Annotated in this window: 52 protein-coding genes and 4 tRNA genes (2 of these 56 cut by a window edge); 33 read left to right on the forward strand and 23 right to left on the reverse strand. The window is 44.3% G+C overall.

Annotated elements, in window-relative coordinates:
- The 4 genes from BET10_RS21640 to BET10_RS18935 all read left to right on the forward strand — a co-directional run.
- Positions 1 to 54: transfer RNA gene (locus BET10_RS21640), tRNA-OTHER, on the forward strand; it begins 92 nt to the left of the window's first position.
- A 1-nt stretch (position 55) separates the two neighbouring features.
- Positions 56 to 140, forward strand: a tRNA-Leu gene (locus tag BET10_RS18925).
- 43 nt (positions 141 to 183) lie between these two features.
- Positions 184 to 258, forward strand: a tRNA-Gln gene (locus BET10_RS18930).
- A 98-nt stretch (positions 259 to 356) separates the two neighbouring features.
- Positions 357 to 441: transfer RNA gene (locus tag BET10_RS18935), tRNA-Leu, on the forward strand.
- A gap of 148 nt (positions 442 to 589) precedes the next feature.
- On the opposite strand, the gene BET10_RS18940 is transcribed toward BET10_RS18935, so the two are convergent.
- Positions 590 to 1,747: an FAD-dependent oxidoreductase gene (locus BET10_RS18940; RefSeq protein ID WP_070987325.1), complete on the reverse strand. Its 1,158-nt coding sequence runs from the start codon at positions 1,745 to 1,747 to the stop codon at positions 590 to 592.
- Positions 1,748 to 1,987: 240 nt separating this feature from the next.
- On the opposite strand from BET10_RS18940, the gene miaB reads away from it, so the two are divergent.
- The 7 genes from miaB to BET10_RS18975 all read left to right on the forward strand — a co-directional run bounded on the left by miaB (position 1,988) and on the right by BET10_RS18975 (position 8,543).
- Positions 1,988 to 3,421, forward strand: a complete 1,434-nt coding sequence (gene miaB / locus BET10_RS18945) for a tRNA (N6-isopentenyl adenosine(37)-C2)-methylthiotransferase MiaB (protein WP_070987328.1) — start codon at positions 1,988 to 1,990, stop codon at positions 3,419 to 3,421.
- A gap of 52 nt (positions 3,422 to 3,473) precedes the next feature.
- Positions 3,474 to 4,520 carry a PhoH family protein gene (locus BET10_RS18950; RefSeq protein WP_070987330.1) on the forward strand — a complete coding sequence of 349 codons (1,047 nt, stop codon included), beginning with the start codon at positions 3,474 to 3,476 and terminating at the stop codon, positions 4,518 to 4,520.
- On the forward strand, positions 4,520 to 4,978 hold the full coding sequence (gene ybeY, locus BET10_RS18955) for an rRNA maturation RNase YbeY (RefSeq protein ID WP_070987332.1): 459 nt from the start codon (positions 4,520 to 4,522) through the stop codon (positions 4,976 to 4,978). The genes BET10_RS18950 and ybeY overlap by 1 nt, the downstream gene beginning before the upstream one ends.
- Positions 4,979 to 5,039: 61 nt before the next feature.
- Entirely contained in the window at positions 5,040 to 5,918 is an 879-nt protein-coding gene (corC, locus tag BET10_RS18960; protein ID WP_070987334.1) for a CNNM family magnesium/cobalt transport protein CorC, read from the forward strand.
- Positions 5,896 to 7,473 carry an apolipoprotein N-acyltransferase gene (lnt, locus tag BET10_RS18965; RefSeq protein ID WP_070987336.1) on the forward strand — a complete coding sequence of 526 codons (1,578 nt, stop codon included), beginning with the start codon at positions 5,896 to 5,898 and terminating at the stop codon, positions 7,471 to 7,473. The genes corC and lnt overlap by 23 nt, the downstream gene beginning before the upstream one ends.
- 297 nt (positions 7,474 to 7,770) lie before the next feature.
- Positions 7,771 to 8,016, forward strand: coding sequence for a helix-turn-helix domain-containing protein (locus BET10_RS18970; RefSeq protein WP_070987338.1), 246 nt, complete (start codon positions 7,771 to 7,773; stop codon positions 8,014 to 8,016).
- The gene (locus BET10_RS18975; RefSeq protein WP_083330613.1) at positions 8,013 to 8,543 is read left to right on the forward strand and encodes a GNAT family N-acetyltransferase; all 531 of its coding nucleotides are present in this window, start codon (positions 8,013 to 8,015) and stop codon (positions 8,541 to 8,543) included. Before BET10_RS18970 ends, BET10_RS18975 begins: the two co-directional genes overlap by 4 nt.
- Positions 8,544 to 8,551: 8 nt before the next feature.
- Here the strand turns inward: BET10_RS18975 and BET10_RS18980 are convergent, their stop codons facing one another.
- On the reverse strand, positions 8,552 to 9,298 hold the full coding sequence (locus tag BET10_RS18980) for an SDR family oxidoreductase (protein ID WP_070987339.1): 747 nt from the start codon (positions 9,296 to 9,298) through the stop codon (positions 8,552 to 8,554).
- Between the two features lie 386 nt (positions 9,299 to 9,684).
- On the opposite strand from BET10_RS18980, the gene BET10_RS18985 reads away from it, so the two are divergent.
- Positions 9,685 to 10,875, forward strand: a complete 1,191-nt coding sequence (locus BET10_RS18985; protein ID WP_070987341.1) for a type III PLP-dependent enzyme — start codon at positions 9,685 to 9,687, stop codon at positions 10,873 to 10,875.
- A 77-nt stretch (positions 10,876 to 10,952) separates the two neighbouring features.
- Here the strand turns inward: BET10_RS18985 and BET10_RS18990 are convergent, their stop codons facing one another.
- From BET10_RS18990 to BET10_RS19005, 4 genes are all read right to left on the reverse strand, one after another.
- A complete protein-coding gene (locus BET10_RS18990; RefSeq protein ID WP_070987343.1) occupies positions 10,953 to 11,435 on the reverse strand; it encodes an FKBP-type peptidyl-prolyl cis-trans isomerase in 483 nt (160 codons plus the stop codon).
- Positions 11,435 to 13,858: a Lon protease family protein gene (locus BET10_RS18995; RefSeq protein WP_070987345.1), complete on the reverse strand. Its 2,424-nt coding sequence runs from the start codon at positions 13,856 to 13,858 to the stop codon at positions 11,435 to 11,437. Before BET10_RS18995 ends, BET10_RS18990 begins: the two co-directional genes overlap by 1 nt.
- Positions 13,859 to 13,903: 45 nt before the next feature.
- Positions 13,904 to 14,362: a zinc ribbon-containing protein gene (locus tag BET10_RS19000; RefSeq protein WP_070987347.1), complete on the reverse strand. Its 459-nt coding sequence runs from the start codon at positions 14,360 to 14,362 to the stop codon at positions 13,904 to 13,906.
- A 102-nt stretch (positions 14,363 to 14,464) separates the two neighbouring features.
- Complete coding sequence (locus BET10_RS19005) at positions 14,465 to 16,603, reverse strand: TonB-dependent receptor (protein ID WP_070987348.1); 2,139 nt, start codon at positions 16,601 to 16,603, stop codon at positions 14,465 to 14,467.
- Positions 16,604 to 16,949: 346 nt separating this feature from the next.
- On the opposite strand from BET10_RS19005, the gene leuS reads away from it, so the two are divergent.
- The 14 genes from leuS to BET10_RS19075 all read left to right on the forward strand — a co-directional run bounded on the left by leuS (position 16,950) and on the right by BET10_RS19075 (position 31,018).
- A complete protein-coding gene (leuS, locus tag BET10_RS19010; protein ID WP_070987350.1) occupies positions 16,950 to 19,538 on the forward strand; it encodes a leucine--tRNA ligase in 2,589 nt (862 codons plus the stop codon).
- 1 nt (position 19,539) lies between these two features.
- Positions 19,540 to 20,040 (forward strand): LPS-assembly lipoprotein LptE, encoded by a 501-nt coding sequence (locus BET10_RS19015; RefSeq protein ID WP_070987352.1) that lies wholly within the window; start codon positions 19,540 to 19,542, stop codon positions 20,038 to 20,040.
- Positions 20,040 to 21,077, forward strand: a complete 1,038-nt coding sequence (holA, locus tag BET10_RS19020; protein WP_070987355.1) for a DNA polymerase III subunit delta — start codon at positions 20,040 to 20,042, stop codon at positions 21,075 to 21,077. Before BET10_RS19015 ends, holA begins: the two co-directional genes overlap by 1 nt.
- A gap of 9 nt (positions 21,078 to 21,086) precedes the next feature.
- On the forward strand, positions 21,087 to 21,716 hold the full coding sequence (gene nadD, locus BET10_RS19025; RefSeq protein WP_070987356.1) for a nicotinate-nucleotide adenylyltransferase: 630 nt from the start codon (positions 21,087 to 21,089) through the stop codon (positions 21,714 to 21,716).
- Positions 21,717 to 21,771: 55 nt separating this feature from the next.
- The gene (gene rsfS / locus BET10_RS19030) at positions 21,772 to 22,089 is read left to right on the forward strand and encodes a ribosome silencing factor (RefSeq protein WP_070987358.1); all 318 of its coding nucleotides are present in this window, start codon (positions 21,772 to 21,774) and stop codon (positions 22,087 to 22,089) included.
- Between the two features lie 3 nt (positions 22,090 to 22,092).
- Positions 22,093 to 22,563, forward strand: coding sequence for a 23S rRNA (pseudouridine(1915)-N(3))-methyltransferase RlmH (rlmH, locus tag BET10_RS19035; RefSeq protein WP_070987360.1), 471 nt, complete (start codon positions 22,093 to 22,095; stop codon positions 22,561 to 22,563).
- Positions 22,564 to 22,573: 10 nt separating this feature from the next.
- Complete coding sequence (gene mrdA, locus BET10_RS19040; RefSeq protein ID WP_070987362.1) at positions 22,574 to 24,448, forward strand: penicillin-binding protein 2; 1,875 nt, start codon at positions 22,574 to 22,576, stop codon at positions 24,446 to 24,448.
- Positions 24,445 to 25,554, forward strand: a complete 1,110-nt coding sequence (gene rodA, locus BET10_RS19045) for a rod shape-determining protein RodA (RefSeq protein WP_070987364.1) — start codon at positions 24,445 to 24,447, stop codon at positions 25,552 to 25,554. The genes mrdA and rodA overlap by 4 nt, the downstream gene beginning before the upstream one ends.
- Complete coding sequence (locus BET10_RS19050) at positions 25,551 to 26,315, forward strand: septal ring lytic transglycosylase RlpA family protein (protein WP_070987366.1); 765 nt, start codon at positions 25,551 to 25,553, stop codon at positions 26,313 to 26,315. The genes rodA and BET10_RS19050 overlap by 4 nt, the downstream gene beginning before the upstream one ends.
- 45 nt (positions 26,316 to 26,360) lie before the next feature.
- Positions 26,361 to 27,524 carry a serine hydrolase gene (locus BET10_RS19055; RefSeq protein WP_070987368.1) on the forward strand — a complete coding sequence of 388 codons (1,164 nt, stop codon included), beginning with the start codon at positions 26,361 to 26,363 and terminating at the stop codon, positions 27,522 to 27,524.
- A gap of 152 nt (positions 27,525 to 27,676) precedes the next feature.
- On the forward strand, positions 27,677 to 27,955 hold the full coding sequence (gene ybeD, locus BET10_RS19060; protein ID WP_070987446.1) for a DUF493 family protein YbeD: 279 nt from the start codon (positions 27,677 to 27,679) through the stop codon (positions 27,953 to 27,955).
- Positions 27,956 to 27,973: 18 nt separating this feature from the next.
- On the forward strand, positions 27,974 to 28,627 hold the full coding sequence (gene lipB, locus BET10_RS19065; RefSeq protein ID WP_070987370.1) for a lipoyl(octanoyl) transferase LipB: 654 nt from the start codon (positions 27,974 to 27,976) through the stop codon (positions 28,625 to 28,627).
- Positions 28,624 to 29,589: a lipoyl synthase gene (gene lipA, locus BET10_RS19070; protein WP_070987372.1), complete on the forward strand. Its 966-nt coding sequence runs from the start codon at positions 28,624 to 28,626 to the stop codon at positions 29,587 to 29,589. The genes lipB and lipA overlap by 4 nt, the downstream gene beginning before the upstream one ends.
- 223 nt (positions 29,590 to 29,812) lie before the next feature.
- A complete protein-coding gene (locus tag BET10_RS19075; RefSeq protein WP_083330614.1) occupies positions 29,813 to 31,018 on the forward strand; it encodes an aromatic amino acid transport family protein in 1,206 nt (401 codons plus the stop codon).
- A gap of 24 nt (positions 31,019 to 31,042) precedes the next feature.
- Here the strand turns inward: BET10_RS19075 and BET10_RS19080 are convergent, their stop codons facing one another.
- Both BET10_RS19080 and pomA read right to left on the reverse strand, forming a co-directional pair.
- On the reverse strand, positions 31,043 to 31,984 hold the full coding sequence (locus tag BET10_RS19080) for a flagellar motor protein MotB (RefSeq protein WP_070987374.1): 942 nt from the start codon (positions 31,982 to 31,984) through the stop codon (positions 31,043 to 31,045).
- Positions 31,985 to 31,989: 5 nt separating this feature from the next.
- Positions 31,990 to 32,757: a flagellar motor protein PomA gene (gene pomA / locus BET10_RS19085; RefSeq protein WP_070987376.1), complete on the reverse strand. Its 768-nt coding sequence runs from the start codon at positions 32,755 to 32,757 to the stop codon at positions 31,990 to 31,992.
- Between the two features lie 325 nt (positions 32,758 to 33,082).
- Between pomA and BET10_RS19090 the strand changes: the two genes are divergently transcribed.
- The 4 genes from BET10_RS19090 (at position 33,083) to BET10_RS19105 (ending at position 36,541) form a co-directional block, all read left to right on the forward strand.
- Positions 33,083 to 33,325, forward strand: a complete 243-nt coding sequence (locus BET10_RS19090; RefSeq protein WP_070987378.1) for an exodeoxyribonuclease VII small subunit — start codon at positions 33,083 to 33,085, stop codon at positions 33,323 to 33,325.
- Positions 33,326 to 33,328: 3 nt separating this feature from the next.
- Positions 33,329 to 34,216: a (2E,6E)-farnesyl diphosphate synthase gene (gene ispA / locus BET10_RS19095; RefSeq protein ID WP_070987380.1), complete on the forward strand. Its 888-nt coding sequence runs from the start codon at positions 33,329 to 33,331 to the stop codon at positions 34,214 to 34,216.
- A gap of 122 nt (positions 34,217 to 34,338) precedes the next feature.
- Positions 34,339 to 36,198, forward strand: coding sequence for a 1-deoxy-D-xylulose-5-phosphate synthase (dxs, locus tag BET10_RS19100; RefSeq protein WP_070987382.1), 1,860 nt, complete (start codon positions 34,339 to 34,341; stop codon positions 36,196 to 36,198).
- Between the two features lie 43 nt (positions 36,199 to 36,241).
- Positions 36,242 to 36,541 carry an Mpo1-like protein gene (locus tag BET10_RS19105; RefSeq protein WP_070987384.1) on the forward strand — a complete coding sequence of 100 codons (300 nt, stop codon included), beginning with the start codon at positions 36,242 to 36,244 and terminating at the stop codon, positions 36,539 to 36,541.
- Here BET10_RS19105 and BET10_RS19110 read toward each other — a convergent pair.
- The 14 genes from BET10_RS19110 to BET10_RS19175 all read right to left on the reverse strand — a co-directional run bounded on the left by BET10_RS19110 (position 36,538) and on the right by BET10_RS19175 (position 52,506).
- Entirely contained in the window at positions 36,538 to 39,630 is a 3,093-nt protein-coding gene (locus BET10_RS19110) for a ligand-binding sensor domain-containing diguanylate cyclase (RefSeq protein WP_070987450.1), read from the reverse strand. The genes BET10_RS19105 and BET10_RS19110 overlap by 4 nt on opposite strands.
- A 34-nt stretch (positions 39,631 to 39,664) precedes the next feature.
- On the reverse strand, positions 39,665 to 40,150 hold the full coding sequence (locus BET10_RS19115) for a phosphatidylglycerophosphatase A family protein (protein WP_070987386.1): 486 nt from the start codon (positions 40,148 to 40,150) through the stop codon (positions 39,665 to 39,667).
- An 8-nt stretch (positions 40,151 to 40,158) separates the two neighbouring features.
- Positions 40,159 to 41,121: a thiamine-phosphate kinase gene (gene thiL / locus BET10_RS19120; protein ID WP_070987388.1), complete on the reverse strand. Its 963-nt coding sequence runs from the start codon at positions 41,119 to 41,121 to the stop codon at positions 40,159 to 40,161.
- Between the two features lie 42 nt (positions 41,122 to 41,163).
- Positions 41,164 to 41,574: a transcription antitermination factor NusB gene (gene nusB / locus BET10_RS19125; protein ID WP_070987390.1), complete on the reverse strand. Its 411-nt coding sequence runs from the start codon at positions 41,572 to 41,574 to the stop codon at positions 41,164 to 41,166.
- An 11-nt stretch (positions 41,575 to 41,585) separates the two neighbouring features.
- On the reverse strand, positions 41,586 to 42,050 hold the full coding sequence (gene ribH / locus BET10_RS19130; RefSeq protein WP_070987392.1) for a 6,7-dimethyl-8-ribityllumazine synthase: 465 nt from the start codon (positions 42,048 to 42,050) through the stop codon (positions 41,586 to 41,588).
- Between the two features lie 159 nt (positions 42,051 to 42,209).
- Positions 42,210 to 43,322, reverse strand: coding sequence for a bifunctional 3,4-dihydroxy-2-butanone-4-phosphate synthase/GTP cyclohydrolase II (gene ribBA, locus BET10_RS19135; RefSeq protein WP_070987395.1), 1,113 nt, complete (start codon positions 43,320 to 43,322; stop codon positions 42,210 to 42,212).
- Positions 43,323 to 43,350: 28 nt separating this feature from the next.
- Positions 43,351 to 44,007 carry a riboflavin synthase gene (locus tag BET10_RS19140; protein ID WP_070987397.1) on the reverse strand — a complete coding sequence of 219 codons (657 nt, stop codon included), beginning with the start codon at positions 44,005 to 44,007 and terminating at the stop codon, positions 43,351 to 43,353.
- A gap of 12 nt (positions 44,008 to 44,019) precedes the next feature.
- The gene (gene ribD / locus BET10_RS19145) at positions 44,020 to 45,126 is read right to left on the reverse strand and encodes a bifunctional diaminohydroxyphosphoribosylaminopyrimidine deaminase/5-amino-6-(5-phosphoribosylamino)uracil reductase RibD (protein WP_070987399.1); all 1,107 of its coding nucleotides are present in this window, start codon (positions 45,124 to 45,126) and stop codon (positions 44,020 to 44,022) included.
- 2 nt (positions 45,127 to 45,128) lie between these two features.
- The gene (gene nrdR, locus BET10_RS19150; protein ID WP_070987400.1) at positions 45,129 to 45,578 is read right to left on the reverse strand and encodes a transcriptional regulator NrdR; all 450 of its coding nucleotides are present in this window, start codon (positions 45,576 to 45,578) and stop codon (positions 45,129 to 45,131) included.
- A gap of 82 nt (positions 45,579 to 45,660) precedes the next feature.
- Entirely contained in the window at positions 45,661 to 46,917 is a 1,257-nt protein-coding gene (gene glyA / locus BET10_RS19155; RefSeq protein WP_070987402.1) for a serine hydroxymethyltransferase, read from the reverse strand.
- 241 nt (positions 46,918 to 47,158) lie between these two features.
- Entirely contained in the window at positions 47,159 to 48,442 is a 1,284-nt protein-coding gene (gene thrC / locus BET10_RS19160) for a threonine synthase (protein WP_070987404.1), read from the reverse strand.
- Position 48,443: 1 nt separating this feature from the next.
- The gene (gene thrB, locus BET10_RS19165) at positions 48,444 to 49,385 is read right to left on the reverse strand and encodes a homoserine kinase (protein ID WP_070987406.1); all 942 of its coding nucleotides are present in this window, start codon (positions 49,383 to 49,385) and stop codon (positions 48,444 to 48,446) included.
- 15 nt (positions 49,386 to 49,400) lie between these two features.
- Positions 49,401 to 51,812 carry a bifunctional aspartate kinase/homoserine dehydrogenase I gene (thrA, locus tag BET10_RS19170; protein WP_070987408.1) on the reverse strand — a complete coding sequence of 804 codons (2,412 nt, stop codon included), beginning with the start codon at positions 51,810 to 51,812 and terminating at the stop codon, positions 49,401 to 49,403.
- A 325-nt stretch (positions 51,813 to 52,137) separates the two neighbouring features.
- Entirely contained in the window at positions 52,138 to 52,506 is a 369-nt protein-coding gene (locus BET10_RS19175) for a response regulator (protein WP_070987410.1), read from the reverse strand.
- 201 nt (positions 52,507 to 52,707) lie between these two features.
- On the opposite strand from BET10_RS19175, the gene BET10_RS19180 reads away from it, so the two are divergent.
- Both BET10_RS19180 and rdgC read left to right on the forward strand, forming a co-directional pair.
- On the forward strand, positions 52,708 to 54,468 hold the full coding sequence (locus tag BET10_RS19180) for a sensor histidine kinase (protein ID WP_070987412.1): 1,761 nt from the start codon (positions 52,708 to 52,710) through the stop codon (positions 54,466 to 54,468).
- A 101-nt stretch (positions 54,469 to 54,569) separates the two neighbouring features.
- Positions 54,570 to 55,478 (forward strand): recombination-associated protein RdgC, encoded by a 909-nt coding sequence (gene rdgC / locus BET10_RS19185; protein ID WP_070987414.1) that lies wholly within the window; start codon positions 54,570 to 54,572, stop codon positions 55,476 to 55,478.
- A gap of 46 nt (positions 55,479 to 55,524) precedes the next feature.
- On the opposite strand, the gene BET10_RS19190 is transcribed toward rdgC, so the two are convergent.
- Positions 55,525 to 56,364, reverse strand: coding sequence for an HDOD domain-containing protein (locus BET10_RS19190; protein WP_070987416.1), 840 nt, complete (start codon positions 56,362 to 56,364; stop codon positions 55,525 to 55,527).
- Between the two features lie 222 nt (positions 56,365 to 56,586).
- Here BET10_RS19190 and BET10_RS19195 point away from each other — a divergent pair, with 222 nt between their 5' ends.
- Positions 56,587 to 57,671: the 5' portion of a dipeptidyl-peptidase 3 family protein gene (locus BET10_RS19195; protein ID WP_070987418.1), read on the forward strand. Its footprint extends 601 nt past the window's final position; 1,085 of the gene's 1,686 nt are visible here — the first part of the coding sequence; it begins with the start codon at positions 56,587 to 56,589; its stop codon lies off the right edge, out of view.

Below are 57,671 nucleotides of genomic sequence, written 5' to 3' on the forward strand. Positions count from 1 at the left end.
GGCAGCGGGTTTTGATCCCGCCATTCCCAGGTTCAAATCCTGGTACTCCAGCCATGCGGGGGTGGCGGAATTGGTAGACGCGCTGGATTTAGGTTCCAGTATCTTCGGGTGTGAGAGTTCAAGTCTCTCCCTCCGCACCATCTTCTCAAGATGTAAAATTGATAGATTTGAATAATCGACTGTTGGAGTATCGCCAAGCGGTAAGGCAGCGGGTTTTGATCCCGCCATTCCCAGGTTCAAATCCTGGTACTCCAGCCACTTTAATCTACCAATTAAAGCGGAAGTCGAAGCCTAAGATATTAGGCAAGCTAGTAGCTTAACTACTGAACTTTATGCTTCTAAGCATATCCTGTGATGCGGGGGTGGCGGAATTGGTAGACGCGCTGGATTTAGGTTCCAGTATCTTCGGGTGTGAGAGTTCAAGTCTCTCCCTCCGCACCATTCAGGTTATTTCTTATTTTTATCTTCTTAATTATTCCCTTTAGTTTCCTACTTATTATTTTTATTGTCCGTTAAATATTTTAGTACCAAACCGTTGACACAAAAACGGACCTGCGCCCGTTTTAAAAATCGACAAATTGTCAGTTGTTTACCAGCCCATAGCGTGCTCTAGCACCTTGCGCTTTAGAGGGCCGGCCTGATCCGCTATCTTCAAAATACCATTACGTAGCAGCTTTAGCGGTGTTATATCGTTAGAAAAGCCAAAATAACACGCATCCATCATGCTCATCATAGCTAAGTTATCAGCTCGACGTTTTCGCTCATATTGCTTAAGCGCTTTAGAGTCTCCTAAATCTTCCAGCTCTTCTAAACACTCAGCCAGCGCTGCTACATCTTTAAAACCGAGGTTTACGCCCTGCCCTGCTAATGGATTTATGGTATGAGCGGCATCTCCTACAAGTACCAATCGACCTTGGCTGTATTGGTTGGCATGTTGTCTTGCTAATGGAAAGATGGCTTTTTGTTCTACGCTAAAATCTCCAGGCAATTCAAAAAAGTGCTCAACAATCCGCTCCTTCAGCTGCTTATTAGACAAATCAGACATAGCTGCAAGCGTTTGTGCATCTTGATACCAGATTAAGTTTGCATAAGGCGCACGCATGGGTAAAAAAGCGATTGGCCCTGAGGGTTTGAATTGCTGCCAAGTTTTATACTGCTGTGGCGCATCTAATTTGATTAGCACCCCCATACAACTTTGCTGGTATTGCCAACCCGTCACGCCAATATTGGCAAGTGCTCTTAGTGGCGAGCGACCCCCATCGGCCGCAATCAGTAAATCAGCCTGATAGCTTTTGTCAGCATAATGCAATGTAATGGAGTCTAAATTTTGTTCAATTGCCGTGGGCAATGTATCGACGGTTTCCACCGCCACCCCATTCTCGGCAAATTGTGCCCAAAGACTGGCCTGAATGAGTTTATTTTCAATCAGGTGGCCTAAATGAGTTTGCGATACATCTGCGGCATCAAATAACAGGCTATTACCCAGCTGTTCATAGGCTTCAAGTTGATAGTAAGGCGCAACTCGCGTTGCTTTTAATAACCGCATTGCCCCTAACTTTTCTAGCAAGGATTCTGAAAAACGATTGATTGCAGAAACACGAATATCAATCTGTGGATCATCAAGCACGGCTTGAGCATCTATTGGCGAGTGTTCAAGCACAGTAACCTGCGCGCCTTGCTTAGCCAGTTGCACCGCAGCAGCTGCGCCAACCATGCCGCCACCGACAATCACCACCTTATTTTTCATAACTTTGCCTCACCTAATTTGAACCACCAGAATTGTATCTTAAGTCACACCCGTTTGCCCATTTGTAATCACGCCAATACGCTCAACCTTGATCCAGTCTTTTAAAGTTAAAAACTATACTTGGCTAGTGACCCTAGGTCATATAAAATACGCGTCCTTTAAGCTTTGCTATTGCATAGCGAACCACGAATTGCGCGACGTTGTGCATAAGATCCGAATTGAAAACGAGGCAATATTTCAATGAGTAAAAAGTTGCATATTAAAACCTGGGGTTGTCAGATGAATGAATACGACTCTCAGAAAATGGCTGATCTACTGGATGCCACTAATGGCTATCAACTAACAGAAGAAGCCGAGCAAGCTGACGTTATCTTACTCAATACCTGTTCAATTCGTGAAAAGGCACAAGAGAAAGTATTCCACCAACTTGGTCGTTGGAAGTTATTAAAAGATGATAACCCTGACTTGGTAATTGGTGTTGGTGGCTGTGTAGCATCGCAAGAAGGTGACACAATTCGCCAACGTGCGCCTTTCGTTGATATTGTGTTTGGCCCGCAAACACTGCATCGCTTGCCTGAAATGATCAAACAAGTACAAAGCAAACAAGGCGCTGTCGTTGATATTTCTTTCCCTGAAATTGAAAAATTTGACAGACTACCAGAGCCAAAAGCTGAAGGCCCAACCGCGTTTGTGTCTATCATGGAAGGTTGCTCTAAGTATTGTACCTTCTGTGTGGTTCCTTACACGCGTGGTGAAGAGGTTAGCCGTCCACTTGATGACGTATTGCTTGAGGTGGCTCAGCTTGCAGAGCAAGGCGTGCGTGAAGTAAACCTACTTGGTCAAAACGTAAATGCTTACCGAGGTGAAACCCATGATGGTGAAACCTGTTATTTCTCAGATTTATTGCGCTATGTTGCGGCAATTGATGGTATTGACCGTATTCGTTATACCACGTCTCACCCTGTAGAGTTTACACCAGACATTATCGAAGCTTACGCAGATGTACCTGAGCTAGTTGACCACTTACACTTGCCAGTACAAAGTGGCTCTGACCGCATTTTGAATCTAATGAAACGTGGCCACACTGCACTTGAGTACAAATCAACAATTCGTAAGTTGCGTAAAATTCGCCCGAACTTAAGCATGTCGTCAGACTTCATCATTGGTTTCCCAGGTGAAACGGCAACTGATTTTGAAGCCACAATGAACCTTATTAATGACATTGGCTTTGATATGAGCTTTAGCTTCATCTACTCAGCGCGCCCTGGTACGCCTGCGGCTGATTTGCCGGATGATGTCTCTGAGCAAGAAAAGAAAGAGCGTTTGTACATCCTACAAAACCGTATTAACCAAATGGCACAAGATATCAGCCGCAAAATGTTTGATACCGAGCAGCGTATTCTGGTTGAAGGTCCATCGAAGAAAAACCCAATGGAACTGCGTGGTCGTACCGAAAATAACCGAGTGGTTAACTTTGAAGGTCCACACTCTGTGATCGGTCAGTTTGTTGATGTACGTATAACAGAAGCATTACCAAACTCTTTACGTGGCGAGTTAATTCGTACAGAATCAGAAATGAACTTACGTAAGGACGTGGCACCGGCTGATATATTAAATCGTGCCCCGCTAGAGCCAGAAGCTGATGAGTTAGGTGTAACAACGTTTACGCCATAAATCAGATTGATTACGCCAGCCTTTGCTGGCGTACTTGTTATAGGAAGCCATTTTGAGTAGTCAGTTAAAAAATATTGAATTTTACCTAGAACCCGCCGACAACAATCGTCTTTCATCATTGTGTGGTCCATTCGATGAAAACATAAAACAAATAGAGCGCCGCTTAGGGGTAGAAGTCGCCCATCGTGATAATTGGTTTAAAGTGACAGGTAAGCCTGTACAAACCAAAGCCGCTATGGATATTTTAAAGTCTCTGTATGTTGACACTCAGCCTGTTCGAGGCCAAGTTAACGAGATTGAACCTGACCATGTTCACTTGGCAATTAGTGAAGCGAATGTATTAGAACAAGACGCGCCCGCAGTCTGGGACCAAGAGGTCTACATAAAAACACGTCGCGGCGTGGTGAAACCACGCAACCCTAATCAAAGCCAGTATGTGGCAAACATCCTAACACATGACATTTGCTTTGGTATTGGTCCTGCTGGTACGGGTAAAACCTATCTAGCCGTTGCTGCCGCCGTTGATGCTCTGGAACGTCAGGAGATCCGCCGTATTTTACTGACTCGCCCAGCTGTAGAAGCGGGTGAAAAGTTAGGCTTTTTACCTGGTGACTTAACACAAAAAATCGACCCCTATTTGCGTCCGCTTTACGATGCCTTATTTGAAATGCTTGGCTTTGAAAAAGTAGAGCGTTTGATTGAAAAAAATGTTATCGAAGTAGCCCCGTTGGCCTACATGCGCGGACGTACACTCAACGATGCATTTATTATCCTTGATGAAAGCCAGAACACCACCACCGAGCAAATGAAAATGTTCCTGACTCGTATCGGCTTTAACTCAAAAGCGGTGATAACGGGTGACATCACGCAGATTGACTTACCGCGTGGAGCGCGTTCTGGGTTGCGTCATGCCATAGAAGTGCTCAGCGATGTGGATGAAATCTCATTTAACTTCTTTAAATCACATGATGTGGTACGTCACCCTGTGGTGGCACGTATCGTAGAAGCGTATGAGAAAAAAGAAGAAGCAGAGCGAAAAGAGAAGGCACTCAAAGAGCAGGCCTTTAAACAGGCCAAACAACAAAAAGAGCAAGACTGATGAGCGTTGAGCTAGACCTACAAATTGCCTGCGAATTTGCAGATTTACCTTCACAGCAACAATTCGAACTATGGGCCGATAAAGCGTTGTCTCCTTATCTGGAGCATGCCGAGCTGACAATTCGTATCGCAGATGAAAAAGAAAGCCAAGAGCTGAATCATCAGTATCGTGGCAAAAATAAGCCCACCAATGTGCTGTCATTTCCATTCGAAGCCCCTGCGGGCATCGAGCTGCCGCTCGTTGGCGATCTCATCATCTGCCCGCAGGTTGTTAAAGCAGAATCCATTGAGCAGGAAAAGTCCTTTCACGAACACTTTGCCCACATGGTGATCCACGGTTGCTTGCATTTACTTGGTTTTGACCATATAAATGAAAAAGACGCCGAAGAAATGGAAAGTCTAGAAAAAGAGTTTTTAGCGCAGCTGGGGATCAGTGACCCCTACCGCGATGATTTGTAATTATTTAATGGTCAAATAGCATCATTATCCAATTTGTTATTTTATGGAGTAAAACACGACAATGAGCGACGATAACTCGCAGAGTAGCCAGGGTTCTTCTGGCAAAACCTGGTTGGGACGCATCACACAGATGCTGCAAGGGGAACCCCAAAACAAAGAAGAGTTGGTAGAAGTCATTGCTGATGCTCAGGAGCGAAGTCTGATAGACCCTGAGACAAAGGATATGATGGAAGGTGTGTTAGGCGTCTCTGAGCTTAAAGTGCGCGATATTATGATCCCACGCTCACAGATGATCACGCTGGACGTAGATCAATCACTAGAACAACAATTGCCAACCATGGTGGAATCATCTCACTCGCGCTTTCCGGTGATTTGTGAAGATAAAGACCATGTTGAAGGCATCCTACTGGCTAAAGATTTACTGCCATTGATTTTGAACAAGGACGAAAACCTACCCGCAATTAGGGAGTACTTACGACCTGCGATCGTCGTGCCTGAAAGCAAGCGTGTAGACACACTGCTTAATGAGTTTCGTCAAAAGCGTTACCATATGGCCATCGTTGTAGACGAGTATGGTGGTGTGTCGGGCTTAGTAACCATTGAAGACATTCTTGAGATCATCGTTGGTGAAATCGAAGATGAACACGACGATGATGAAGAACAGCAGGATATTCGCCAGCTGTCTAAGCATGTGTATATGGTGCAGGCCTTAACCCCGCTGGATGAGTTTAACGAGTTCTTTAAAACAGGTTACGACACCCAAGAAGCGGATACAATTGGTGGCATTATTCTCCATGCGTTTGGGCATATGCCTAGCCGAGGTGAAACCATCGACATTGAACCTCTGCAATTTAAGGTGACTAATTCTGATAACCGCCGCATTATTCAGTTACAAGTAACTGTGCCAAAAACTGAAGATGGCGACGACGAAGCTGAATAAGCTACTTTCCTTGTGCAAAGACAAAAGAGCGTGGCTAGCATTATTTGCAGGCCTCGCGCTTACTTTTGGCTATGCCCCCTTTAATGTTTGGCCACTGACTTTTTTTGCACTTGCTATCGCTTGCTATGTAACTGACACGCCAAGCCCAAAACAAGCAGCCAAATATGGCTTTATCTTTGGCTTTGCTTGGTTTTCCTTGGGGATCAGCTGGGTCCATGTCTCTATCGCCCAATACGGTGGTTTGCCTTTACCTATTTCCTTATTATTGATGGCTTTGTTGTGCGCGTATCTGGCGCTCTACCCAACTCTTGCCTTTATGCTCGCCAGTCGATTTGTTAATACCCCATGGCAACGTGTCGCTGTACTCATTGTTGGCTTTGCCGTTTTCGAGTGGTTGCGTGGCAAACTCTTAACTGGTTTTCCGTGGCTGAGCTTTGGCTACACGCTCACTGACAGTCCATTGAATACCCTAGCACCATTAATTGGAGAGTTTGGTCTAACACTGCTATGCGTATTAGTTGGCGGTTGTATCTACTACATTTGGCAACAGCGCAGCGCTAAGCCAATCATGGTGATGGCTGCTTGTTTACTGCTGTTATACGGTGCAGATGCGCTACAGGATAAGCCTAAGCACTCTGACAAAAGCATTTCAACCCTGTTGGTACAGGGTAATATTCAGCAAAGCCTTCGCTGGGAACCCGAACAGTTCTGGCCAACCATGTCTAAATATCGAGATATGACACGCCCACACTGGCATAATGTTGACTTAGTACTTTGGCCTGAAGCGGCTATTCCTGAAATCGAAGACTTCGCTAACGCGTTTTTAGTAGATTTGGACAAAGCCGCGGCTTTTAATAACACCGCCCTTATCACAGGTATTCCAGATTATCAGTTAAACAGTAAAACCGTTTACAACACTCTAATAGTGCTTGGTAAAAAACACAAAGAAGATGAACAAGGACATTATCAGTACTTACACACCAACCGCTATCAAAAGCATCAACTGCTACCCATTGGTGAGTTCGTACCCTTTGAAGACATTCTTAGGCCACTGGCTCCCCTTTTTGATTTAGCGATGTCATCATTTACCCGTGGTGAACGTATCCAGCACAATCTCATTGCCAATGATTTACATATTCTTCCTGCTATTTGTTACGAAATAGCGTTTAGCGAATTGGTCAGAGACAACTTTACGGAACGATCGGATATATTGTTTACGGTAAGTAATGACGCATGGTTTGGCGACTCCCATGGTCCACATCAGCACATGCAAATAGCTCGCATGCGTGCCCTTGAATTGCAAAGACCGCTAATTCGAGCCACCAATAACGGGGTAACAGGCGTATATGATCCAATTTTAGAGCAACAACACACCATCGCTCAGTTTACCTCTGATGTGCTAAAGACGGATGTGCAACTGATATCCGGTTATAGTTTTTATAGCCAATATGGTCAAAAGCCTATCTGGATTGTGATTGCGCTGCTGGTTCTGAGTGTAACGATCAGCAGAATAAAGTCATACTTGTTCAGTCGCTTTGAGCAGGATTTACTTTAGGACAAGTAATCACTCTATTTACCCAATGCCTCGCGTTAGTGCATATCAGCATGAAACAACCACACTTTTGGTGCAATTAGGCTGCCTATTGTCACACGAATAAGCGTAACCACATGATTTTAATAGAAATAAAAAGTTGGTACAGTTCTTCCTACCCTATCACCATCAATCACAACAAGCGAAGGTGGTTCTTATGGTCGATTTATATCAAACCCTGTATTTATTGTGGCATTTAGACATTAGCATCTGGCAAATTCACGATGTGAAACACCCAGTCAAGGGTGTAGGGAGAAAAGTATGAGAACGCTATCACTACAACACCCACTGATGCTAGAGGCTGTACACAAAGTATTGAGCGAGCAGTTGTCAATTTCCGAAGCGGCACATCAATACGTGCTGCCCAAGCGCTCAGTTTATCGGGCTGTTCGCCTTGCACAAGCCAAGCCCAAACAACAAAGTGAGCGCTTAGAGGCTACCAAGCAAGTGCTTGAACAACACTTACAAGAGATTGAGCAATCATTGAGGGGATTACAGCACGTATGAAAACCTCTCCCATACAGGTCAAGGAGCTGACCTGTATTACCCCACTACTCCCTCAGCTCGTTGAATTGCTAAGTGCGTGTATTAATGATGACGCCTCTCTTGGCTTTTATAAACCTGCTCAAGCGGATTTGTTAGCTCAATATTGGCATAGTATCGAAAACGAGTTAGCACTCAAGCAGCGCCGTTTATTCGCCACGTTTGATAATCAAACATTACTAGGCTGCGTACAGTTGCTACCTTGTCGCAAACAAAATGGTACGCACCGCGCTGAGGTTGAAAAACTGTTAGTGCATCCTTCAGCGCAACGACAAGGACGAGCGCGCATGCTAATGAGATATGTTGAACAACACGCCTCCACACAGGGCATTAGTTTACTGGTGCTTGATACACAAAGTGGTGATAAGTCAGAGCTTTTTTATCACGTGCTTGGTTACCAAAAAGCGGGAGAGATCCCCTATTTTGTCACCGACGCCACAGGTCAGCTAAATGCCACCAGCTACTATTACAAAGTTTTATCCAAGTCTTAACCCTGTGGCTACTTGCCACCCGCTAACTCAATGAAACTGCCAGTGACGTAGCTGGCCTCTTCACTGAGCAGCCACGCAATGGCATTGGCAACTTCCTCAGGTGTGCCACCACGTCCAAGCGGTAGCAATGACGCTAGGCGGTCAACTCTGTCGGGTTCGCCGCCATCTCGGTGAATGTCGGTATAGATACAACCCGGACGTACACAGTTAACACGAATACCGCTAGGTGCAAGCTCCAGAGAAAGCCCTGTGGTAAACGAATCTATCGCCCCCTTGGATGCCGCATAGTCAACATACTCATTGGCTGAGCCAAGCTTAGAAGCTGCCGATGACACATTCACTATGGCACAACGCTTAGTGTCATGATGCGCTTTAAAGTGCTTGATAGCCTCACGAGCGCAAATAAAGTAAGGCGTCACATTATGCATTAGTACTGAGTTTATTCTCTTTGCGGTCATCTGCTCAACCCGCATCTGTGACTTGAGTATGCCTACATTATTGACTAAGTGACTCAGCGCCCCCAGCTCAGTTGCAACCTCTTCAAACAGGCGTACAACCGCATTCTCATCGCTTACATCTGCCTTAAAGGTCGCTGCCTGACCACCCATGTTGAGAATGTGTGCTTTAACCTGATTAGCCGCCTGACTGTTCTCTTTGTAATTGATAGCAACCTTGTAACCAAGCGTTGCGAGTTTGATTGCACTGGCTGCGCCTATACCACGACTGGCGCCGGTGATAAGAACCACTTTATTCAAGTTCGTTTCCTTTCATGGAGGTACATTGGGTAAAACACACTAGCAAGGCAACAAGGGGATTGTCTATCTTAGTAGCACAGATCGGTTAAGCTTGAGGGTCATTTAGGCGTTCACTGGCAAACATTTAAATGATTGATAACTAATAACTTTAAAAATAATTTCAATTTTTTATAAATAATTCTTGCACCGCAAAAAAACTACAACTAATATCCACCTGCTTCTTGATGATAGCCAATCCGAGTACATCACACCCCGAGTGTGGCAAGGCGATAGAGCAACTATCCAAGAGTGACTTTGACTGCGTATATACGCGCTTATTGACGCTCAACTTTTCGACTTATCTAAGAAATAGTTTGGAAAGTTTGTTTCTATTTTTGGAGGCTCATATGGCTAACTCGGCGTTGGATTTTTCTGCTTTTTCACCTTCAGCTCTAAGCGCTGAAGAAACACAACTTATTGAAGCCTCTGTTGCTCAATTTGGTGCCCCTTTATTACTTTTAGACTGTGACGTGGTACGTCAACAATACCGCGCACTTGCCGCTGCACTGCCAAATGTAACGTTACACTTTGCGCTTAAGCCTCTTCCTCATGAGGCGGTTGTGCGTACTTTGCTCGCAGAAGGTGCTAGCTTTGACTTAGCAACCAGTGGTGAAGTGGACTTAGTGGCCAGCCAAGGTGTACCGGCTGACAAAACCATTCACACGCATCCAATAAAGCGCGACAGTGATATTCGTGATGCATTGGCATACGGATGTACCGTATTTGTGGTAGACAACCTAAACGAGCTGGAAAAGTTCATCCCTTACAAAGATGAAGTTGAACTGCTAGTGCGCTTGAGTTTTAGAAATGCCGAAGCATTTGCTGATTTGTCTAAAAAGTTTGGTTGTAGCCCAGAGCTGGCAATAACCATTATTACGAAAGCTAAGCAATTAGGTATTCGTATTAAAGGGTTATCGTTTCATGTTGGCTCGCAAACCAGTAGCCCGCAAAAATATGTGGATGCGATTTTAGCCTGCAAAATCGTCATGGAACAAGTAGTGGCATTGGGTTTACCTGCGTTAAGCACACTTGATATTGGTGGGGGCTTCCCTGTGAGTTACGCAAAACAGGTCACGCCAATTGATGAGTTTTGTGCGCCGATAAACACAGCACTGGCGAGTTTGCCCGAAACTGTGCAAGTGCTTGCAGAGCCAGGGCGATTCATTGTTGCTCCTGCGGTGATGAGTGTTGTGTCAGTAATGGGTCAGGCTGAGCGTGAAGGCAAAATTTGGTACTACTTAGATGATGGAATTTATGGTTCATTCAGCGGGTTAATGTTTGATGAAGCTAATTATCCAATCGTGACGGTGAATCAGGATACCTTGTGCTACCCAAGTGTATTAGCAGGGCCAACCTGTGACAGCATAGATGTGGTTGCCGAGCACATTATGCTACCAAAACTTACCAATGGTGATTTAATTGTGGCACGTATGATGGGCGCGTATACCAGCGCGACGGCGACAGATTTTAACTTCTTCAAACGCGCGCAAACCGTGATATTGAACGAAGTGTGCATAGCTGAGCAAAAGCTTGGCTAGCACTGTCATGACAGTGTCCTTTGAACACATAAATAAGCCTGAGCAAGTCTCAGGCTTATTTATTTGGCTGCAGGCAGTTATGACTCAATCGCCAATAGCTCTACCTCAAAAATCAGCAGTGAGCCTGGCTCTATTTTTCCGGCAGCTCTGTCGCCATACCCTAAGTCAGGACTAATGAAAAAGCGAAACTTATCGCCCTCTTTCATTAACTGTACCCCTTCTGTCCAGCCTGGGATCACCTGATTTAAGCCAAAGCTTATTGGGCTATCACGTAGCACAGAGCTGTCAAATACCGAACCATCTAATAAAGTGCCATGATAGTGCACCTTGACTTTGCTACTTGACGTTGGGTGACTCTGACCACTCCCCTCTGTGAGCACTTCGTATTGTAAACCAGACTCGGTACTTTTAATATTTGGCTTATTTGCATTTTGCTCTAAAAACTCTTTTGCCGCAGTGCGGTTATACTGCGCAGATTGCTTTTGCTGTTTAGATTGTTTGTAAACCAGCCCAGCCATCACCAAAATAACAACAAGTAAAATAATGTTCGTGGTTGACATTACGCATCCTTCTCTTTTTCGTTTTCTTTCTCTTCGTCTTTATCTTCACCGTTGACCACATTAGCAATATGCTGCAATCGCTCAAGCGCGATACCATTGATGCTATCCTTTGGATATGCCCCCTCTTTTAGTGCACCAGCAGGTTTATCCATTAGTAAGGTTAGCGCCTCATCTACACTTTCAACGGCATAAATATTAAAACGCCCTGCCGCTACGGCTGCAACAATCTCATCGTCCAATACCAAGTTAACACGGTTGGAATTAGGAATAATAACGCCCTGCTCACCCGTTAAGCCACGCATTTTGCAAAGTTTAAAGAAGCCTTCGATTTTTTCATTTACACCACCGATTGCTTGCACTTCACCATGCTGGTTAATCGAGCCCGTCAGTGCTAATGATTGATTGATAGGCAATTGGGTTATCGCAGAGATAAGTCCGCACAGCTCAGCCAGAGAAGCGCTATCTCCATCGATATAACCATAGCTTTGCTCGATGGCAATATTCGCACTCAAGGTAAGCGGAAAGTTTTGCGCATATTTATTACCCAAATAGCCGGTCAGTAGCATCACCCCTTTTGAGTGAATCGCTTTACCCAGTTCCGCCTCTCTTTCAACATCTACCACGCCATCTGCACCCGCATACACGGTTGCGGTGATCCGCGCGGGTGTACCAAAGGCAGTGTCACCAATATGTAATACCGTTAAGCCATTTACTTTACCTACCGCTTTGCCTTGCGTGGCTATCAGAGTATGGCCTTCTTGAATATCACTAAGCATGTTCTCACTCAATTGACCGGTGCGGTATTGTTTACCAGCAATCGCTTCATCAATATGTTCAGAACCAATCTGCGTGACTTCATCTTGCCTTGCATAAAAGCTTGCCTCCGCCACTAGCTCCAACACATCAGCAAAACGCGCCGATAATTTAGTATGATGTTCAGCCTGTCGGTAACTAAATTTAAGTAAGCGTGCATAGGCCTGTGCACTAAGCGTACAGTTAAGCGTTTGTGCAGCATACTCTTGAACTTTGCTAATAAACTGATATTGCATCTTGTCAGAGCTTGGCAAATAGTAGTCAAAATCGGCCAGCACCCTGAACAACTCAGCAAACTCTTCATCATACTCACCAATGGTGTAGTACAAATCTCGTGAGCCTAACAAAATGATTTTTACATCAAGTGGGATCAATTGAGGCTTTAAGGTAAAACTGCTACCGACTGAATTGTCTTGATATGGCAAATCATTTTTGATCTGGTGGGTTTTCAAAGACAATTTTAGGCCATCCCACACCTGAGGATTGGCGAGTACCTTCTCAGCATCCATGATCAAATAACCACCATTTGCTCTGTGCAGTGCACCGGCTTGAATTGAACGATAACTGGTTATCAAAGTCCCTTGCGAAGTGGCATACTCCACTTTGCCAAAAATATTACCAAAGGTCGGGTTGGGCTCGTACACTACAGGGGCTGGGTCATCGTCTTTGTATTCGACCAAAATGTTTGGTGCAAAAAAGTCGTTCAGCATTCCCTTCGCATCAAAGTCATCTTTGTTTTCTTCGCTGCTTGCATCGTCGTCTAGCCACTCAAGCACCGCATCAACGATTTCGGTGCGTAAATCTTTCAGGTAACGCACTACACCAATGTGACTGGCATACTTATGCTCTAAGGTTCTTAACAGCGGTTTGGTGGCCATCTCGACCGTAGACTTTTTTAAGTTACGTAGCTTTTCCGATGACTCGCGCTTCCATCGAGGCAGCTCAAGCAAAGCTTCAATCAACGCATCTTCTAACTTTTCAATGGCGTTAATAAAGTGGGCTTGAAGATGCTCATCTAGTGCAGCAAACTCGTTGTCGTCCAACTGTTTACCATTCACAACGGGTGCAAACCCAACTAAATTACTTTCCTCAAGCAGGGCAACACTTTTCTCCGCCGCGAGTTGTTCAACCGCGGTTAACGCTGCATTGTATTTGTTGTCAAAGTCTCTATCTATCGACTTTTTTTTGCGCTGATAGCCTGGGTTATCAAAGGCGGCTGGAAATGTATCAGCAACTTCATCCAAAAACTCGTCGATATCGTCCGCAAGCTCTTTACTCTGACCCGCTTGCATAAACATTGCGATAGGCTCACGGTGATCATCATAGTTATTAACGTATAACCATTCTTTTGGTGTAGGACGCGTTTTGCTGTGCGCTTCAAGCTTGTCTTTTACCATAGTAAAACGACCAAGCGCAGCCTCCCCCATCACAAACACGTTGTAACCTGGCAATTCCATACCCAAAGCAAAGTCCAAAGCACTTTGTGCTCGTTGTTGACCAATGAACGGAAGCGCCTCGGGGTAAGGGTTTTGCATACATGATTGAACATGGGTAACAGAAACCGACGGCGCTAGCGCGTCGGTAGATAATGGCGATATTTTTTTGGTCATTCCTAACTTCTTATTTCTCAACGCTAACTACTATTGGGTTAGGTTCTATGGGGACAACGCTCTACGCACAAACTCACCGTGTCCGCATTCAGAACAAGGCATAATTTCACTGGCATAAAACACATCCGATTTATTGCCACAATTCTTACATACTAATTGCCCCATGGCTATCCATTCTCCTTGCTTGTACGTGCCTTTGTGATCAAAGTCTTGTAACAGCGAATGCCATTCCAGCTGCGTTCTGTCTTCTAATTGGGCCAACTCGTACCATATCGACGCTTTAAGCTCTTGCCAGGCTAAATCATCATAATACTTGTTGTAGTCTTTTAGGTGGGCCAGATCTCGGCGTAAGTAGCGTTTGTATGTAGCTAACTTTTCTTGCGATAGGTTTTTTAAAGCTTGTTGATGTTCCATGAATTTTTCGACGAGATCATCGACTTCATGCTCTTTTACATCCTTTAGCCAATCAGTAAACTGACTGAGCCATTTTTGATAATCAGCCATTACTACACTCCTAATCAAATGCCTCTTTTGATAAGTGTAGACCAGTTATGCTATTCAATGTATTAGGGTTTACCGAATATATTCGGTAAACCCTGCTATCGGCTAAAACTGATATTTCATGCCTAATGTGACGGTTGTGCCTAATCCTTTAACATTGTAGCCGCCATAGGTGTAAGACTGTGCTCGTGCGGGGAAGTAGTCAGCATTCAATAGGTTTTCAACCCCGATAAACCCTTGCCAGTTATTGGCAAATTGATATTGACCGCTGAAGTTTAAAACATCATAACTATCAACAGGGCCTTGATCTAAACCATATTCATTTTTATCATTTTTCTCAAAACGCTTTCTATCACCAACATGTAACCAGCTTAGTGTCATCGACAGGCCATCTTGTGGCTGCCAGTTCAAGTTGGCAGTTAACTTTGGCGGACTAATATGCTTAGAACCTAAGTACTCGTCCGTGCTGGTATTTTTACCCTCTGTATAACTATATGTGGCATTGAGTTTTAAAGTGGCGGTGATTGGATAGTCAACCAATGCTTCGTAGCCCCAAATTCGCTGTGGCGCACGTACTGGCTCATAAATACCTGTTTCCTTGTTGAGTTTATTAACAGTACCCAGTTCCGAGGTGCTCTTGAAGGCTGCAAATTCAAAACGAAGCTTTGCGAGCTGAGAATTAAAACCAACTTCATAGCTGTCGATAATAGACGCCTCAGTTTGGATCTGTGCGATATCTGTTACCGTAGCACTGCGCAGTAAACGACCAATATCAGAAATATCAGACCCTTGCGAGTAGCTTGCGAATGGGCTGAACCTTTCACTGGCGTTGTACTTTACCCCCACATTGTATGTGGTCGCATCATGGTTAACCGTATCACCTTTTACATCGAAGGGCACAGAGCAGGTATCCGCCGAGCGACACAGCTTCAAGGTACGATAATCTGCCACCGCGATGTCTATACTTTCTTCTCGAACTCCCGCTTTGATCACTAAATCATCAGCAACAATCCATTTCGTTTGCAAATAGCCAGCAAGGCTGTCCATATCCATTTCTGGAACCCAGACTCTGCCATCAACCAGCGGTTGAGAGGTAACATCGTTTAATGCATCCACCCCGTAGATAAATGTAGCCTGCACATTATCATTAAAATCTATTGAGCTATTAAACGTTGCCCTAGCACCTTGCTTTTCAGAGCGGATGATTGATTGTCCGCCCGTATAACCTTCATCTGGGTTGGCAAGACTAGGTGAGAAGAAAAATACATTCTCTATGTCCTGCTTGTAGGCATCAAGCGTCAGCTGTGTGTTCGCAAAAATGGCGTGATCTGTATATTTCAAAGTCACATTTTCATTGCCCTTTGGCCCTTGTGGTTTACCTTGCTTTTGCTGGGCTGGCGGCATGTGAACAGCATATGATTTTTCACCCAAATTCATGTTGCCAAATACGTCACCCAAGTCTGTTTCTTGCTGCGAGCTGTAGAAGTTATAGCTAAATTGTATCTGCTTGTCTTCATCAAGGTCGTAGCCCAATTTGGTGAAGTAGTTTTCAGTCACGGTATCTGACAGGCCATACTGCAAACCAAGAATGTCACCCTCGGCGTCGCGCTGAACCCCATTTTCTTCATAACTGGCGGTCACTAAATAGCTAAATTGCTCAACACGGCCGTTAACAGCGCCAGAAACACGCCCACCCGCACTCTCTGCAACTTTCACGGCGCTAAAGCGGCTAGATATGCTCATTTCACCGCTCGCCTTTTCACCGCTTCTGGCCTGTTTTGTAATGTAGTTAATGATGCCACCTGATGCACCATTACCATAGATAGACGTTGCCCCTTTGATCACTTCAATACGAGCGATAGCGCTTGGGTCTAATGTTTTAATTCCCAAGGAACCGTTACGCAGTGGTGTTGACTGCGGTACCCCATCAATCATCACCAACGGCGCTCTTCCTCTCAACGATTGACCTGTATTGCTTGAGCTACCGGTATCAGGGGCGAGACCTGGTACGATTTGAGACAGCAAACTTTGCAACTCAGGATTCACCTGCAAATGTTCTTCGATTTGCTTTTGGCTAATGACGGTAATTGAGGCCGGTACCTCATCAATGCTTTCAAACACTCGGCTTCCTGAAACAACAACATGTTCCATATCTGAATTTTTAGCGTGTTCAACACGCGTGTTATCTGCGATAGCCGCTGTACTTATAGAAACCGCTAGTATGCTGAGAGTGGATTTTAACATGGGTATCCTTGCTGGATTTAGAATAATAATGATTTAAAAAGCGCCGATATAATATGGAGAAAACCAACAAAGATCAACAAAAATAAGAACCACTCTCATTTTCATTTATTCGAAATACATGCTCTTTGCGTTACTTTTTGCAATGATTGTAACGACGTAAAAAGGCATTCGGTTTAGGGTCTCCTTTTAGCCTCTATACAACTGATCTTACACACACTGATAAACATACGTTCACGTGCAAACAATTGGCTAAAATAATTACGCCTTAGGTGCTGTGATTGCTAGTCAAATTCGGGTATGCTATCGGGCAATTTTCTATCAATTTGCAAGAAGTCTGGAAACGTAGATGCAAGAGCAATATAACCCGCAAGACATTGAGTCAAAAGTCCAACAATATTGGGAAGATAACAAGACATTTAAAGTCGTCGAAGACGAGAGCAAAGAGAAATATTACTGTCTCTCAATGTTCCCATATCCAAGTGGTCGTCTGCACATGGGTCACGTTCGTAACTACACAATAGGCGACGTAGTATCTCGCTTCCAGCGCCTGCAAGGTAAAAACGTCATGCAACCTATGGGTTGGGATGCGTTTGGTTTACCAGCTGAAAACGCGGCAATCAAAAATAACACCGCACCTGCCAAGTGGACTTACGAGAACATTGATTACATGCGCAACCAGCTAAAACAATTAGGCTTTGGCTACGACTGGGACCGTGAAATCGCCACTTGTCACCCTGAATATTATAAGTGGGAACAATGGTTCTTCACCAAGCTTTATGAAAAAGGCTTAGTATACAAAAAAATGTCTACCGTTAACTGGGACCCTGTTGACCAAACTGTATTGGCCAATGAGCAGGTTATTGACGGCAGAGGCTGGCGCTCAGGGGCAATTGTTGAGCAAAAAGAGATCCCACAGTGGTTTATTAAAATCACCGACTACGCTCAAGAGCTACTTGATGATTTAGACAAACTTGATGATTGGCCAGAGCAGGTGAAAACCATGCAACGCAACTGGATTGGCCGCTCTGAAGGTTTAGAAATAGACTTCAAACGTGCAGACAACAGCGAAGTGTTTACGGTATACACTACACGTCCTGATACGTTTATGGGTGTCACTTATGTGGGTATCGCAGCAGCACACCCGATTGCCCAAGAAGCGGCTAAAAACAGCGCAGCAGTTGCTGCATTCGTTGAAGAATGTAAAAACACCAAGGTTGCCGAAGCCGATATGGCAACCATGGACAAAAAAGGCATTGATACAGGCTTTAAAGCCATTCACCCGTTAACAGGTCAAGAAGTGCCAATTTGGGTCGCAAACTTCGTATTGATGGATTACGGTTCAGGTGCCGTGATGGCAGTGCCTGGCCACGACCAACGTGACTTTGAGTTTGCAACAGCTTATGGCCTTGAAATAAAACAAGTAATATCTCCAGAAGCAGACTCAGACCTAGTCGCTGACTTAAGCAAAGAAGCGTTCACAGAAAAAGGCGTATTGATCAACTCAGGTGAGTTTGATGGTCTTGATTTTGAAGGCGCATTCAATGCTATTGCTGACAAACTAGAATCTCTCAATGCAGGTAAGCGCAAGGTTAACTATCGCCTACGTGACTGGGGTGTAAGCCGTCAGCGTTATTGGGGTTCGCCGATCCCAATGCTAAGCGATGAAAATGGTCAGGAGCTTGCAGCAACAGACGATATGCTACCGGTGCGCCTACCTGAAGACGTAGTGATGAACGGCGTGACTTCGCCAATTAAAGCAGATCCAGAGTGGGCAAAAACCACGGTAAATGGGCAACCTGCATTTCATGAAACTGATACGTTCGACACCTTCATGGAATCATCTTGGTACTATGCTCGTTACTGTAGTCCTCGTTATGACGAAGGCATGTTAGAGCCTGGCGCGGCAAACTATTGGTTACCTGTAAACCAATACATCGGTGGTATTGAGCACGCGATTCTACACTTGTTGTATTCTCGCTTCTTCCACAAGCTACTACGTGACTTTGGTTTGGTTAACTCAGATGAGCCGTTTGAGCGCCTACTTTGTCAGGGCATGGTATTGGCCGATACTTTCTATCGTAAAGATGAGAAAGGCGGCGATATTTGGATCTCTCCTACCGATGTACAAACAGAAACGGATGAGAAAGGCCGCGTCACCAAAGCATGGCATAAAGAAGACGGGCAACCAGTATTTTCTGCGGGCATGAGCAAGATGTCTAAGTCAAAGAACAATGGTATTGACCCACAAACGGTTATTAAACAATACGGTGCAGACACCGTACGTTTATTCATGATGTTTACCGCGCCACCTGAGCAAACGCTTGAATGGTCAGACTCAGGCGTTGAAGGTGCACATCGCTTCTTAAAACGTGTGTGGAAATATGCTGTTGATGTTAACGCTGCAGGTAAGGCACAGCTTAATGTGGCAGCACTAAACAGTAACCAAAAAGCATTGCGCCGCGAAATTCACAAAACAATTGCTAAAGTGACGGATGATTTATCACGTCGTCAGACGTTCAACACCGCAATTGCGGCGATCATGGAACTATCGAATAAGCTAGCTAAGGCACCGCTTAATGACGAGCAAGATATCGCCCTAGCCAATGAAGCCCTTAACGCGATCGTTATTATGCTTGCACCAATCACGCCACATATGTGTCATGAATTATGGGCTCAGTTAGGCAACGAGAATAATATTCTTGACGCTGCATGGCCTGTGGTTGATGAGGCTGCATTAGTTGAAGACGAAAAGCTAATCATCGTACAAGTTAACGGTAAGCTTCGCGCTAAATTAACTGTAGCTGCTGACGCTAACCAAGAGCAAGTTGAAGCGCTAGCGTTTGCTGATGAAAACGTAACTAAGTTCACCGATGACAAGACCATTCGCAAGGTGATCTACGTGCCGGGTAAGCTACTTAACGTGGTGGCGAACTAAGATGCGTCTTAGTATCTTGATCAAACACGGATTAGCGCTTGCGCTAGTCTGTGTTTTGCTGTCAGGTTGTGGCTTTCATTTAAAGAAGGCCTCTTACCTGCCTGTTGAGATGCGCACTCTCGTGCTCAGTGGTGACGATAAACGTGCCGAACTGTATGAGCTGCTCGTCAATGATCTTCAGCAAGCTCAAGTAGAACTGGTTGATAAGACCCAAAATGATAATCAACTCGTACAACTACACCTGTATCGTGATACCTTGGAGCGTCAAACACTCAGTTTGTTTAAAAATGGTCAGGTTGCGCAGTATCAGCTGGCTTACGGCGTATCATATCGTTTAACCCGCCCCAATCAGGAGCCTGTTGAACAACGTTTTGAGTTATATAGAAATTACCAAGATGATCCTGACAACGCACTGGCCAAGGCAAAAGAGCTGGAATTGCTCCTAAACGAGCTGCGTCAACTTGCCAGTAAACGTATTGTTCGCGAGCTATCTCAACTGTAATGCGCTGTTATGCAAACCAACTAACCCCACAATTAAAGCGTTCCCTTGCGCCATTTTATATGGTGTTTGGTGAAGAGCCTTTTCAAGAAGCCAATTGTGTACTGGAGATAAAACAGGTAGCAAAAAAACAAGGCTTCGATGAAGTCATCAAGTTTAACTTGTTACCGGGGTTTGACTGGCAAGAGCTTATCGCCCAGTACAACAGCATGTCACTATTTAGTGCACGAACCATTATCGAGTTTGACCTAAATCAGCAAAAACCTGGCACTCAAGGCAGCCAAATCTTTAAGTCACTGAGTGAGAACCCTAACCCCGATGTGATCTTGATCTTAAAAGGAGCGAAAGCGGGTCAGGACATTCAACGTACAGCATGGTTTAAAGCCTTGGACAAGCAAGGTGTGTTTGTGCCCTGTTATGTGCTCGCAGGAAACCATCTGAGCCGTTGGTTAGATGAACAGTGTAAACACTTAAAGTTAAACCTTACCGTCGATGCAAAGCGCAGCTTGCTGGGGGCAACCGAAGGTAACTTGCTGGCTACATACCAAGAATTAGAAAAGCTCTCTTTATTATACAAATCAGAGTCCATCGAACAGTCCCAAGTGCTAGCGGGGCTACTTAACCAAGCCAAGTTCGATATTTTCGATCTCAACACTGCGCTACTAAGTGGCAACGCCAAACAAGTCATTAAAGTCATGCTCAAGCTGGCAGATGACAACGTTGAACCAACAAGTATTGTCTGGACCTTAAATAAAGAAGCACAAACCTTACTGGCCATTAAGCAAGGCATGCAAGCGGGCCAAAATACCGCCCAGCTTTTTAAGCAACATGGCATCTGGAAGAACCAGCAAGCAGCCACATCACAGGCACTCGACCGCTTAACACTTGTTCAGATAGAAAACCTTATCAATCTGCTCGCTCAATTTGATTCAGCTTATAAACGCGCCCAGATGATCGCGCCCTATCAAGCGCTAGCACATATTGCGCTGGCGTTTTGTCAGCCTGTAAACTTTTCATTGCCTCACCAACTATCAAGCTAAGCACTGTTTATGATTGCATTATTTGGCGGTACATTCGATCCTATCCACCTCGGGCACATAAATATGGCAAGTCAGTGTATGGCCGAATTGTGTCTGGATACACTACATTTTTTACCGTGTGCCGTACCTGTACATAAGGCACAACCAGGTATAACCGATGACCACCGTTTGGCGATGCTGTCACTGGCTATCGACGATAATCCTGGGTTTAAAATCGATCATAGAGAGCTCAATAGACAGGGACCTTCATATTCGCAGCTCACATTGCAAGAGTGCCGCGCTGAGTACCCAAATACACCGTTAATATTCTTAATGGGCATGGACTCTTTTAACAGCCTGCCTAGCTGGTATAAATGGCAAGAAATCATCAGGCTTTGCCATATTGTGGTCTATCAACGACCTGGTGAAATACAATCAACAGCACCGGAGCTGGCCGACTATCTGGCTCAATCTCATACGCTAGATAAGCATGCCTTACATCATCAAAGTGCAGGGTTATGTTACTTTCTATCCGGTAAAAAACTAGACGCGGCGTCAAGCGAAATACGTAAACGCATAAAAAATAGAGAAAATACGGAACATTTGCTCGATGAAAAGGTCAGAAACTACGTTAATGAACACCACCTGTATGCTGAATAAGCGCGTATGCTGTGATAGAATCGCCGATTATTTTATTTAGTGAAGAGAAATACACTTGAATTCTGAACAACTTTTAGACTTTGCCCTAGACAAAGTTGACGATATGAAAGCCCGTGATGTCGTGAAACTAGATGTACGTGGCGTATCTTCCGTCACGGATTATATGGTTGTTTGCTCAGGCAACTCAAAACGTCATGTACAGTCAATCGCAGAGCATGTTGCAAAAGAAGCCCGCCATGCTGGCGAGGACCTGATAGGCCAAGAAGGTCAAGATGTTGGTGAGTGGGTGTTGGTTGATCTCGGTGATGTGGTTGTACACGTGATGCAAGATCAAACCAGAAGTCTCTATGATCTTGAAAAACTTTGGGGCTAAACTTTGAAGATTCAGTTAGTTGCTGTTGGAACTAAAATGCCCGCTTGGGTAGAAACTGGCTTTAAAGAGTATCAACGACGCTTTCCAAAAGATATGCCGCTGGAGCTAATTGAGATCCCAGCAGGAAAGCGTGGGAAAAATGCCGATATAAAGCGCATCTTACAACTTGAGGGTGAAAAAACGCTAGCTGCTATTCCTAAAGGTAATCGCATTGTTACACTCGAAGTAACAGGTAAACCATGGGATACTCACCAACTGGCTAGTAATATGCAAAAATGGCAGCTAGATGGCCGTGATGTTAGCTTGCTAATTGGTGGCCCTGAAGGCTTAGCCCCAGAATGTATCGCAGCATCCGAGCAAAAGTGGTCATTATCGACTTTAACTTTGCCGCACCCATTGGTGCGTATTATTGTTGCTGAGAGCCTCTATCGTGGATGGAGCTTGAACAACAACCACCCTTATCATAGAGAATAGTTAATAGACGATGCTGAAAAAAAGGCCTACGATCCGCGATCATTCTGCTGAAGCAAATCTATTTGCCCGTCGCGCATTTATCGGCTTTATTTTTGTTGTTTCTTTAATAGGTATCTTATTGATGAATGTCTACAACCTGCAAGTTGTAGACTATGATACCTACAAAACCCGCTCTAACGATAACCGTATAAAAGTTATTCCTGTCGCGCCCAACCGAGGGCTGATCTACGACAGAAATGGCGTCCTGCTTGCCGAAAACCGCCCTGTTTACAACCTAGAAGTAGTTCCAGAAGATGTAGAAGATTTAACGCAGAGCTTACAGCGACTAAGTAAATTGATCCCTATCACAGATCAACAAATCAAAGAGTTTTTAGAGGACATACGTAACAACCGTCGCTTCAAAAGCCAAGTACTTAAAGCCCGTTTAAACGAGCAAGAAGTTGCTATTTTCTCTGTTAACCAGCATAAATTTCCGGGCTTTAGTATTGAAGCTCGTTTATCTCGACACTATCCATTTGGCGACACGCTCACCCACGCGCTTGGTTACGTTGCCAAGCTCAATAAAAAAGAGCTGGCCGAGCTTGAGATGGATGACAGAGCAACCAATTACCGCGCCACTCACGATATCGGCAAGCGTGGAATAGAAAAGTACTATGAAGAGCAGTTACATGGCATTGTGGGCTCACAGCGCGTTGAAGTAAATAACCGTGGCCGAGTGTTACGCACGCTCAGTGTTGAGCCACCTGTTCCCGGTCAAGACTTAGTCCTTACACTGGATATTGGTCTGCAACAAATCGCACAACACGCTTTGAAAGATACCCGAGGCGCAGTGGTTGCCATCGATCCAAAAGATGGGGGTATTTTAGCCATGTACTCCAACCCAAGCTATGACCCTAACTTATTCGTACACGGTATCAGCAGCGAAGATTATAAAAAACTGCTCAATGAAGATAGACCGCTTATCAACCGTGTTACTCAAGGCCGCTACGCTCCTGCATCCACCATAAAACCGCATCTTGCGATTTTGGGTTTAGAAGAAGGCATCGTGACCGAGGATACTGAAATTTGGGACCCAGGCTTTTTCCAAATTCCTAATGTGGATCATAAATGGCGAGACTGGCTGCGTTGGGGCCACGGACACGTTGATGTGTATCGCGCCATCGAGGAGTCATGTGATACCTATTACTATCGAATTGCGTACAAGCTAGGTATCAGCAAGATAGCAGACTTTATGGATCAGTTCGGTTTTGGCGATCTCTCTGGTATTGATATTCACGAAGAAACTACAGCGATACTACCTACAGTCGATTGGAAACGCGCGAGATTTAAAGAGAACTGGTGGCCTGGTGATACAATTTCTGTTGGTATCGGCCAAGGCTATTGGACTGCAACTCCCATCCAAATAGCCAATTCTCTGAGTATTTTGGTAAATCGTGGTGCTCATCGTCAACCGCACTTAGTGCAAGTTGCAAGACAAGAAGAAAACATCAAACAACTGTTCACCGAAGAAAAACCACCAGTGCAGCTTAAAAACCCACGCCATTGGCAAATAGCGTTGGATGCCATGCATAACACAGTGAAAAAAACCACAGGTACGGCCCATAAGGCTTTTCAGGGCGTGACCTATGACCCTGCGGGAAAAACAGGTACGGCACAGGTTGTTAGTATCGCACAAGGCGAGAAGTATGATGCGAAGAAGCTTAAAGAGCGACATCGTGACAATGCAGTTTACACCGGCTTCGCGCCGTTTGATGACCCGCAAATAGTTGTTGCCATCATAGTTGAAAACCAAAAAGCAGGGGGGGGGTCTATTGCAGCCCCAATCGCTAGGCAAATTATGGATTATTACTTTTCTGCGTACCCACTTGAAACGGAGGCGCAATGACCCCGTTACATAATCGACGTACAATTTGGCAAATCGTGCACCTAGACTGGCCCTTATTGTTGGCACTTATGTTAATGATGGTAGGCAGTTTAACCGTCGTTTATAGTGCCAGCGGTCAAGACATTAATATGATGATACGCCATGGCACGCGTATGGCTGGCGCCATCATCGCCATGTTATTTATGGCACAGCTCTCCCCTATTACCTTGAAACGTATTGTTATTCCCATGTACTTAATTGGTCTGGCAATGCTCGTTGCCGTGTTGTTTGTCGGTGTGAGCAGTAAAGGGGCGCAACGCTGGCTAGATCTCGGTGTTACACGATTTCAGCCCTCTGAGATTATGAAGATAGCCGTGCCTATGATGGTTGCATGGTACATAGGCCAAAACCGACTACCGCCAAGCCTCTGGAATCTGGTTGTAGGCTTTGTCATCGTTATGGTGCCAACCATATTAATCAAAGAACAACCCGACTTAGGAACTTCTATTCTTATCGCCAGCTCAGGGATTTTCGTGCTGTTTTTATCAGGCTTAAGCTGGCAGCTTATAGGCATATTTGCGCTACTAGCGGGCCCTGCAGGCTTTGCTTTTTGGCATTATGGTATGCATGCCTATCAGCAACAACGCGTATTAACATTCCTAAACCCTGAAAGTGACCCGCTTGGTGCTGGATATCATATTATCCAATCTAAGATTGCCATTGGTTCTGGTGGCATCGAAGGTAAAGGCTGGTTACAGGGAACGCAATCTCAATTGGAGTTTTTACCAGAGCGACATACTGACTTCATATTCTCCGTCCTGAGTGAAGAGTTCGGGCTGTTTGGTGTAGTGATATTGCTCAGCCTCTATTTGTTTATTATTGGACGAGGTTTATACATTGCAGTCAGAGCACAAGATGCATTTAGTAAATTATTAGCTGGCGCACTGACCTTAACATTCTTTGTCTATATATTTGTGAATATTGGCATGGTGTCTGGGTTACTACCCGTTGTGGGCGTACCTTTACCACTCATAAGCTATGGAGGAACCTCAATGGTGACCTTGATGGCCGGATTTGGCATTATTATGTCTATCGCAACAGACAAGAGGATGCTTTTAAAATCATGAGTAAAAAGACGTTACACTTGGGTTTAGGGATTTTGCTGCTTTTGCTGCTGAGCGCATGTAGCAGTCGTTATCATATCAAACATGACAAAGCGCCACTTCGAGCACCCACTGAGCTTGAAATGCAAGATGCGATAGTGACCAACGAAGCTAAAAGCGCCAGCACCGGACGTCCTTATGTGGTACTAGGCAAACGCTACACACCAATGTCTGATGAGCACGGTTACAAAGAGCAAGGCACCGCTTCATGGTATGGCAGAAAATTTCACGGTTATCACACTTCTAATGGCGAAGTATTCGATATGTTCGACATGACAGCCGCGCACAAGACTCTGCCACTGCCAAGTTTTGTTAAAGTGACAAACTTAGACAATGGCAAAAGTGCCATTGTAAGAGTAAATGACCGAGGTCCATTTCACGACGATAGAATTATTGACCTATCCTACGCTGCTGCATACAAACTGGGCTATCACTTAAATGGTACAGCCAAAGTTAAGGTAGAGGCGATTACCCTAGCAAGAAAAGCACCCCGCTTAACCTATATTCAAGTAGCTGCTGGCAGTCAACTAGACAAAATCCAAATGATGGCTAATGCTCTAGAGCAAAAAATGGCTCTTAGTAATGTCATCACATTGGAAAATGGACTGTACAAGCTGCGTTTAGGACCAATGCAAGATGATAATCAGGCACAATCTGTACTGAATAGCTTGCGAAAAGGCGAATTTAGCCAAGCCTTCTTGCTTTATAGTGAACAACAACTTTAGAATATTGCGGTGACGCTGACTAACTAAATTAAAATTGCGAGCATAATGACTTTATTAAAATCGAAATTTATCACTCAACTTTGCGGCCTTGTGTGTTCTGCTACTATTTTTGCAGCTAACGCACAGATCCTGCCATCACCTCCTCAAGTTAATGCTAAAGGTTACTTTTTAGTAGATTTCACCACAGGCAAAGTCATTGCTGAAGGTGAAGCCGATACCAAACTCGCACCTGCCAGTTTAACTAAAATGATGACCAGCTATGTGATTGGTACAGAAATTAATGCTGGTAATATTTCTGGCTCAGACATGGTGACTATCAGCGAAAAGGCCTGGGCAAAGAACTTCCCTGAATCTTCAAAAATGTTCATTGAAGTGGGCAAGCAGGTCAGCGTTGATGATCTAAATCGCGGTATCATCATTCAATCAGGCAATGATGCTTGTGTAGCGATGGCTGAGCACATTGCTGGCAGTGAAAGTGCGTTTTCTGATCTTATGAACGCACACGCAGAAAAGTTAGGTATGACCAATACCCATTTTATAAACAGTCATGGTCTTGATACCGACGAGCATTACACAACACCGCGCGATATGGCTACATTAGGTGCAGCGTTAATCAGTGACGTGCCGGATGAGTATGCGCTATATAAAGAAAAGTCTTTTACATACAACGGTATAAAGCAATATAACCGTAACACCTTATTATGGGATGCAAGTCTTGAGGTAGATGGTATCAAGACAGGCCACACTTCAGAGGCAGGTTATAGCCTTGTAACATCAGCAGTTAAAGATGACATGCGTCTTATTGCTGTTGTGATGGGCACGGCAAGTGAACGCGCACGTAAAGTAGAAAGTAAAAAACTACTGAACTACGGATTTAGATTCTTTGAAACAATTACACCTTACAAAGCCGGCGACAGCTTCGCTGAACAACGCATCTGGATGGGTAATAAAGAAACTGTATCTTTAGGTATTTTGCAAGATACTCCAGTAACCATTCCGCGCGGACAACGTAAGAACTTGAAAGCTAATTTTGAGTTAGACAAAACGTTGGAAGCGCCGATCGCCAAAGGTACTAAGGTTGGCACATTATTCTTACAACTAGAAGGCGAAGAAATTGCTCAATACCCTCTGGTGACACTTGAAGAAGTGGGCGAAGGTAGCTTCTTTAGCAAAATATACGACTACCTACGTTTACAGATCATGCAATAATTTTAAAAGTATAAATAAACGCCTCCCTATGGAGGCGTTTTTTTTTGTCATAAAAATGGTAGAATGCCGCCATTATTCAGGGTTAGGACAACTAACTCGATTAGCCAGGCTTGAACATTTTGCAAGCCAGTTCCAGTAGTGAGGACATCGTTGTGGTAAAGCCAGTAAAAAATACTAAGTTTGATGAGTACTTAGAATTCCCATGCCCATTCACATTTAAAATTATGGGTGTTGCAAACGTAAACCTTACGGATCAAGTGCTAACTAAATTACAGGCCATCGCGCCTGGCGACTACGCACCAAAAGTAAAGCCAAGTAGCAAAGGCACGTATGAATCAATTACTGTTGTAGCGACCGTGACTTCTAAAGAGCACATTGAACAGATCTACACTGAAATTGGCTCCCTTGAAGACGTACGTTACGTACTGTAACTAATTTAAAGATCGATTATGAGTCAACATACCGTCATTGTTCGTCAACTGGGTCGGCGCAGCTATGAGCCTATTTGGCAAAAAATGCAAAGTTTTACCGACGAGCGTAACGATGATAGCGCGGATGAGATTTGGCTGGTCGAACACCAACCTGTCTTCACCCAAGGCCAAGCAGGTAAAGATGAACACCTGTTAGCCCCCGGTGACATTCCAGTCATAAAAGTTGATCGGGGCGGCCAAGTTACCTACCACGGCCCAGGTCAGCAAATGATGTACGTATTATTCAATCTGAGACGTTTAAAAATCGGTGTCAGAGAACTGGTAACCTGGCTAGAAGAATGTATCATCGATTTTCTAGCAGAGCATGATATTAACGCTTACGCCAAAGCCGACGCACCGGGCGTGTACGTTGGTGAGAGTAAAATAGCGTCACTTGGACTTAGGGTTCGTCGTGGCTGCTCTTTTCATGGCTTGGCTTTAAATGTAAACATGGATATGTCGCCTTTTTTAAGAATTAATCCATGCGGTTATGCCGGCATGAATATGGTACAAACCAGCGAATTAAACGGCCCAGACTCTATGGTTGAGGTTGGTAATGGGCTAGTCAAACACATGTTGAAGCGACTCAATGCGCAACATGTTGAGCAAACTGAAGGGTTTGAAAACGAATGAGTAAACCAGTAAAAATGGAGCCAGGGGTAAAGCTTCGCGATGCTGAAAAGATGGCATTGATCCCAGTAAAAGTACTCCCAACTGAACCACAGGAAATGCTAAGAAAGCCTGAGTGGCTTAAAATCCGCTTACCAAAATCAAGCGAGCGTATCGATGGTATCAAACAAGCGATGCGTAAGCATGGCCTTCACTCAGTATGCGAAGAGGCATCTTGCCCTAATCTATCAGAATGCTTTAACCACGGTACAGCGACCTTTATGATCTTGGGTGCTATCTGTACTCGTCGTTGCCCATTTTGCGATGTTGCTCACGGCCGTCCACTGAAGCCCGACGCTGAAGAGCCAGAAAAGCTCGCACTGACAATTAAAGACATGAAGTTAAGCTATGTGGTCATTACTTCGGTAGATAGAGACGATCTTCGTGACGGCGGCGCACAGCATTTCGCTGACTGCATCACTGCAATTCGTAAGCACAACCCAGATATTACCATTGAAATCCTCGTGCCTGACTTTAGGGGTCGAATGGACCGTGCACTTGAGATCTTAACGCAAACACCACCGGATGTATTTAACCACAACTTAGAAACCGCCCCACGTTTATACAAGCTGGCAAGACCTGGTGCAGACTATAAGTGGTCTTTGGAACTATTACGCCGCTTTAAAGAAGCCCATCCTAACGTTAAAACCAAATCTGGTTTGATGGTAGGCTTAGGCGAAGAAATGCCTGAAATCGAAGAAGTGCTGCGCGATTTACGTGAACACAACGTGGATATGCTTACCGTTGGTCAGTACTTACAACCATCTAAACACCACCTACCTGTAAAGCGCTATGTACCACCAGTAGAGTTTGATGCCCTAAAAGATTATGCGGATGAAATAGGCTTTACACACGCAGCGTGTGGGCCTTTTGTGCGCTCAAGTTATCACGCTGATCAGCAAGCTGCTGGTAAAGAAGTGAAATAACAATCAGATTACTTATATAAGCGCCTTATGGGCGCTTTTTTTTCGCCAATTCCCATCGTGGTAAGACCATTTTCAGCTAGCTAGTTTGCTACATTCTGTTCCTAAATTACCAGCTCGTAAAACATAGATTACAACCGTTAACATTGATTTATGGCAAAACTATTTCAATTTTTAACACAGCAGTATATCTTGCTGGACTCTCTCACACACAAAGGGGCAATTTGTGCTTAAAAATAAAACACTGGGGAGTATGCTGATCGTCGCAGGTACAACGATAGGCGCAGGTATGCTAGCGCTTCCGATTGCATCTGCTGGACTAGGATTTACCACAGCATTAGTCTTAATTGTGCTGTCTTGGTTACTGATGACCTATACCGCGTTACTAATGCTAGAACTTCACCAATACGCCAGTGCCGATGCAACGCTTAATACCCTTGCAAAGTCTATCTTAGGTAAACGCGGCCAATATGTTGCCAACTTTTCCATGGTCTTTTTATTTTATGCGCTGTGTGCAGCCTATATCGCAGGGGGCGGCGCCCAATTACAAGAAAAAATTAACAACTTGTTAGGCATGCAAGTTGCACCACAAGTCGGTTCCGTGATTTTAGCCATTATCGTAGCCACGGTCGTAACCGCAGGCACCAGCACAGTAGACAAACTCAACAAAGTCCTGTTTAGCGTTAAAATCGTGGTGTTAGCTAGCCTGTTTTTTGTGTTGACTCCCTATGTGCATGGGCAACATCTGTTAGATATGCCTATTGAACAAGGACTGGTGATCTCAGCGATTCCTGTCGTGTTTACCTCTTTTGGTTTTCATGGCTCTATCCCTTCTGTTGTAAAATATGTGGGATTAGACATTAAAACACTGCGTCGCGTTATGATGTTCGGTGCGGCACTACCACTGACTATTTATGTTTTCTGGCAGCTGCTAAGCCAAGGCGTGATGAGCCAGCAAAGCTTAATGCAAAGCGAGGGGTTAACTGGGTTTGTCAGCAATATCTCTAACATTGCCCACAATCCCCACATTACTACGTTTGTCACTATTTTTGCGGACTTAGCGCTTGCCACATCATTTTTAGGTGTGAGTTTAGGGTTATTTGATTTCTTTGCGGATGCATTTAAAAAGGGCAATGGCAACTTGGAGCGAAGCAAAACAGCCTTAATCACCTTTTTACCGCCATTAGGGTTTGCATTATTTTACCCACAAGGGTTTATCATGGCCTTAGGTTATGCGGCTATTGCACTGGTCGTTCTTGCGGTATTTTTACCCGTAGCGATGGTATGGTCACAGCGCCGTCAAGGTGCCCATGTCGCAGGCTATCAGGTTCGAGGAGGCACATTAGGTCTTGCAATGGCCGCACTATGTGGCGTCGTAATCATTGCCGCTCAGGGCTTACAAATGACGGGAGTTATTCCTTCTCTTGGATAACAACATATCACAAGGCAACTAAAATTAGTTGCCTTGTGGATTCTGTCTGACTTCGATTGGGTCTGATTCTTTTGGCTTACCTTGTAAGATTGAAATCTCAACGCGACGGTTGCGTCGTCTGTCGGCATTACTCTCATTAGGTACCAAAGGTCTCGTGTCAGCATGACCTACTACCACCAAACGATTCTTATCAAAGCCAGGAGCTTTAACCATTTCACTGGCCACTGCTACCGCCCTTGTGGCCGACAAATCCCAGTTGTTGCTGTACAACTCATTACTCACCTGAAAGTCGTCGGTATGCCCGGAGACTGTAATTTCTCCTGGCACATCTTTTAGTAGCTCTGCAATCTCTCTTATCACCGGTGTAAACTTTGGTTGTAAAAATGCACTCCCCGATGGAAACGCGCCATTTTCTTGTATTCGTATGATTATTTGTTGGCCCAGAGATTCAAGCTCTATTGCTCCATCCATGATTTGCTTTTCCATCTGCTGAGCAATTTTTTTAACGAGTTCATTGACCTGCTCTTGCTCTGCCGCCGCGATCGCTTGTGTCATAGCCTGTTCTTGCGACGTGCTCTGCGACTCACCACCGCGTTTGTTACCGCGCTGCTCCTGACGTCCCCCAGCCGAGCTTTCTTCACCGGCTTGGAACTCTAGCATTTGTTGGGTCATCTCAACGGTTTGCTGTTGAATTGTTTCGATTGGTGTTGGTTCGGGTTTGCCTGGGGTAAACTCCATGGCGATCACACTGGTCCCCTTTGGAATATCTTTAACTTCAATTTTATTTTGTACACCAAATGCGAACTTCATTGAGCCTGCAATTTGCTTGAACTTCAATACATCCATTTCTGAAAAAGCCAGCAATAGCACGAAAAAGCACATGAGTAGCGACATTAGATCGGCAAATGTTCCCATCCACGCTGGCAAACCTGGGGGCGGACATTTACACTCTTTCTCGTCAGACATAGTCGCTATTCCTCTTTCTCATGAAGACGTTTTGACTCTGGCAAGTAGTTTTTCAGAATTCCTTCAATAACTTTAGGGTTTTGACCGTCTTGAATGCCCAAGATCGCATCTAGAATTAATCTTTGATTTAGCTCTTCTTCGTCTTTACGCAGCTCTAACTTTGATTGAATAGGAATGGCCACAACGTTGGCCAAAAAAGCGCCATAAAGTGTTGTTAAAAGTGCCACCGCCATCGCAGGGCCGATGGCTTTAGGGTCATCCATATTAGATAACATAGCAACCAAACCAATGAGTGTACCTATCATCCCCATCGCCGGTGCGATATCACCGAGCTTTTTAAATAGTAGTGCACCAGATTCGTGACGGTCAGAAGTTAGCGAGATGTCTTTTTGTAATGTCGCTCTGACCACATCCGCATCGTGGCCATCCACTAACATATCGACCCCTTTGCGCATAAACGAATTGGGTATATCTGCCTCTTCTAACGCTAAGAACCCGCCTTTACGTGCTGAGTCAGCTAACTCGACCGCTTTTTCAATTAACTCCTCAGGGGTTTCTATTTTGAACATGAACGCTTTGCCAACAACTTTGCCGATGGCAAAAAACTTAGACATAGAAAAGTTTGCTAATACGATAAATAATGAACCACCAAACACGATGACGCCCGACGCAGCGTCAGCAAACATGACTATCTCACCGTCACTACTCATGAACATGGACATAATAATCAGGCCTATTGCGCCCAGGATCCCAATAACGGTTGCTAAATCCACATACCCTCCAGAGAGTCTTATCTATTCTAAATTATTGCTAAGATGTCCAATGTCAAAATACATTCAAAACATATGCCATTTTTTATTGTAAAGAGTGCAATGCTTTTACTAAGCTCTTGTTTATCGGCAAGCTACTGAATATCTTAAGTCAATTATATTAAAAAGCACCGAAATTGCGAATCACTCTTTGGTACAAAAACCGATAACTTAAGTGTCACTGTATCGCAAAATAGTCCTGCAAACTTTGACCTCGCACCACAATGGCCCTAGAATTGGGCTCTTAAATTCATTTAGTCTTAAATTGGTTAGGAAACGAGACATCATCATGGCAACAAAAAAACCAGAAAATCTGAGTTTTGAAGAAGCAATGGCCGAATTAGAGGGAATTGTTCACTCTATGGAACAAGGTTCACTCACTCTTGAACAATCACTAAAACAGTTTGAGCGTGGTATTGCTTTGGCTAACTCTTCGACCAACAAGCTGCAACAAGCCGAACAAAAAGTCTCAATTCTTATGGCCAATGATACGCACAGTGAAACCGTACCATTTCAAGGTGACGTGGAATAGACCGTGCAATTACAAGAACAACTACAAGATACCCAATCGCGTTTGGCGGCATTTATCGCCAATTACTTTGCTCAACCACTAGATACTGATGAGACCGTTAAAGCTGCGACTTACTACAGCATTAATAATGGTGGTAAAAGGCTTAGGCCTTTTTTAGTTTACGCAACAGGTAAAATGTTTGGCGCAGCGCTGGAAGATTTAGACGTAGCCGCCGCCGCGCTGGAGTGCATTCACAGCTATTCGTTGGTACACGATGATTTACCCGCCATGGATGATGACGACCTGCGTCGAGGTAAACCGACCTGCCACATCGCCTTTGATGAAGCACAAGCGATCCTTGCAGGTGACGCGTTGCAAACCATCGCCTTCGAACTACTCAGCGAGCACCGCTTTAAAGTCGCTTGTGAGCAACAAATTAAAATGATCAATGCGCTGGCGAAAGCCGCAGGACTACAAGGTATGATCGGTGGTCAGGCGCTCGATTTAGCGGGAACAGACAACGCTATATCACTTACAGATCTGGAGCGTATTCACCGCCTAAAGACCGGCGCCTTGCTCGGTGCGGCCATTGAGCTTGGCGCATTATGCTCGCCCAATGTCAGCGACAAGGCCCTTAGTGCGTTGCGTTTGTATGCAAAAAATATTGGTTTAGCATTTCAGGTGCAAGACGATATCCTTGATATTGAAGGGGATACTGAGTCTTTAGGTAAGCCTAAAGGTTCTGATATTGAGAACAAAAAGTCTACCTACCCTGCATTACTGGGATTGGATGGTGCCAAGCAAAAAGCCCACAGCTTAATTCAGCAAGCGCTAAGCGCTTTAGAAGAGGTAGAACAAGATACCGAAGTTCTGGCCAGCTTAGCTCACTATATTATTGAGCGGAAATATTAAAAGTCGCTCACTTAGTCTAAATTCATGACAAATTAATGGCTAATTTGCATAAAATAAATAAAATTAACCGCAGCCTTTGTATATAATTGTGCGAAGTTTGCGTAGGACAAATAATCGATACGATGAAATTGGATAGTAGCAAGTACCCCTTATTAACTTTGGTTGATGAACCAAAGCAACTGCGACAGTTACCGCAGCACAAACTTAGCACGCTCAGTGATGAGCTGAGAGATTACTTATTAAACTCAGTATCACAAAGCAGTGGTCATTTTGCTTCAGGGTTAGGCACGGTTGAGCTCACAGTGGCTTTACATTACGTCTATAACACCCCTGAGGATCGTTTGATTTGGGATGTTGGGCACCAAGCTTATCCACATAAAATTTTAACGGGTCGTCGCAGCAAAATTCACACGATCCGTCAAAAAGATGGTTTACACCCATTTCCTTATAGAGAAGAAAGTGAGTACGACACATTCAGTGTTGGCCACTCAAGTACCTCTATTTCTGCTGCGTTAGGCATGTCCATCGCTGCGCAAAAAGAAGGCAAAGGTCGAAAAACCGTTGCAGTAATAGGTGATGGCGCCATCACCGCAGGTATGGCATTTGAAGCAATGAATCATGCTGGTGATATTAAATCAGATATGCTGATAGTGCTGAATGATAATGAAATGTCTATCTCTGAAAATGTCGGCGCGCTAAACAACCATTTTGCACGAATTTTATCGGGTAGTTTCTATACCAATATTCGTGAAGGCAGTAAAAAGCTACTATCAGGCGTACCACCAGTCAAAGAGCTCGCCAGCCGTATGGAAGAGCACTTAAAAGGCATGGTTATACCGGGCACTTTCTTCGAGGAGCTGGGGCTCAATTACATCGGCCCAATTGACGGTCACGATGTCAACATGTTGGTTGATACGCTGCGCAATATGCGTAATTTAAAAGGCCCTCAGCTGCTGCATATCAAAACCCAAAAAGGTAAAGGTTATAAACCTGCTGAAGCCGATCCGATTGGCTATCATGCGGTGCCAAAATTCGATCCTAGTGTTCATAGTTTGCCAAAATCGAAACCTGGCGCGCCAACATTCTCTAAAGTTTTTGGCGAATGGCTATGTGATCAGGCCGCTGATGATAAAAGGCTAATGGCTATCACGCCTGCTATGCGTGAAGGCTCTGGTATGGTGCGCTTCTCAAAAGAGTACCCCGAGCAATATTTTGATGTTGCTATCGCTGAACAGCACGCTGTAACACTGGCTGCAGGTTTTGCCTGTGAGGGGTTAAAACCAGTTGTAGCTATCTATTCAAGTTTCTTACAACGAGCTTACGATCAATTGATCCACGATGTCGCATTACAGAACTTACCTGTGCTGTTTGCTATCGACCGTGCAGGTGTAGTTGGTGCTGATGGTGAAACACACCAAGGCGCATACGATTTAAGCTTTATGCGCTGTATCCCTAATATGGTTATCATGACACCCAGTGATACCAACGAGTGTCGTCAGATGCTTCATACCGGCTATAACTATAACGGCCCAGCCGCAGTGCGTTACCCAAGAGGTAGCGCCGGAGACGCTGACGTGCAACAGGACATGCAAAAGCTACCCATTGGCAAAGCAAACCTGTTAAGAAGCGCTCAGAAGATTGCCATACTTAACTTTGGCACTTTGCTACACAATGCAAAACTTGCCGCTGAGCAATGCGATACCACGCTCGTTGATATGCGCTTTGTAAAGCCTCTGGATACCGAGTTATTGAGTGAACTTGCCAAAACACATGAGCACTTTGTCACCCTTGAGGACAATGCCATCGCAGGTGGCGCAGGCAGCGCTGTGAGCGAGTTTTTTGCAAGTATCGGAGTGACACCTAAAATCACTCACTTAGGTTTGCCCGATGAGTTTATCAAGCATGGAACACAGGATGAAATGCATGCACAGATGCACCTTGATGAACAAAGCATTTTGCAAAAAGTGCAAAAACTAGTATAAAAAAAGGAGCGTTAGCTCCTTTTTTTATCTCTAGGGTTTATTCATGGACAAGCGATTTAAGTCATTTCAAGCGTTTTACCCATTCTATCTTGAACAACATCAAAATCCATGGTGTCGAGCCTGTCACTACTTGGGTAGTACTTTGGTCATCATCACCTGCTTGGCGGCACTTTACTGGCAAAATCCCCTGTATTTACTCCTAGCCCCCTGCGCAGGATACGGATTTGCTTGGGTTGGTCACTTTGTGTTTGAACAAAACCGACCTGCTACCTTTACACATCCGTTTTATTCATTACTTGCTGATTGGCTGATGTATTGGCGATGGATAACCAGACAAGATTAGCGCATCCAAACTTTTACTTCTGCTAGACCATTACTTTGCAGTACTTCAAGTTGCGATTCGACATTACTGCTTTGCTCAAACTCAAAAGCGTCTAGTTGATCATCAAATATAATCGTTGCAGCACCATCACCACCGCGTTGTTTTACTTGGTGCAGTGCGATGTCAGCTAGGTTGACCGATGCCTCCCAACCAATCACTTGCCCTCCCAATAAAGGTAGTGGATACAATGACCACCCCATTGAGATACTCATAGACATTGACTTACCATTGGGCAGCATGAAATCAAAATCTGCGACGGCTTTGCATAGCTCCCTAGCATAGTTGTCCACATCATCACGTTTGAAGTCACGAAGAAGCAGTAAGAACTCATCACCACTCCAGCGCGCTACATAGTCTGAGCCCTGAGTTCTTGAGTTCAGTAAGGCTGCCATCTGCTGCAGACAGCTATCACCACCAATAGGCCCATAGGCGTCATTTACTTTACTGAACTTATCGATATTCAGTATCATCAACACCAGACTCTTGTTTTGCTGCTGTAACGACTGAGCATTACGCTGAAAGTGCTCGACATCTTTGGGGAGCTGATCGAATAAGAAACGACGACTACGCAGCCCTGTTAACTCATCGGTATGGCTCACCAGTTTTAATTGCGTATTAACCTGATTAAGCTTTTCATTGGCTTTTCTAAGTTCCGTAGTACGTTCGGCTACTAAATCCTCTAGCGCTTGATGCTTGCGTCTCTCCTGTGCTCTAAAAACCCAGAATATCAAATAGAATAAGAAGGCAAAACCACAGGTGATCAACAGTCTAAAATACATGGTTTCATCAAACCGTCTAGGGATCGCTATCTCTACCTGTTTGGAAGTTGCCGCTTGCCAGTCTTGCCCTCGTCTTTTCGCCTGTAACTCAAATACATATGAGCCTGGTGATAAGTTGGTGTAAATAGCATCTTGACGGTTTGGGGTTTCACGCCAATCACCACTTGTGATGCCATTGCTCAGCAGTCGATATCTAAATTCAATGCTTTGTGGCGCGTAAAAATCAATCGCGGTGTATTGCACTGTCAAGTCACGTTCCGAGGTATCAAGAAAAACCTTGTCTTTTAACGCATCACCAGCGATTCGACGTTCTGGTGTAAAAACAGCTTCCAATTTTAGCCGTAATTCATCAGAGCCAAATAGCTGCATGTTTTTGGGGATTTTAACCACACCTTGAGAACTTGGATACCAGATAGCATCCGCTGTCTCCATAACCGCATCATGGCCAAACCCTGAGCAACAACGGCTAGCTTTACCATCTAGCTGCCTGTCAAACTGGCTAATAACCTGATCAACCTTAAGGTTTGTGATTGGCCCTTTGAACTGAGCCACAGGCATACGATATACGCCTTTTTTTGTACCAACCCATACTTGACGAAGCTGCTTATCAAAATAGAGTGAGGTGATAGAGCCATATGGCAAACCATTTGATGCATCTAACTGATACCACTGGCCAGCAGCTGTGCGGTAAAACAGTCCGTCACTCCAAGATCCGATTAACGTCGCGACATCTTGAATATGAAAGATACTAGTAATATAAGCGGTTTCTAGTGATGTTTGACCACCCAGTTTTTCAATACCACGCTCGTTGTAGCGATACGCACCTTTATTCGTGCCGATAAAGCCAAACGTAGGAAAGTCCACTACAAAAGTCACGAATTGACTGCCTAGGAAGGTATTGTAATTAAATGGTGCTAACTCTGAATACTCCAATCGATACAGGCCGCGCCCCGTACCAAACCACAAACCGCCTTCATTGGAAGGGCTAATTGAAAACACGGGATTTTGTCTTAACTCTCGATGTGGAAGGCTGCGAAGCTCCCCCCGCTCGTAGGTTAAAACTCCCCTGTCAGTGCCCATCAACAAAGCGTCTCCTTGAAACTCAAGGTCATTGACCGTAAGACGCTGTAAGCGATTCATATCAATCACTTGCTGATACTCATTGTTATCGTCTAAAACGCCTACGCCATAGCGATTTGCTACCCAGATTTGGCCATTGGGCGCGCGAGTAATGGCCGTGATCCCTTGATTGACGTCATCGCCAACCGAGTAACGCTCCACTTTTCCTGCATGTGCAAACCACAACCCCTCGTTGAGGCTTGCCAACCAAATGTTATTTTCTTTATCTTTAAAAATGTCAGAGAACCATACACTTTGCTCCGAAAGTACGGGGCGCACAGACTGCCACTCGCCTCGGCCTTCTCTAAACATCAAGTTATTAGAGGTCGATACCCAGACTCCACCTTCGCCATCACTCATAAACTTGTACACTGCGGTGTTGCCAATTTCATCATAGCGGCGCAGCACTTCGTCAATATCAAGAAAATATGCGCCCAACTCAGTTGCCAAGAACAAGCGCCCATCTATCCAAGCCAAGTCGTGGAGAATGGTTTGAGCCAGTTGTTGTGGAAGCGAAAGGCGGCTGGATAGTTCTAGCCTAAATGCATTTTCAGTAGATGAACTAGACTGTTTAATTTTCAGCAGATGGCGTTCATTGACAAGCCAGATCCCATCCGACGCCAGTGCCATTTTGGTCACTGCCCCAACAATCTGATTAATCCGAACCGCAGAGAGTTTGCGAGGCTGGAGCGATGGTCTATTGGCAACAGACTGGCTAGCATAAGAAATGTAATGCAATCCATTTGCCGCAACCCAAATGCTGCCCTGCTGGTCTTCCAATAAATCTCTAACTGGACCTTGTATATCCAGTGACTCCACTTCCAGTGTTTGTGGGTCTAAACGATGCACACCACGACGCGTGCCTATCCATAGCATCCCATCTCTGCCAACCAGTAGCTTATGAATTGCATTAGAGCGCAGAAAGTCGGTATTTTGTGTAGTGAGATTAGTAAATTTTTGACCATCAAAGCGACTTAAACCAAACTGAGTCGCCAGCCAAATATAGCCCTGTTTATCTTGTGTGATGCTTTTAATAGACTGAGAAGGCAGACCGTTTTGTAAGTTCCATTGCTTGACCACATAATCGTTAATTGAAGCCTGTGCAAAGTGCGCCATCAAGCCCACTGCTAAAACAAATACTAACCTTAACATTCTGTCCATAGTTGACACTATTTTCTGCCTAATATCAGCCCGTTAAAACACCAGTTTTAAACAAAGCCTGTACACAAATCAATGAAAAAATACCAGCGAGTACATCATCGACCATAATTCCAAAGCCGCCATGTAATCTTTTATCAAGCATTTTTATCGGTCCAGGTTTTACAATATCAAAAAATCGAAACAATAAAAAACCTACAATCAGAGATTGCCAGCTTAATGCAGCTCCCAGCATAGTAATATAGAAGCCTGCGACTTCATCCCAAACAATAGCTGGATGATCATGCACTTGTACATCTCTTGCTGTTTGACCACACACCCACAGGCCAAACACGCTGATGACAACGGCAAATACTACCTGCAACCACAGTGGGTAGTTTGCGGTAATAAAAATAAGTGGTAATGCCCCTAACGTACCAAAGGTACCAGGTGCAATTGGAGACAATCCCAGACCAAAGCCTAAACCAAAAAATTGATGGGGGCGTTTAAGATCAAATTTATACTGCTTAGCCAAAGCAACTCCTAGCTAAAATGTTCAAAGCCAATATCGGGAAGTGGCCATGTCTGGTTGTGATAAAGCAATTCTAACTTACCATCGTTATTAATAATTTGCCCGATGCATACTGGCTCAACGCCATACTGCTGCAGTTTAGTTTCAAGCAAATTCTTATTGTCGTCACTAACTGTATATAGCAATTCGTAGTCATCGCCGTAGGCAAGCGCTAGTTTTAGACGAACGTCATCATTATCTAAACTGTTTAACGCGTCCGATGTAGGCACTTTATCAGCGTGAATAACGGCCCCGACACCTGATTGTCGAAGAATATGAGACAAATCTGCCAATAAACCATCGGAAATATCTATCGCTGAGGTTGCAATACCTCTAAGGACTTGGCCTGCAGCCACTCTGGGCGAAGGAAAATTAAAGCGCTCAGTAGCACTTTTTAGATGTTCAGGTGCAACATCCCAACCCTGTTTACGCGCTTCAATGGCAAGGCCTGAATCGCCTAATGGACCAGTAACGTAGACCCAATCGCCATTTTTAGCACCTGAGCGGGTCAGTGCTTTACCTTTCGGTATAATCCCTTTTGCACATACCGTAATGGTTAACGGCCCTTGGGTCGTATCACCACCGATGATCTGCACATTATAATACTCAGCAATGTCGTGCATACCTTCAGTGAACTCTTCCAACCATTGCTGATCAACATCAGACAATGTTAGGCCAATCGATACCCAAGCGGGCTCCGCGCCCATAGCCGCAAGATCACTTAAATTAACCGCTAAAATGCGATGGCCCAGAGCACGTGGAGGAATATCAGCAAAGAAATGTACACCTTCTACCAAGGTATCGGTTGTCACTGCTAATTGGCAGTTTTCTGGCACACTGATCAGCGCACAGTCATCGCCAATCCCTAAATCAACGTCACGGCGAGTAATACCTCTTCCCGTGAAGTAGCGATTGATGAGTTCAAATTCCTTCATATACAAAAAAGCCGGCCAACGCCGGCTCTCCTTTATTTGGCCTTACTTGCGAATATCTTTTACGGCTTTATCTAAGACACCATTAACAAATTTATGGCTGTCTTCCGCACCAAACATTTTCGCCAGCTCAATACCTTCGTTGATAGCAACTTTATACGGTACGTCATCTCTGAACTTAAGTTCATAGGCGCTCACTCTTAGTACTGCTCTTTCAACTTCGTCTAAATCATCGAAAGGGCGTGACAAATGTGGCTTTACTATTTCATCAAGCTGCTTATGATTTACCGCTACACCGCGCGCCAAATCTTTGAAATATTCAACGTCTACTTTTGATACATCGTTCTCGATCAACATTTGTTGTTCGATATCGGCGATAGGGTTACCACTCAATTGCCAAGAATAAACGGCTTGCAAAGCCAATATGCGTGCTTTACGTCTTGCTGCTGGTTTCACAGAGGATCCTCTTAAATTTGCTCTAGCACGTTAACCATTTCTAAAGCGCCAAGTGCAGCTTCGCCACCCTTATTGCCCATTTTGGTGCCCGCACGTTCAATGGCTTGCTCAATGCTTTCAGTGGTTAGTACGCCAAATGCAACTGGAATATCGTAGTCCAGTGATACATTTGCCAGACCTTTATTTGACTCATTCGCAACTAAATCGAAATGCGGTGTACCACCACGGATGATTACACCCAATGCAATAATTGCATCGAACTGCTTTTTCATCGCAATACGCTTAGCTGCAAGAGGTAACTCAACGGCACCTGGTACGTAAACAACCGTGATATCTTCATCACTTACGCCACCTGTACGCTTCAACTCATCTACGGCACCTTCAAGTAGGCTTTTACCGATAAAGTCGTTAAAACGAGAAATAACAATGGCAAATTTCTTGCCCGGTGCATATTTGTTACCTTCAATAATGTTCATTAGATGATCCTAATCTTATAAATACCAATGCTGAAGCATGTACCGAAATTTCGGTCCAGCAATTGCCAAATTGGGCCGCATGATAGCACAATTTTAACTATCCCCAAACAACTTAAAACGGGCCTGTATTGGGCCCGCTGTCGTATCAGTGTTACGGCCTTATTTAGGCTCTACGTAATCGACCACTTCTAGATGGAAACCTGATAAGGCGTGATACTTTTTCGGCATACTCATCAGGCGCATTTTCTGAATACCTAAATCAGCCAAAATTTGCGAACCCACACCTACAGTACGAGATGTCCCTTGAAACTTGCGCACGTTTACCTGCTCACCCTGATCTTGCTGAGCAAACGCTTTAACCATAGCTTCAATTTCTGAACTTTGCTCTTGTTTACCCAGCACCACTAACACCCCACTGTTTTCGCTGATGTATTGCATGGCACTGTGTAGGCTCCAACTTCTTTCTGCGCCACGATCTGAGAGCAGAATGTCATTAAAGGTGCTCTGTAAATGCACACGGACCAAGGTGGTATCGCCTGGCTTTACTTCACCTTTAACCAAGGCGTAATGTAGTTGATTGTCGATAGTATCTTTGTAGGTCACTAAATCAAATTCACCATATTCAGTAGGTAACTTACACTGAGCCACTTTCTCAATGGTGGTTTCATTAAGGTTTCTGTACTCGATTAAGTCAGCGATTGTGCCTATTTTTATGCCATGTTCTTTGGCGAATACTTCTAACTGTGGACGACGCGCCATTGTCCCATCAGGATTTAAGATTTCCACAATCACAGAGGCGGGCTCCAGCCCTGCTAAACGAGCTAAGTCACAGCCAGCTTCTGTATGTCCTGCACGTGTCAACACTCCACCAGGTTGAGCCATGATTGGAAAGATGTGACCCGGTTGTACGATGTCTTCAGGCAATGCACCTTTTGCAACAGCAGCCTGAACAGTACGTGCTCTATCTGCCGCTGAAATGCCAGTTGTAACCCCTTTTGCAGCTTCAATAGACAAAGTGAAGTTTGTCGAGAACTGCGCGCCGTTATTGCGTACCATCAGAGGTAAATCTAGTTGTCTACAGCGCTCTTGCGTCATCGTTAAACAAATTAAGCCACGGCCATAGGTGGCCATAAAGTTGATCGCATCTGCTGAAATATGTTCGGCGGCAATGATCAAATCACCTTCATTCTCGCGGTCTTCATCGTCCATTAAGATGACCATTTTACCGGCTTTAATGTCATCGATAATTTCTTGTGCGCTGTTTAAATTCATAATCTACCTATCTGATTCAGGTTTGGGGTTATTTTATAAAGCCCGCTTTGGCTAACAAACTGGCTGTGAGAGTAGACTCGTTAGCCTGGGGTTGCGCTCCTAGCACCAAACGTTCTAAATAACGGGCTATTTGATCGACTTCTAAATTGACCTTGCTACCCACTTTAAAGTCAGCAATGGTCGTCTCTTGTGCTGTATGAGGCACAATTGTAAGTTTAAACTGATTACCTTTAACTTCATTGACGGTTAAGCTTATTCCGTCAATTGCAACAGACCCCTTGTGAGGAATGTACTTCATCAAGTCTGCTGGCGCTTCTAGCCAATACTCTGTCGCTCGCGCGTTACTCTCTATTTCCCTCACCACCGCAACGCCATCAACATGACCTGACACTAAGTGGCCGCCTAACCGAGAAATCGGCTGCAAAGCTTTTTCTAAGTTAACCTTTTGCCCTGTTTTATAGTGGGCAAACTGAGTTAAATGAATGGTTTCGTTTGAAAGGTCAGCGCGGAATCCGTCTATGAACTTTTCGACTACGGTTAAACATACGCCGTTAGTTGCAATGCTGTCGCCTAGGTTTACATCACTCATATCCAAGTTAGCGCTGCTAACACGAACGATTAAATCACCCTGTGCAGCTCTCAACTCACTTAGTGTACCTGTTGCTTCGATAATACCTGTAAACATATTGCCTCTTAATTAGCAGGTTTTAGCCGTAACACGAATGTCATCGCCAATTTGGGTCACATCGGTGAACTCTAATTGGTTCACATTTTCCATCATGGTTATTTCTGGTAAATTAAATAAACTCTTGCCTTGGTGCCCGATCAATTTGGGCGCTAAATATACCACATATTCGTCTATGAGTTGCTGCTGCGCAAATACGCCTGCCAGAGTTGCCCCCGACTCTAACCACACAGTGTTTATTCCGCGATTTGCCAGCTCTTTCAGTGCTGCCCGACAAGACACTTTTGTCTGCTCTGTGGGTAACTCGATTTGCTCTACAAAATGAGGCCATTGATGATTATTATCAAGGTGTGTGCGGAAAATTATTATTGGCGCTTGTATTTGAAATAATGCAAGGTCAGGTGTTAAGCGGTTTTGCGAGTCGATGATAACTCTGACAGGTTGCCGTAAGGTGTGCCCTTGTGGTAGTTCAATATCACACTCATCCGAGCGCACATTGAGCTTTGCATCATCTACAATCACGGTATCTGCACCCGTTAAAATCGCGCAACTTTGTGCTCTAAACTGCTGTACATCACGACGCGCCAGCGGACCTGTTATCCATTTACTCTGGCCATTATTTAGTGCGGTTTTTCCATCTAAGCTGGCGGCAAGTTTGCAAGTAACATAGGGCAAACCTTGCTCCATACGCTTTAAGAACCCACGATTTAACGCCCGCGCTTCATCTTCGAGTAAACCATATGCAGTTTCGATACCCGCTTGCTGTAACATAGCAAGCCCTTTGCCCGCGACTTTAGGGTTGGGATCAACCATAGCGGCAACCACACGTTGTACGCCTGCATTAATCAACCCCTGTGCACAAGGGGGTGTGCGTCCATGGTGGCTACAAGGTTCTAACGTGACGTATGCCGTAGCCCCTTGGGCGTTATCAGCTGCTTGTCGCAATGCATAAACTTCCGCATGCGCATCACCAGCGAGCTGATGGTAACCTCGACCAACAATTTCATTGTCTTTGACAATCACACACCCAACATTAGGGTTTGGGGTGGTAGTAAAGCGACCTTTCTTAGCCAATTCAATGGCAATATTCATGTAATGATGATCCAGCTCAGTGAACATACTTAATCACCCAGCCTTGCGATTTCCTCACCGAATTCTCTTATATCTTCAAATGAACGATAAACAGAAGCAAAACGCACGTAAGCCACTTTATCGAGCTTTTTGAGTGCTTCCATAATACATTCGCCAATGAGATGGCTAGATACTTCTCGTTCTCCCGTGGCGCGAATTTTTGATTTTATCTCATGGATAACTTCATCAATCTGCTCTGTACTGACAGGGCGCTTTTCCAGTGCTCGAGCAAGTCCATTGACCAACTTATCTTCATTAAATGGCTCTCGTGAGCCATCTTGTTTGATCACTCTGGGCATAACGAGCTCTGCACCTTCAAAGGTGGTAAAACGTTCATGGCACTCGATACACTCTCGACGTCTTCGAACCTGATGGCCTGAGCTGACTAAACGAGAATCGATTACTTTGGTATCTTTGGCAGTACAAAAAGGACAGTGCATATTGGTTCACTTTAGAAATCTTACGAAAAAGGCCGCTATAGCGGCCTTTATAATAACAAAAAATGCTGTTCTGTGCGTAAAATTATGCGTAAACAGGCAATTTTGCACAAATTGCTTTTACTTTCTCTTTTACTTGCGCTTGTACAGACTCATCATTGATGTTGTCTAATACATCACAAATCCAACCAGCTAGCTCTTTTGATTCCGCTTCTTTGAAACCACGACGTGTAATAGCAGGAGAACCAATACGTAAACCTGACGTCACAAATGGAGAGCGAGGGTCATTTGGTACTGAGTTTTTGTTTACCGTAATGTTCGCGCGCCCTAATGCCGCATCTGCATCTTTACCTGTGATATCTTTGTCGATCAAATCAAGTAAGAACAGGTGGTTATCAGTTTTACCTGAAACAACTTTGTAGCCACGCTCTTGTAATACTGCAACCATCGCTTGCGCGTTTTTAACAACTTGCTGTTGATATTCTTTAAATTCAGGCTGTAATGCTTCTTTGAAAGCAACCGCTTTAGCTGCAATCACGTGACATAAAGGACCACCTTGGCCACCTGGGAATACAGCGCTGTTTAGCTTTTTATAGATAGCTTCGTCGTTACACGCAGAAATAATCAAACCACCACGAGGGCCCGCTAGTGTTTTGTGTGTTGTCGTAGTGACAACGTGCGCATGTGGTACTGGGCTTGGGTAAACGCCCGCAGCGACTAAACCAGCTACGTGAGCCATGTCTACAAGTAAGTAAGCACCCACTTTATCAGCGATTTCACGGAACTTAGCCCAGTCAACAATACCTGAGTAAGCAGAGAAACCACCAATGATCATTTTAGGCTTGTGCTCAAGCGCTAAAGCTTCTACTTGTGCATAGTCAATCTCGCCAGTCTCTTCGTTCAAGCCATATTGGATTGCGTTATATGTTTTACCTGAAAAATTAACGTGTGAGCCGTGTGTTAAGTGACCACCATGCGCTAGGCTCATACCTAGTACTGTATCGTGTGGCTCAAGTAATGCTTGGAATACTGCAGCATTTGCCTGTGAACCTGCATGAGGCTGCACATTTGCGTAGTTTGAACCAAACAACTCATTGGCACGATCTATTGCCAGTTGCTCAACCACATCAACATGTTCACAACCGCCGTAGTAACGCTTACCAGGATAACCTTCCGCGTATTTGTTAGTTAACTGAGACCCCTGTGCCTCTAATACGCGTGGGCTACAGTAGTTTTCAGAGGCGATAAGCTCAATGTGCTCTTCTTGGCGTGTTGTTTCAAGCGCAATCGCTTTTGCTAATTCAGGGTCAAAATCTGCAATGTTCATGTTACGTTCTAACATGGGTTCTCCTAGGTGCACGTAAGGTTTTAAAAGCCATATTGTACGCTCTAATGCGTATCATGCCTATGATCTTGGCATGAGCATATTTAAACAGGGATTGAATTTATTTCACAGTGTTAAAGTAATGATATTTTTTTATTTTAACATTTATTTTATTTATGAATTTAAAGTGTGGAATTAACTTTTTTAATGTTTAAGTCAGGTGAGAACCTTCAAGTTCACCACCTGACTTTACTTATTACTAAAACAATTTGGCAAAAATAGCCGATTTGAGCTGCTCGTAATCTGCTGTCATAGGTTGTGCTAAACATGCTTTGTCTAACGCATTCTGTAACACTTCTGGCATATCAATCTGCTTTGCCAGCACTTGTTCTACCGACTCCTTGAATTTTGCCGGATGGGCTGTTGCTAAAAATATACCGGTGCTTTTTGCGTCTTTATCTTGAGTCAAGCCTTCATAAGCTATCGCGGTGTGAGGCTCGGCAATATAGTCATTTGCAGCAATTTCTCTCATCACTTCTTGTGTACGTTGTTCACTCACACAACGTGAATAAAAATCATGTTTATCAAATTTACCGCTATCTAGCATACTTTGAACACGAGGCCAATTATTAGGTTTACTCACATCCATTGCATTAGATAATGACTCAACGGTTGCATTCGGCGACCACTCACCGGATGCAATATAACGAGGCACGGTGTCATTTTGGTTGGTTGTTGCAGAGAGTTTATCCACTGGTAGGCCGATAACCGAGCCAATCATTGCCGCACATACGTTACCAAAATTACCACTGGGCACCGATACATGAACCAACGCACGCTCTTCTTTTGGTAGTTGCGCCAAAGCTTCAAAGTAATAACATACTTGAGCAAGTAAGCGGCTAATATTAATGGAGTTAGCTGAGTTTAAGCCCAGCTTTGCTTTCACTTCATCATCTAAAAACGCTTGTTTAACCAATGCTTGGCAATCATCAAAGCTCCCAGTGACTGCATAACAGTGAATATTGCCACCTAAAGTGGTAAACAACTTTTGTTGAGCGAGTGAGATCTTACCCTCGGGATATAAAATAACCACATCAACGTTTGGTTTGTTATAAAATGCATGTGCCACTGCCGCGCCTGTATCACCGCTGGTTGCGGTTAGAATTGTCACCCGCTCCCCTTGGTTAAACAAACCAATACACTCCGCCATGAAACGACCACCAAAGTCTTTAAACGCCAACGTAGGGCCGTGGAACAACTCTAAACAGTAATTTTTTTCATCTACCTTCACTAACTCAACGGGAAAGTTGAACGCGCGTTTAACCATGTCTGCTAAGGTGTCCTTGGGCAGTTCATCACCAATCAGGTGTGACAATATCTGTGTGCTTCGCTCAACAAAAGGTAACTCAAGCAATGCGTCTATATCATCCAAAGGTTTTAAGTCTGTTGGGAAAAACACCCCTTGATTGCGACCTAGACCCGTTTTTACCGCCTCTGTAAACGACACTTTTTGATTATCATCTTTTAAATTAACCAATTGCATTTTATTTAGCTCCTTGAGAAACGGCACGAGTACCTAAGTTATCGAGTTTACAGATATGGCTAAAGCCATGTTCATTTATATAGTTTTGTGTAAGCCATTGTTGGCACGTCTTTGCATCATCTAGCGACTTACAAATCGCAAATAAAGTGGGCCCCGCCCCTGAAACACTGACCAATTCAGCCCCAAGCTCCGGCAGCGCTTGCTTTGCTTCAGCAAAACCTGAAATCAGAGACTGACGGTGAGGCTCAGCTAAGTCATCCTGCATCAACACTAAAGCCTCATCAAAGCGACCTGCTTGCATCAATAGGCAAAAACTAGACAACCGTTGGGCGAACTCTACGGCGCTGTGCATTGACAATTGCTTAGGCAGTACACCGCGCGCTTTGGCTGTATTTAAAGCAAAGCCTGGATACGCGGCGACATAGTACCAGCGCTCGTCAACAGGTAATGATAGTGCTTTATTAGGCACGATATCCGCTGTTAACTGTAATCCACCCAAATAGCAGGGGGTGATGTTGTCATAGTGACGACCACCACTGACCTTCTCCTCAAAGTCAGCCATCAACTCAATCATCGCTTCTTGTGATAATTGCGTACCTGCGAATTGGTCCAATGCGACAAATGTTGCCACTACTGAACATGCACTGGAACCCAGCCCCGAACCAATTGGTAAACGTTTTTCAAGCGTTAAGGCCGCAGCTGGCATTGCCGGAGCAATATGTTCCCTAAAATGAAGTAGACATTGATATGACAAATTTTCATGAGCATCACCGGGTAGCTTATCGGCATAAGGGCCAGTGCAAGTAAAGCGGTCTTGCTCCGAATGCTCAATATGAACAACATCCCCTAACAGCGAGCCATCTACCGGTGCTAAAGCCGCCCCTAATGAATCAAAGCCAACACAAAAATTACCGACAGAGGCTGGCGCATAAATAGAGATCATTACTACTTCCTCACCCTATAAAGTTTTTAAAATATCAGCAAATACGCCTGCTGATGTCACTTCAGCACCCGCACCATAGCCACGGATCACAAATGGACGTGGTTGATAATACTGGCTCAAAATTGCTAATGCATTTTCCCCGTCACGAATATCGTAAAGCGCATGGGCTTTATCGACCGCTTCAATACCCACGCGGCAGCGACCGTTTTCGATGCTGCCCACATAACGGAGAACCTTTCCTTCATTGGCTGCACTTTGAATTTTGTCAGCAAAACTTGCATCAAGTTCTGGCAAACGGGCCATGAACTCGTCCACAGAGGTGCCAGTTGCAAAGTCTGTAGGTACTACAGACTCAACTTCAATATCGCTAAGCTCTAACTGTAATCCAGATTCACGCGCGATGATCAGTAGCTTTCTTGCGACGTCGGTGCCCGACAAATCATCTCTTGGGTCTGGTTCTGTAAAGCCATTGCTTTTAGCTTTTGCCGTTGCCTCAGAAAGGCTCAGACCATCTTGCAATGCACCAAACATGTAAGAAAGCGATCCAGATAAAATGCCGTTGAATGATAACAGCTCATCGCCCGCACCAAATAGCAACTGTAAGTTGTCTAAAACAGGCAAACCCGCACCAACGTTTGTCTCATATAAGAATTTTCGCTGTTTGCGCTGCGAGGCCAAAGTAAGCGCCTGATAGTAGTCATAACTACCTGTGTTTGCCTTTTTATTGGCAGCCACGACATGAAAGCCCGCATTTAAAAAATCAACGTATTGATCTGCCAGATACTGTGATGAAGAGCAATCTACCAATACAGGGTTAATCAAATGATTAGCTTTAACGAATTCTTCCACACGCTGCAAGGTAAATGCTTGCTGTTGACTTGCCAGTTCAGCCTGCCATGAATCAAACGGCACGCCATCCGCATTTAAGTATAACTGTTTAGAATTGGCAACCCCATAGAGGTTTAGTTTTATATTACGCGCTTCAAGCCAAGCCTGTTGCTTTTCAAGCTGTTTGATCAGCTCCTGACCCACTAAGCCACATCCAAGTAAAAACACATCAATTGAAGGCACATGTGTAAAAAAGTTCTCGTGACACACTTTAACGGCATCGTTACAACGTGTCCCATCTATCACCGCTGAAATAGCGCTTTCTGTCGAATCCTGCGCAATAGCAACGATATTTAGCTGCGCCTGGGCAAGTGATGCAAAGAACTTCGCTGCGAGTCCCTTGTGGGCCTTCATGTTATCCCCCACCAACGTCACAATAGCCAGCTCACGTTGGACTTGGACAGGTTCAATTAAGCCTGCCTGCGCCTCAAGCTCAAACGCTTGCTCAAGCGCATTCAATGCTAAATCTAAATCCGACTCATGTACGCAAAAACTGATACTAAACTCGCAAGATGACTGCGTAATTAAAACGATGGATACATTGTCATTGGCCAACGCACCAAACACACGTGCAGCCATGCCAACTTTGCCTTTCATGCCAGGCCCTGAGACCGTCAGCATGGCTAGGTCTTCTAAACTAGATAAGGCTTTTACCGCTTCGTCGCCGCGTCGCTCATTGCTGATTACCGACCCCGCAACATCGGGATTATGGGTATTTTTGATCTCACACGGAACAGAGAACTTAGCACAAGGAAGAATTGTTTTTGGATGCAGAACCTTAGCACCAAAATACGATAGTTCCATCGCTTCTTTATAGGATAACCAGTCGATTTTACTGGCTTTTTTAATGAAACGCGGATCAGCGTTGTATACTCCATCCACATCGGTCCAAATTTGGCAGACTTCAGCGCCTAAACAGGCAGCAGCAACAGCGGCTGAATAGTCAGAGCCGTTTCGGCCAAGCGTTGTAAGTTCACCGCGAGTGTTGCTGGCTGTAAAACCCGGCATGATGTAGTACTTGCTCGGGTTTGCGTTCATCGCCGAGACAAACTTCTGCTGACTCAGCTGCAAATCTACTTCTGCATCCAAATAGCCACCGTGACTGACGATACAATCACAGGCTTCGAGGTATGCAGCCTGAGACGCACCGAGCATGGTCTGCATCAGGGCGACGCTGATGCGCTCACCAAAGCTGATAACGTAAGCTCGCACTGGGTCTGGGCAATGCTGTAACATTTTTACCCCAGCTAACTTTTCAGCAAGGCTCGACAAAGCAGGCCAATGAACCACCTCGCCGTAAAGTTTTTGTACTTGCTCAAGCAAACCCAATGCACGATTTTCAAGTCGCAACCACTGCTCACTGTAATCTTGCCCCTGCTCAGCCTGCTCAACCAGCTCCACCAGTTGATCAGTCATGCCTCCTGGGGCTGATAACACAACTAAAGCCTCTTCGCCCGCTTGATTAAGGATCAAGCTATGAACTTGCTTAAGACATTCAAAATCAGCCAGTGACGAGCCACCGAATTTTAAAACACGCATTGTTATTTTCCTCATTCCTAAAACGAAAAAAGGCCTGTGTTCGTAGTGAACACAGGCCTTTTTCAATTACGCACCGACCTATGCCACTATCCAGAATGGATGGTGGTTGTAATAATGGTCGTGGTGTTAAAATTTGTTTTCATGTTTTTTAGCTTGCCCGAAATGTGGCCACTCTGTCAACCACTTAACATGACAATTAATATGCAATTTACTCATACACAAGCACTATGGAGGGCTACTTTATGCATTTTCTGTACTTAAGCGTGTATTTTTCGGAGTAAAAATAGGGAAAGTGGTTAAAGTAAAAAAAGTGTAAATTGATGATTTAGCGTATACCATAGCGATTTAAAAGCGCAATGAGTCGGTCTGTATCCACTGGCTTTTCAATGAAATCTAGCGCGCCCAATTGCATGACTCTTTGCTTCATTTCAGGTTGAATATCAGCAGATATGACCACAACAAAGGTCTCAATGCTGGCGTGTGCTCTCATCTGCTCTAACACACCGATGCCATCCAATGTTGGCATAGTAAGATCTAGACACAATAAATCTACCGTGTGTTGTTTGAGAATGTTTAACGCCTCGACACCATCTTTAGCTTGTAATACGTTCACCTCAAGCGCGCTGGACAGACAACGGATAACTTGTTTTCTAGCAACTGTCGAATCATCACAGACTAATATTGAGTAAGCCATTACTAATTTTACTATTATTTGATATACCTCGTTCTTATAACACAATATTCTGACAGCAGTAAGTATTGCAAGCTGCAATTAAACCAAAGCAGGGTTTAACTGTGAAAATCAGAGATATTTATTTATTTTTAAACCTTTATTAGCTAAGTTTATGATTAGCCATACTGCACAAACTCTAATTTTGGGAGCCAAAGTTCATTCATGCTGCAAAAAAGTCTATCTAAAAAGCTACTCACGAATGTGCTATCGGTTTACTTCCTACTTACGTTCGTAGTGACCTGTGGTCAGGTTGTCGCTGAATATGTGAATACCAAAGACTACATTCGTAACGAACTGACTATGCTGCAAAAAACATTCAGTCGTAGTCTGACACGCGCAATCTGGGAATTAAACACCAAGCAGACCGTAACCACCGCTGAGGGTCTACTAGCGATCCCAATGATTGAAGGAATTATCGTCCGTGATGATAGCGGTGAAATCATCTCTCAGTTGGGCCGCTCTTTGGATATTCATGAACTGTATAGTCAGCAACTGGTTCAAGAAGAAGCCATTATAGAAGACACGCCATCGGGATTGTTTGGTTATACCTTCCCACTTATTTTTGAGTTTTCAGGCAGAGCGACACAGGTTGGCGATGTCACACTGTTCTCATCTCGAGATGTCGTATTCAGTCGTATCATGATATCGATTTACTTTTTGATCGGTAATGCCATGATCAAAACAACTTTTCTTATCATTTTATTTTTAATTGCCTTTCGCCGCTTACTCACAGAGCCGCTTACCGATCTAACCGACCAAATTGAAGAAATTGAATTAGATGATATTGATGGCAGAAAGATTGATATTGGCACCACTGAACGCAATGAGCTTAAGGTAATGGAAGAAGCGTTCAACAAACTCATTGATAAAGTTTCTGAATATCGCAAACAACTCGATCAAACACAAAAAGAGTTGTTAATAAGTAACGAAAAACTCGACCAACACAACTTGCAACTGGAGCAGGAAGTCGCCCGTAAAACATCCAACCTCAGCCAAGCGATGATGGACCTGCAACAGCAAAAGTATGAGCTGGAAAAACAAAAGCTCACGCTCACCGAAGAAGTGGATCTGCGCAGTCAAACCGAACAAGAATTGCTCACCAAGCAAAAAGAACTTGAACGGTATGTTGATGAGCTCAACATGGCGCAAGAGCGGTTGGTTGGCTCTGAAAAAATGGCTGCACTCGGAGGACTTGTAGCAGGTATTACTCATGACATTAACACCCCAGTTGGCATTGGTGTCACGGCAACGTCTTTCTTGCAAGAGCGTTTGAATAAACTCGAAGCCGCTTACAAAGACAAAACCCTCTCACCAAAAGCCTTAGAGGAATTTATTAACGAGGCAAAACAAAGCACCAGTCTTCTGACCACTAACCTCGACAGGGCATCGGAGTTGGTTGCCAGCTTTAAACAAATTGCCGTTGATCAGGCCAGTGAAGCCGTTAGAAAAATAAACTTCAAAGAGTACTTGGCCGAAGTTGTACGCTCACTGCACCCTAAGATCAAAAAAACCAAGCATGTTATCAACATTGATTGTCCGGAAGACTTGATCCTCAATTTACCCGCAGGTGCAATCAGCCAGATATTTACCAATTTGATCATGAACTCTTTGATCCATGGTTTTGATGGTGTTGATAAAGGCGAAATAGACATCACTATTACCGACGATCATGACGATGTTAAAATCGTTTATAAAGATAATGGCCGAGGCGTGAAAAAAGCACAATTGGAGAAGCTTTTTGACCCATTCTTCACCACCAAACGCGATCAAGGCGGTAGTGGTTTAGGCACGCATATCACCCTGAATTTAGTCAAACAAACCCTTAATGGAGATATAGAAGTGACTAGCGAAGAAGGCAAAGGACTCACATACTACATTCAATTCCCAAAAGATATGCAAGCCCCTATGACCATGTTCAACTAAGTCAGTTTGGACTACGCGTAAAGTTTTGCGTGTAGTCCTCCCCTTTACGATAAAATTCTTGCTATCATGAGTGCCTATTTTTAAGCACGGATACTCATAATATGTGGTTTAGTAACCTGATCTGTTATCGTTTTAAGCAAGATGTCTCATACAATCAAGAAGAGTTTGAAAAGGCACTAGAACAAGACGTTTTTAGGCCTTGTGGTAGCCAAGACATGAGCACTTTTGGTTGGACTAAAGCATTTGGTAAACATGGCAATAGCTTGTCACATTTCTCACAAGACAGCATTTTGTTATGTGCTAAACGAGAAGAGAAAGTACTCCCTGCATCGGTGATAAACGACATGGTTGCTGAGAAGGTCGAACTCATCGAACGCGAAGAGAATCGCCCGGTTAAGAAAAAAGAAAAAGACGAGTTAAAAGAGAATATTCTCAGCGCACTACTACCTCAGGCATTTAAAAAATCCAGCCTTCAGTTTGCTTTCATTGACCAAAAGAGTGGTTGGGTAATAGTGAACAGTGCCAGCTTTAACAAAGCGGAAGAATTGTTAGCATTATTGAGAAAGTCGTTAGGTACTTTACCGGTTGTGCCAGCCTTTGCAAATTATGACCTAGATGTATTTTTAACTGATTGGTTAACTAAATTCGAAGCGCCCGAAGGGTTCGCAATTGGTACTGATGCAGAATTACAAGAACCCGATGACAACGGTGCTCAAGTTAAGTTAAAGCAACATGACCTATCTTCTGATGAAATAAAAAGCCATTTAGACAATGGTAAACGCGTGACAAAACTGGCATTTGACTGGCGTGAACGTGTGAAGTTTATTTTGCAAAATGATGGCTCAATTAAACGCTTAAGTTATGCCGATGCACTAAAAGAACAAAATGCGGACATTCCAAAAGAGGACATGGCCGTAAAACTTGATGCTGATTTTATTTTGGTCAGTGAAGAGATAAAAGAATTGCTTGAAGAGTTGACCCAAAGCCTTGGCGACAGCGCTGATATGTAACTTATTTGGGCGATAAGTGCGTTGCCCTTATCGCCTTGCTATTTCCCTATGCGAACATGGCTTTTACATCTTCCAGCACATATAAATAGTCATCACTATTAAATATTTCCACAGATTCAATTACGCCTTTATCTGCATAAACTTGTAATGACGCTGTTTTGTCGGAAACCTGTAGAATTCCCTCCAATATTGCACCCACACGTATAAAATCTACGTAGCAGTCCTGCTGTGGCTTGTAATTTGGATTTGACCAATTTTCCGCCGCATCAATAAATTCCTCCGTAAAGCCCCATTCACGCATAATTGCCCCGCCAATTCTACCTGCCAACTTTTGAATGGCATGTGCTAAAAAGCTTGGGTTTGCGAATACCTCTGGGTGCCTTTCAGCTTCGGTCAAAATAGGCAAAACACCAATATTAAACACAAGCGAAGCCAGCGTAATCGTGTCTCTGTTTAGTGAGGTATGCTTGTGAGCTTTCAGGTAAAAATCCATGGTCGTAATCGCTTGGCAGGCAACTTTAAGGGTTTTTTGCCATGCTTTATCCATGTAGGTTTTAATCAACTTGTTGTTAGAGACAAACAACTGCTCCATCGCCATCGCTGTAGCGATATTTTTAATTTGTCTGAGGCCGATACGCGTGACCGCTTGATTAAGCGTATTCACTTTCACAGACCGACCAAGAAACGCGCTGTTAGCGACTTTTATCATTCGTGCAGATAACGCCGGATCATGGGATATCACATCCGCCATTTGAATTAAATTTACATCTGGGTCGTCCGCAGCTTTACGCACACGCACGGCAGCATCAGGCAAAGTCGGCAGCACCAAGGTGTCGCTATTAATTCTATCTATAAGAATGGTAAGTAAGGCATTCTCTGTTGACATGAGCTAAATTCCAAAACTAATTAAGTAGCGCTAAAACGCCCGTGTTTTAGCTTTTAGTATTGTCGAACATCTTTATAAAGTTAAGAAATCAGTATAAAAATTTTAGCCAATAGTCATGGTGAAACAATTTTTCAAAAATGCACCGCAGCAGTGAGGCATAATTACCTTGGATCATGTAAAGTAGTTGCTCAGTTTTATTTCCAATAACAAAAAGAGAGCAGCATGAGACTTTCAAAAATTAGTCAGGCACTGATTATTGCCAGCACTTTGGCACTGGGTGCATGTTCAGAACCCACAACCAACACATCGACTGCAGCAAACACACAACAAGCAAAAGCACCAAGCTACGAGCTAGTCAACACAAGTCCGTCACGTTTAGACATATACACACAGGTGACGCTTAACACCGATTTGTCACACCTAAGCGACAACCAAAAGCAAATGGTTGCGAAGTTGATTGATGCCTCTAAGCTGATGGATGACCTATTTTGGAAGCAAAGTTTTGGTATGGATAAAGATACCTTTTTAAGCCGTATCGAAGATGAGAAAGTGCGTACCTTCGCCGACATTAACTATGGCCCATGGGATAGACTCGATGGCGACAAAGTATTTCTTAGCGGCTTTGAAGAAAAAGCACCTGGTGCCGAATTCTATCCTCACGATATGAGCAAAGAAGAACTCAACAATTCTGATATCAAAGACAAACAGGGTTTATACTCAATCATCAAACGTGATGAACAAGGCAAACTATATAGCACACCTTATTCTGAAATTTACGGTAAAGAGCTTAAGCAAGCAGCTAACCTGTTATTAGAAGCCAGCGCGCTTGCCGATGATAAAGAGTTTGCCAACTACCTGAAATTACGTGCCGATGCACTACTCAATAATAGCTATCAAACATCTGACTTCGCTTGGATGGATATGAAAAACAATCCTATCGATGTGGTGATTGGTCCAATTGAAACATATGAAGATCAACTATTTGGCTACAGAGCTGGATTTGAATCTTATGTACTGGTAAAAGACTTGGCTTGGAGCGAGCGTTTAGCAAAATTTGCCGCATTCTTACCTGAGCTACAAACAGGCTTACCGGTTGATGAAAAATACAAGCAGGAAGTCCCTGGTTCGGATGCTGACTTGAACGCCTACGATGTAATTTATTATGCAGGTCATTCAAACGCAGGTAGTAAAACTATCGCGATTAACTTGCCAAACGATGAGCAAGTACAGCTTGAAAAAGGCACTCGTCGTCTGCAGCTTAAAAACGCCATGCGCGCCAAGTTTGACAAGATATTGTTACCCATTGC

The organism is Pseudoalteromonas amylolytica (assembly GCF_001854605.1).
Classification (GTDB): domain Bacteria; phylum Pseudomonadota; class Gammaproteobacteria; order Enterobacterales; family Alteromonadaceae; genus Pseudoalteromonas; species Pseudoalteromonas amylolytica.

Coding starts and splice junctions, on each gene's coding strand:
- BET10_RS18940 (WP_070987325.1), bottom strand. CDS start 1,747: ATGAAAAATAAGGTGGTGATTGTCGGTGGCGGCATGGTTGGCGCAGCT.
- miaB (WP_070987328.1), top strand. CDS start 1,988: ATGAGTAAAAAGTTGCATATTAAAACCTGGGGTTGTCAGATGAATGAA.
- ybeY (WP_070987332.1), top strand. CDS start 4,520: ATGAGCGTTGAGCTAGACCTACAAATTGCCTGCGAATTTGCAGATTTA.
- corC (WP_070987334.1), top strand. CDS start 5,040: ATGAGCGACGATAACTCGCAGAGTAGCCAGGGTTCTTCTGGCAAAACC.
- lnt (WP_070987336.1), top strand. CDS start 5,896: ATGGCGACGACGAAGCTGAATAAGCTACTTTCCTTGTGCAAAGACAAA.
- BET10_RS18970 (WP_070987338.1), top strand. CDS start 7,771: ATGAGAACGCTATCACTACAACACCCACTGATGCTAGAGGCTGTACAC.
- BET10_RS18975 (WP_083330613.1), top strand. CDS start 8,013: ATGAAAACCTCTCCCATACAGGTCAAGGAGCTGACCTGTATTACCCCA.
- BET10_RS18985 (WP_070987341.1), top strand. CDS start 9,685: ATGGCTAACTCGGCGTTGGATTTTTCTGCTTTTTCACCTTCAGCTCTA.
- BET10_RS18990 (WP_070987343.1), bottom strand. CDS start 11,435: ATGTCAACCACGAACATTATTTTACTTGTTGTTATTTTGGTGATGGCT.
- BET10_RS18995 (WP_070987345.1), bottom strand. CDS start 13,858: ATGACCAAAAAAATATCGCCATTATCTACCGACGCGCTAGCGCCGTCG.
- BET10_RS19000 (WP_070987347.1), bottom strand. CDS start 14,362: ATGGCTGATTATCAAAAATGGCTCAGTCAGTTTACTGATTGGCTAAAG.
- BET10_RS19005 (WP_070987348.1), bottom strand. CDS start 16,603: ATGTTAAAATCCACTCTCAGCATACTAGCGGTTTCTATAAGTACAGCG.
- leuS (WP_070987350.1), top strand. CDS start 16,950: ATGCAAGAGCAATATAACCCGCAAGACATTGAGTCAAAAGTCCAACAA.
- BET10_RS19015 (WP_070987352.1), top strand. CDS start 19,540: ATGCGTCTTAGTATCTTGATCAAACACGGATTAGCGCTTGCGCTAGTC.
- holA (WP_070987355.1), top strand. CDS start 20,040: ATGCGCTGTTATGCAAACCAACTAACCCCACAATTAAAGCGTTCCCTT.
- nadD (WP_070987356.1), top strand. CDS start 21,087: ATGATTGCATTATTTGGCGGTACATTCGATCCTATCCACCTCGGGCAC.
- mrdA (WP_070987362.1), top strand. CDS start 22,574: ATGCTGAAAAAAAGGCCTACGATCCGCGATCATTCTGCTGAAGCAAAT.
- rodA (WP_070987364.1), top strand. CDS start 24,445: ATGACCCCGTTACATAATCGACGTACAATTTGGCAAATCGTGCACCTA.
- BET10_RS19050 (WP_070987366.1), top strand. CDS start 25,551: ATGAGTAAAAAGACGTTACACTTGGGTTTAGGGATTTTGCTGCTTTTG.
- BET10_RS19055 (WP_070987368.1), top strand. CDS start 26,361: ATGACTTTATTAAAATCGAAATTTATCACTCAACTTTGCGGCCTTGTG.
- lipB (WP_070987370.1), top strand. CDS start 27,974: ATGAGTCAACATACCGTCATTGTTCGTCAACTGGGTCGGCGCAGCTAT.
- lipA (WP_070987372.1), top strand. CDS start 28,624: ATGAGTAAACCAGTAAAAATGGAGCCAGGGGTAAAGCTTCGCGATGCT.
- BET10_RS19080 (WP_070987374.1), bottom strand. CDS start 31,984: ATGTCTGACGAGAAAGAGTGTAAATGTCCGCCCCCAGGTTTGCCAGCG.
- BET10_RS19090 (WP_070987378.1), top strand. CDS start 33,083: ATGGCAACAAAAAAACCAGAAAATCTGAGTTTTGAAGAAGCAATGGCC.
- dxs (WP_070987382.1), top strand. CDS start 34,339: ATGAAATTGGATAGTAGCAAGTACCCCTTATTAACTTTGGTTGATGAA.
- BET10_RS19105 (WP_070987384.1), top strand. CDS start 36,242: ATGGACAAGCGATTTAAGTCATTTCAAGCGTTTTACCCATTCTATCTT.
- BET10_RS19110 (WP_070987450.1), bottom strand. CDS start 39,630: ATGTTAAGGTTAGTATTTGTTTTAGCAGTGGGCTTGATGGCGCACTTT.
- thiL (WP_070987388.1), bottom strand. CDS start 41,121: ATGAAGGAATTTGAACTCATCAATCGCTACTTCACGGGAAGAGGTATT.
- ribH (WP_070987392.1), bottom strand. CDS start 42,050: ATGAACATTATTGAAGGTAACAAATATGCACCGGGCAAGAAATTTGCC.
- ribBA (WP_070987395.1), bottom strand. CDS start 43,322: ATGAATTTAAACAGCGCACAAGAAATTATCGATGACATTAAAGCCGGT.
- BET10_RS19140 (WP_070987397.1), bottom strand. CDS start 44,007: ATGTTTACAGGTATTATCGAAGCAACAGGTACACTAAGTGAGTTGAGA.
- ribD (WP_070987399.1), bottom strand. CDS start 45,126: ATGTTCACTGAGCTGGATCATCATTACATGAATATTGCCATTGAATTG.
- nrdR (WP_070987400.1), bottom strand. CDS start 45,578: ATGCACTGTCCTTTTTGTACTGCCAAAGATACCAAAGTAATCGATTCT.
- glyA (WP_070987402.1), bottom strand. CDS start 46,917: ATGTTAGAACGTAACATGAACATTGCAGATTTTGACCCTGAATTAGCA.
- thrC (WP_070987404.1), bottom strand. CDS start 48,442: ATGCAATTGGTTAATTTAAAAGATGATAATCAAAAAGTGTCGTTTACA.
- thrB (WP_070987406.1), bottom strand. CDS start 49,385: ATGATCTCTATTTATGCGCCAGCCTCTGTCGGTAATTTTTGTGTTGGC.
- thrA (WP_070987408.1), bottom strand. CDS start 51,812: ATGCGTGTTTTAAAATTCGGTGGCTCGTCACTGGCTGATTTTGAATGT.
- BET10_RS19175 (WP_070987410.1), bottom strand. CDS start 52,506: ATGGCTTACTCAATATTAGTCTGTGATGATTCGACAGTTGCTAGAAAA.
- BET10_RS19180 (WP_070987412.1), top strand. CDS start 52,708: ATGCTGCAAAAAAGTCTATCTAAAAAGCTACTCACGAATGTGCTATCG.
- rdgC (WP_070987414.1), top strand. CDS start 54,570: ATGTGGTTTAGTAACCTGATCTGTTATCGTTTTAAGCAAGATGTCTCA.
- BET10_RS19190 (WP_070987416.1), bottom strand. CDS start 56,364: ATGTCAACAGAGAATGCCTTACTTACCATTCTTATAGATAGAATTAAT.